The sequence below is a fragment of the Mesorhizobium huakuii genome (assembly GCF_014189455.1).
GTDB classification, from domain to species: domain Bacteria; phylum Pseudomonadota; class Alphaproteobacteria; order Rhizobiales; family Rhizobiaceae; genus Mesorhizobium; species Mesorhizobium huakuii_A.
In genome coordinates, this window is record NZ_CP050296.1 from 6,239,972 (window position 1) to 6,295,401 (window position 55,430).

The window sequence follows — 55,430 nt, forward strand, 5'->3', positions numbered from 1 at the left end:
CATTGTCGATCTCGCCGCAGCAACCGGCGTCTACGTGGTGGTCACGGGCAATGTTGGGATCACCGGCTTCGGCACCGAGCAGGCCGGCGCTCGCCGGAAGGTGAAATTCACGGGCACCCCGCTGCTCACGCACAATGCGACCAGCCTCATTCTGATCACCGGGGCGAATATTCAGGTCGAAGCGAACGATATGGCGGAGCTTGAATCGCTGGGTGCCGGCAATTGGCAGATGCTGAGCTACGACAGGGCGAGCGGGAAGCCGGTGTTCGGGGCGCTTGGCGTCACGGTCGACAACGAGATCGTGCGCGCTGATGGCGTTGCCGGCGCCGCCCAGGGCAGCGGCGTGACGATCGGCGACGACAAGGTGATCGCCGGCGCGACCGGGCTGAAACTCGAATCCACGGATGCGGGCGCCACGAGCGGGCCGAATGTCGAGCTCTACCGCAACTCCGCCACGCCGGCCGACGCGGACCTGCTCTCGGATCTCATGTGGTACGCCAACATCACGCCGACGGTGAAAACGCTCGTCGCCGGCATGCGGGCGATCCTGCTCTCCGCAACCACCGGCGCGACCCTGCTTGAGTGGCGCACGAACGTCGCCAGCGCGGTCGCTCGCCGGATGGCGCTTGGCGCTGGCCTTTTCATGAATGGCGCGCTTGGCGGCGACAAAGGCGTCGACACGATCAACGCCGGCGGCTTCTTCCTCAATGGCCTGCCAACGAGCGCCAAGATGCTGGCCGGCCTCAAGGTGGAAGTGCTGTCAGCCACACAGGTGCAGGTGACGGCGGCCGGCGGCTTGAGCGTCACCGCCGACATCACCGTTGCCGGGCTCAACGGGCTCGATACCGGCGCCGAGGCGGCCAACACATGGCCCAACGTCTGGCTGATCTGGAACGGCACCACGGCGGCTGCGCTGCTTTCCCTCAGTGCCACAGCGCCGACCATGCCGGCGACCTATACGCAGAAACTGCGCGTCGGCGCCGTCCGCAACGATGCTGCGGCCAACCTGTTGCGCACCATCCAGTATGGCGATCGGGTCCAAATCATCAATGGAACGAACCCAGCGTCGCCGATTGCGATGAAATCCGGCGGCAGTGTTGGCAGTGTATGGGAGGCGGTGGCGTGGGCCAATTTCGTGCCGCCGACGGCGGGTGTCATTCTCGGCTGGCTCCAAGGTGGTGTCGGCGACGGCGGCAAGGTGTTTGTCGCGCCAAACCCTAATTTCTCGACCAGCTTTGCCAACAACGCCCCAGTCGGCAACGGCAACAGCGGTATCACAGGCTCGAACATCTTCACCAACTCGCAATTCGAGTTCTGCCTGGAGACCGCGAACTTCTACTATCTCAGCAATGCCGGCGGAGGCAGCGTGTACCTTCACGGATGGAAGGACAATCTCTAGTGGCGGCAACGATCAAGCTTAGCGCCTTCACCGGCGAGCAGCCCCGCATAATCCCGCGACTGATGCCCGAGAGCGCTGCACAGTCGGCGGTGAACACGCGCCTCGATGACGGCGCTTTGACGCCCATGAGGAAATCCGCCTTCATCGCGACGGCCGGCGCAAAGACGTGGAAGACGATCTATCACTTTCTCGGCCAATGGATCGGCTGGACCACCGTTGTTAACGCCGCACCAGGCCCGGTTGCTGACGATCGGCTGTACTTCACGGGCAGCGGCAAGCCGAAGGTGCTGATTGCCGGCACCACATACGATCTTGCCGTCCCGCTGCCGGCGGCGGCCTTGACTGCCACGCTCTCGGGTACCGGCGCGGGCGATATCGTCTCGCGAAACTATGTCTACACGTGGGTGACGTCCTTCGGCGAGGAATCGGAGCCGAACCCGATCAGCAACACCGTCGACTGGAAGCCCGGCAACAGCGTGATCCTGTCCGGATTTGTGGCCGCGCCGGCCGGCCGCAGCATCACGCTACAGCGCATCTATCGATCGCAGACCGGCCAGTCGGGCACCTATCTCTACCTCATCGACGAGCGAGCGGCTTCGGCCAGCAACTACACCGACGTCATTGCGGTGAACGCCTTCCAGGAGCCGCTTCCGTCCGCCAACTACAACGCGCCGCCTGACGATCTCACAGGCCTCATCAGCTTGCCGAACGGCATGATGGCCGCGTTCTCGGGGCGCAAGCTGTATTTCAGCGAGCCTTACCGCCCGCATGCTTGGCCGGAAAAGTACATTCTGACCACGGATTCGGACATCGTCGGCCTTGGCGCCATGGACACCAGCATCGTGGTGATGACCGAGGGCTGGCCGCAAATGGTGCAAGGCTCGTCGCCTGACACGATGCAGATGGCGAAGCTCGAGCAAAACTTCCCGTGCATCAACGCGCGCGGCATCGTCGACCTTGGCTATGCCATCGCCTTTCCGTCGAACGAAGGCATGGCCGTCGTGCGCGCGGATGGCAGCATCAGCGTGCCCACAGCCAACATCTTCAACCGAGACGATTGGCTTGCGCTGTCGCCGGCGACGATGATCGGCAGCCAGATTTCAGGCAGGTGCGCGCTGTTCTACCAAACCACGGCCGTCAACGGCACCATCCTGACGGGAGCGCTGCTGCTGGATCTGTCCGGACAGTCGTTCCTCATCCGCACCGACACGAAGGCCACGGCCGCATATTTCGAGATCGCGACAGGCGGCCTGTTCTTCCTGGAAGCTGACACGACCAATATCCGCCGGCTCGACGCGCCCAACGCTGCCCGTCTGTCGCAATATTGGAAAAGCAAGCAGTTCGTGCTGCCCTACCCGGAGAACTTCAGCTGCATCATCGTCGACAGCAACGAAGTGACCAGTGATCAGGACCAGGGCAACCTTGATGCGGCGATCGCCGCCATCATCGCGGCCAACAAGATCCTCATCGCCGCGGGCTCGATCAAAGCTGAAATCAACGCCCGGCCGCTGAACACCCTCCCCATCAACGGGAGTATCCTCGCGCGGCTGCCGGCGCCTATCTCCGGTGTGGTGTCAGTCGGGGTCTACGCCGATGGCAAGCTGATCTTCTCGGTCACGCGGGTAAACCAGCCCGTGCGCCTGCCGGGCGGCTTCCGGGCGCGAACGTGGGAGATTGACGTCTTCGGCGACGTCCAGGTGCAGCAGATCGTCATGGCCAAGACGATGGACGATTTGAAGGTGACGGCATGATGGGAGGCGACAGCAGTCGGAGCGGCGGCGAGAGCCGTGGGGGGTGGCGGCAATGGCGGTGGTGACACACGCGACCGCGAGCGCCTGGAGACGCTTTACGGAGGTAGGGGCAAGGGCAACCGCAAGGCGGCGGTGCTGATCGAGGACATCGATGCGCTGCTCGACATGCGCAAGCAGCTGCGATGCACCAAGGCGGCCGGCGCTACGCCCACCAAGGCGGAGTTTGACGCCCTGCTGCTCGACGTGACCGATATCTTCAATCGCCTCACAGCCATGGCGCAGGATCTGCAAAAGCGCGTGCTGCCATGAAGCCTGAGTTCATCTACGGGCAGGACGAGCGTGTCATCGCCTGGGCGACCAGCAAGATAGCGAATTGTCGGTTTCGCGAAGACGCCAAGGCAATCGGCGCGGAGGTGGCCGGCGAGCTCGTCGGCGCATTCGTCTTCGATCTGTTCTCGGCCAACTCTTGCTTTGCCAGCATCGCATCAGACGGCACCAAGCGCTGGATGACACGCGAGTTCGTCGTTCGCGGCATGGCATATCCGTTCATCCAATGCGGCTTCAATCGGATCAGCACCATGATTTCGGAGCACAACCACGATTCCATCCGGTTTTGTGAGCACTTCGGCGGTGCGCTTGAGGGCCCGCTTGCGCGAGGCCGGGCCAGATCAAGAGGACATGCTCATTTTCGGCATCCTGCGCCGCGAATGCCCCTATCTCCCCGAGAACAACACCCGCTGGAAAAACAGACCCCGGCGCGCTATAACCGATTACTCCCGCGCATGACGTGCGGTCCCCTCTGGCAGGACCGTACCCATGGACAAAAGCAGCAGCGAAGCACCCTCGCCTGATCCGAAAATTGGCGAGGCCGCCCTTAAGCAGGCACAGACCGGTGAGGATTGGCTTGGGTTTGCCAAGGACTCGCTCGCCGTCTCGACCGCACGGCAGGCCGACCTCGACGCCCTGACAAAGCAAGTCACGCAGCAGCAAATGGGCATCGCCAACGACCAGGCGGCGTGGGCGAAATCCGATCGAGAGCGCTACGACACCGTTTTCAAGCCGGTCGAAGACAAGTTCGTCGCCGAGGCCAGCGCCTATGGCAGCGAGGCCCATCAGAACGAGGCGGCTGCCGAAGCGAAAGCCGATGTGCAGAACAACGCCGCCGGGCGCGCGCGGCTGCCGATCGCAATGCAGCTTCCATGGGCATCAACCCGACGTCGGGCAGGTATGCCGGCATCGATCGCGCGAGCGAAATGGGCACGGCGCTTGCGTCGGCCGGCGCTGAAAACGCCGCGCGCACCAACGATCGAGACAAGGGCCTCGCGCTGAAGGCCGATGTCGCCAATCTCGGCCGAGGCCTGCCCGCTCAGTCGGCTCAGGCGGCATCGCTGGGACTTGGTGCAGGCTCAAGCGCCGTCGGGCTCAATCAGGGCACCAACGCGCAGTTCCTTCAGTCCACCAACATCATGAACAACGGTTTCGGCGGTGCGCAGGCGGGCTACGCAGGCCAGGCGTCGGCGCTCAACAGCCAGTATGGCACTCAGGTGCAGGCTTGGAACGCCCAGCAGCAGGCCGACGCGGCGAACTCGTCCGGTATCGGCTCGTTCCTTGGCAGCGCGGTGGGCATCGGCCTGCGCCTGTCCGATCCGGACCTCAAGACCGAAAAGACCGAGATCCCCGAGGGCACCGCGCTTAAGCAGGTCATGGATATGCCCGTCGAGCAGTGGAAGTACAAACCGGGCGTCGAGGACGGCGGCACCCATGTGGGCCCCTACTCCGACGACTTCCAGAAGGCGACCGGCAAGGGCGATGGCCACTCGATCGACATGAACGACGTGTTGGGCGTCACCATGAAGGCCGTGCAGGATCTCGCAGGCAAGGTTGAGGAGCTATCCGAGGCAATCGGCCTTGGAGGCTCATCGAGCGTGACCCCAATCAAGAAAAAGGCCGCGCCGCCGAGCAATCCGGACGCGATCGGCCTGGGAGTAGCAGCATGAGCTTCGGAATCGGCCTTGGCGCGTTCATGGATGCCGCCGTGAAGGGTTACGATATCGGCGGCAAGATCATGGATGTCCGCAAGCAGGACAAGATCGACGCTGACCTGAAGCAGGCGTCGGCCGACACTAAGGCGAAATTCGCCGACCCGCTGTCGGACGATGCCTACGCCTACATGATGAAGCGGCAGGAGATGGTCTACCAGGCGGCCGGCGACACCGAGAAGGCGCTGGCTTACCGCAAGTTCGCCCAAGAGGATTCGACGCGGCAAGGTGCGAACCTGTTCTCAAGCTCGCTCATCAAGGCGCAGACCGGCGACCCCGGCGGCGCGCTGACCGATGCCATCAAGGCCGCTCAGGTCAAAGGCTACATGGACCACGGCTACGAGGTTAAGGGGCAAGACGAGATCAAGGGCGACCACGGCACCGTCGTCGGGTACCGGCTGAGTATGATCGACCCCAAGGGCAAGGCCATTCAGCAGGACGTCGCTGTAGGCGATATCCCGCGCCTGATCTCGACCTTCGCCAACCCTGATGCTGCGTTCAACGCGCGGCAGGCCAAGGCCGCCTCTGACGCTGAAGACGCGAAGAAGCGCAGCGACGGGCTGGAGGACTACGCCACGAAGAAGGAAATCGACCAGAAGTACGCCACACCGAAGAAGGACGTCGACGAGGCCGCATATCAGGCCGCCGCGGCGGATTTCGCCAAGAACGATTTGGATTGGGGCGAACGCTCGGCCGAGGATCAGGACAAGCTCATCCGCACGCGCCTGAATGCGGCCAAGTCTTATGCCGGCACGGGCACGGGCGCTGCCGTGGGCGATCATGGCGCGCCGCCGCCGCAGCAGAGCGTGATTGTCGATCAAGGCTCGGGCAACCAGGTCGACCCGGCCGCCGCACAGGCGCCGCAGGCTGCAATTGGGCTGGGGACCGGTCAAGCGGCCACGCCGGCGGGCATCGGTTTGGGCACTGGCGGCGGGGCGAACGGCGTTCCGACGCCAACCGCGCGACCAGATCCTCGCGCGGCGGCGATCGCAGCGCCTGCAGCTGCTGCACCGACACCGACCAATGCGCCGCCGACAAAGCAGGAGCTAATTCAGGATGCGGCCGACTACATGACGCAGGGCGGAAATCCTCAGCAGATCGCGCAGAAGCTGCAGGCGTTCGGTGTCGATCAGCAGGAATGGCCGGATACGGTGAAATCCGCCTTGGCGAAACAGCAGGCGGCGCCCGTCGCTATAGGGCTGGGGAACTAAGCTCTGGCGGCTTTTCGCGCTTGATACAGGAACCAGGCGCACACGCCGGCCGCGATTGCGGCGATCGGCCAGCTGTGCGAGAGAGCCGCGCCGATCGCCGCCAGGCCAGCAACAGCCGAGATGCTTCCGTTATAGCCGCTCGGGTCTTCCTTGCTCTGATCGTAGATCTCTTTCGACATCGTCGGGGCTCCTGATTGAGGTGGGGACCGTATTCCCCCTCTCGCGCAAAAACAACGAACCATCTATAAGCCTGCTTAACGCTGCGCATGACGTGCTGCCCTCACGATCGGGAACCACGTCATGCCTCCAGAAATCGGCCTTGGCTCCGACTATGAGCTTCAAGACCCGCTCGGCCTCTACAGTGGTTCCACCGGCCTTGGTGGAAAGCCCGCCGCGCCGCCGGCCGAGCCCAACGCACCCCCGCCACCGCCTGCCCAAGTCGATCAGTCCGCACCAGCGCAGCCGTTCGCATCGGCTGGCTCAGAGGGCGAGATCCGGCGCGGTCCGGACGGCAAGAACTACCAGTATGTTGAAACCACCGGCATGGCCGGTGCGACGGGTGCGAACGGCTGGATACCCACCAGTCAGTCGGCGCCGGCAGATGCCAAGCAGACCGCCGCACCCGCTGGAACCCCTGCGCACATCCCGGGCAATCCGGCTGCGAGCGGCATGGCACGGCTTGCGCCGCCAGATCCCGTCGCGCCCGCTGGGAAAGGCGGCCAGCTGGCTTTCGCGCATCCCGGGCAGGACCAGCTGAACCCGGCATTCCGCACGCTTCTCTCGACGACGTCGACCGATATCGGCCGCAACCTCATGCTGACGTCGGCCTATCGCTCGCCGCAGCACTCTGTCGAGGCTGCGAAAAAGGAGCCGGGCGAGCACGCGCACCGCGATGCGGCCGATATCTCCATGGCAGGCATGGACGATGCCGCGCGCGCGCAACTCGTCAGCACCCTGCAGGCGAACGGCGCGAAGCGCTTCATCACGTATTCGCACGAACCGGACATGCTGCACGTCGACATGAACTCCAAGCGTGTCTCTGCGGACAACTGGTTCATGTACGATCGGTCGCACAACAATCTCGGCCGGGCCCCGAAGTGGTTCCAGGACGTGGCCGCTGGCAGCAAGCCGCTTGCCGCCACCGGGAGCGATGACAGCGCCGGCGCATCGAGCGCCGTGGCCGCTGACGAAAACTTCAAGCCGTCCGACCCGATGGGGATCTACAGCGGCACCACGAACCCGCTGGCGCCAAAGCCGATCGAGCTCCGCCCCTTCACGGCCGGCGAGAAGCGCCCGAACGCCGATGGCAGCTATTCGACGGAGGTTTCGACCACTTTCCAGCTGCCCGACGGCCAGTGGGTCAACGTCCCGTCGCTCTGGATGGGCTCGAACGGCAAGCCTAAGCAGTTTTCGCCGACCGATGAGAAGGACATCATCGGCGCGATGACAGCCTTTGAGGCGAAGAACGGGCCGACCTTTGCCCGTTTTCCGACCGTTGGCGCAGCTGAAGAAGCCGCACAGGCTCGCTCGGCCGCCGGCGGCGCTGCAGCTGGCAATCCGCTTGGCCAGAAAGCTGCTGCTGATCCACTCCAGTCCATCTGGCAGGGCATGGATAAGAAGGAGCCCGGCCGCTACCAGGTGATCCCGGCCGCCGACTACGAAAAATGGCACAAGGATTGGGAAGCGGGCCAGTCGAGCCAGATCGTGAAGGGTTTCAAGGGCGCGCTGCTCGACCAAAACCCCGAGCTGCTCGGCAATGCCATGGAAGCCGTGGGTGTGCTGTCCGACGTCCAGAAGATGAAGGACGTCGCCGGCGTCGTGAAGGATTGGGGCAAGCAGGGCAGCTACAAGCGCCAGGCGGCCGTTGGCAGCGTGTCCGACATCCGGACGGACACATGGTCGAACATGATCAGCGATGCGGGCTCGTATGCCGCCTATTCGCTGGGCTCGGGCGTTGGCTCGATGGTTCCGAACGTTGCAGTGGGCCTTGGCGTCGGCACGGCGACCGCGAACCCGGTTGTTGGCTTCGTCGCAGGCGCCGCTGGCCCGTCGTATATCCAGAACTTGGGCGACGTCTACGGCAGCCTGCGCGACGATCCGAACATTCAAAAGCGCGTTGCTTCCGGCGACGTGACGCAGAAACAGGTTGCCGGCTGGGCAGCTGCGGCGGCCGTGCCGATGGCCGCGCTCGATTCCGTGTCGCTGGGCAAGGTTCTGAACATCGCCGGCGGCAAGGCCATCAAGGACCGCCTGGTCAAGCGCATCGCCAAGGGCATTATTGAAGGCTCGCTGACCGAAGGCACCACCGAAGCCTTGCAGCAGGTGATTTCGGAGACCGTTCAGGAGGAGCTTGGCGCCAACAAGCCGCTCGCTGACAAGATTATCTCTGTCGTCGACAACTTCATCGGCGGCGCCCTCACTGGCGGCGTCGCCGGCGGCGCGGGCCACGCCAGCCCGCACGGCGGCATCGACATGGCTCCGGGCGGTCCAGCCGACGCAGCAGCGCCGGTAGCGCCCACAGCCGGCCCCACGGCACCCGCAGCGCCTGCACCAGGCGCGAGCCCCGGTCCGACGGCTCCGGCCGCGCCTGCGACACGCAAAGGGCCTCTGGCGGCCGCCCTTGAGCATGGAGAGCGCAAGGCGATCGAGCGATCGAACCTGCCGCCTCCCCTCCCCGAGGGAGCGCCGGCGATCGGCGTCACGGTTCGCGTCGACGCGCCCGGGCTACAGCCGTTCATGGGCAAGATCGACAGCTATCAAGATGGCGAGGCCATGCTGCACGATTCCGCCAGCGGCGAAATCTACCAGATCCCGATCAGCCACCTGACGGCCATCGCGCCGTCCTACGAGGAGTTCAACAAGGCGGCCGATGCGAAAGCACCGCCGTCCGCGCCCGTGACAGCTACGCCGGCGCCGCCGATCGCCACGCCGACGGCCGAGCCGGCGGCCGAGAAGCCCGCGGGCATCCCCCTGGTGATCACGGGCGGCATGCGCGCCGAGCTCGGCAATATGGGCTACGACAACACCAGCATTCGCGAAATGACGCCTGAGATGGCGCACAGCATCCTGATGGGTCGCACCGAGCACGATGTGACCGATCCTGCATTGCGGCCGGCGTTCAAAGAGACGGCGCCCGTCACGACCGCCGAACTGCCGCCCCGAGAGGAACAGAAGCCGGCCGTACAGGCGTTCCCCGGGCCGCCTGCGCCGGGCCAGCGCGTGATCGTCGACCATCCCGGCATTCCGCGCTTCAGCGGCAAGATCGAGACCTATGAGGGCGATGACGTCGTTGTGGTCGACGACAATGGCACGTCACAGCAGGTGCCGCTGGCATCGCTCTATGTCAGCAAGCTTCAGCCCAAGCAGATTGAGGCGCAGGATCTGGCGCGCGATCCGCCGGCGGCGCGCGAAAAGCCGGTGCTCGACAAGTCGACCGATCGTGTCGTGAGCAACAAGACGATCATCTTTCCCGACACGAAGCATGCCGGTCTCTACGATCTCGGCAAGATCCGGATGGAATCGCAACGCACCATGGGTGTGTCGGTTCTCGATCGAGGCTCCGTTGCGCCGGCGGAACAGGCCAAAATTGCCGCCGAGTTCGGTGTCACGCCGGAGGCGGCCGGCCAGATGGCCGACGATTACCGCTATCGCGCCGAGCGATATGGCAAGGAGGGGCGATCGGCTCTGCCGATCAAGATGCACGCGGTCAACGATCGCCGGCTGAAGCAGTGGCAGGCGTCGGCCGCCAAGGCTGCCGGCCTCGATGTCACCGCCGGCGGCACGGATCTCTCCGCCTGGTGGGATGGCGAGCTCACGGCGGCCGGCCGGAAGGGCATCCTCGACGCGACCGGCATCAAGCGCAACGAAAGACCACTTGGCGCAACTTGGGTGCCAATTTGCGCACCAAGATCACTGAACACCGCAATGCAACCGCTGTCGCGGCGCCCACGGGTGAATTCGATCACGATTGGGTGGATGACGCCGACCGCGAACAGGCCAAGAACGATCGCATCGCGAGGGAGGCGATCGACCAGGCCGCGCACGCTGCGGCCACATCGCCACAGAACGAGCTCCCCGAGCCGACGCCGGCGCAGAAGGAGGCCGGCAACTATACCAAGGGCCACGTGCGCCTGGGCGGCATGGATATCTCGATCGAGAACCCGGAAGGCTCCGAGCGCAAGGGTGTCGACAAGAAGGGCACCGCCTGGTCGATCAAGATGAAAAGCCACTACGGCTACATCAAGGGCACGATCGGCAAGGACAAAGACCACATCGACACGTTCATCAAGCCCGGCACGGCCGAGCTCGCGGACGATGCGCCGGTGTTCGTGGTCGACCAGGTGAACCCCGATCGCCGCCTCGACGAGCACAAGGTCATGATGGGCTACGGCTCGATCGACGAGGCGAAGGCCGCGTATCAGGAGAATTATGCCAAAGGCTGGAAAGGCCTTGGCGCGATCACGCCCACCACGACGGCAGGTTTCAAGGACTGGCTGGAAAAGGGCGACACCAAGTTCCCGTTCTCGACCGACGTCGACGGCAAGCACCCGGGCATCGTCGAGGAAGTGGACGAAACGCCGGAAGTGTTCGCCGGCGGCAAGACGCCGACCACCTATGACGCGAAAAACGACAAGGTGAACTACGGCGCCGCCGGCGAGCCGTTCCCGGCCCCAGCAGCAACGCTCGACCCCGGCAAGGGGCTGGCGCTCATTTCTCAGGCTGACGCCAAGGCCCGGGTCTCTCATTGGAAGGCGATCGCCAAGAAGATCGGCAAGGACCGCGACAATTCGAAGAAGGTGATCGTCTCGCTGTTTGACGAGACTGGCTCGTGGTCGCAGCCGTGGCGCGATGCCGGCTATCAGGTGATCCAGCTGGACGCCGCGCTTGGCGACGACATCTTCTACGATTCCCCCGGCGCGATGATGGACGATATCGCCCAGCACGGCGGGACGGTCGTTGGTGTGCTCGCGGCGACCCCGTGCACCACATTCGCAGGATCTGGCGCGCGTTGGTGGGAGGAGCGGCACAACGCCGCCAGCAACGCCATGGTCGAGAAGCTGTTCGGCCCGAAAGCCGCGCAGCAGTTCGACACGCCCGTCGAGGCCAATGCCTGGATGGTGCATATGTCGGCGCTCTACGTCGACCTGATGAAGCCCAAGTTCCATGTGCTTGAGAACCCGATCGGCCGCATTGGCGAAATGACGGGCCTACCCAAGCCGCTGGTGCGCTTCGATCCGGCCGATTTCGGCGACCCCTACACCAAGCGCACCCAGCTTTGGGGCGACTTCGACGCCAATTTGCCGACCGCACCGGTTGCAGCCTCCGAAGGCTCCAAGATGCAGTCGAAGCTGCGTGGCGACAACGCGGCCGACAAGCGCGAGCGTTCCAAGACGCCGGAAGGTTTCGCCTACGCGTTCTTCATGGCGAACGATCCGGATGCGCGCGCAGCGCTGGCTGATGCTGAAAAGGCTGATCAGGCCGGAAAGCCCGAAAGCCAGATTTCGGGAAAGGCTGAAAGTGCAATTTCGGCCACGGCGCGCACTTTGCACGATCAGACGATCGTCGACGTTGCCAAGCGCGTTGTCGAGGCCAGCGGTAGCGATGTGGCCGCCCGCATGGCATCCGTCGTGCGCCATGGCGGCTCCAACGCCGAGCTGCTCGCTACTTTTGAAAAGGGTCCGGGAAAGCATGTAACCGGCGCCGGCGCCGGCAACGCGAACGGCACCGCCCGAAACGCCACGCTTCACATGCTCATGCCCGGGCCGAAGGGCGAGCGGATCAAGCCGATCGTGCGCGGCAAGCAGCTTGCCGACGCGCTGCGCGCTGCCTTCACGGATTATGAGCCGGCCGCTGGGACAATCATCGAGCAGACGCCGCTGGGCTCGATCGACAGCCGCTTTGGTTCGGAGCCAAGCTTCTACACGGCTCTGTCGACGGCCGATCGCGCAACCTTTGATGGCGCGGTGCAGGCGAACAAGGACGTGGCGCTGTTGCTTGGCGCAAAGATCGACCAGATGAAGGTTGCCGGCGACGGCGATCGCGCGCAGCGCTTGGAAGGCAAGCTGGCCGAGATCCTCGCCGCGATGGGCGTGGGCAAGAAGGCCGCAGGATCTGCGGCCACGGTCCAGCAGACCGGACGATCGCCGATCACCCCTGATATCGCCAAGGCCGCGATCGACCTCCTTAGCGAGGGCTACGATTGGGATAGTGCTGTCGAGGAAGCGAAGCGCCGCGCTCGCGGTGAAAAGCCACGTGCGGCACCCAAAACCCCGGCGCCGGCGGCGGCATCGAACGCCGAATATGTCGAGCAGCGCCAGGCGGATCTGCCCGAGGGCTATTCGTTCAAGCGCGCCGGCATCGAGACAACACTGCTTGGTCCGGACGGGAAGCGCATCGCGTTCACCGACGGCCAGAGCAAGACCATGATCGACGGGATGGTCGACACCGCGATCGAGAAGGCGAAAAGCTCGAAAGTGGCGGCCTCCGCTGATCTGCATCCGATCGCTGCTGAAAAGACCGCCCTTCGCACCTGGTTGGCAGACATGCCGCCGGCTGACTTCGCATTGCTCGCAAAGTCGTGGGGCGGTGAGGCGGAAATCAAGATGGAGGTTGGGGTCTCGTCGGACCCGAACAAGCTGAAAACCATGCTTGAGGCCGACCTCGCCACTGCGAAGGCGGCCGCCGCACAGTCACCTGCAGCCGATCGCTTCGCCGGCAACAAGCTGTTCACGGCCGATCGGGTGGAAGCTGCTCGTGCTCGCCTCAAGGCGAAGATGAACCAGGTCAACAGCGGCATCGACCCCGAGGTGCTGATCGACGGTCTGACGATCGCCGGCGCCTACATCGAGGCCGGTGTGCGCGATTTCAGCGAGTTCGCCAAGCAGATGGCATCGGACTTCGGCCCGGGCATCAAGCCGTTCCTGCTGTCGTTCTGGGAAGGCGCCCGCAACTATCCCGGTCTGGACAACGCCGGCATGACGCCGGTGGCGGCCGCGGCGAAGATCCACAGCGAGCTCAACACCACGCTTCCGGTTGAAGCGGCTGCCGCGCTGGGGTCTGAAATCAAAGCGCCGGCGCGCGCCAAGCGCTCCGGACGGCCGGAAGATCGCACGCTTAACCAAGATTGGGGCGTGGAGCACATCGACGGCTACGGCACCGATCCGAGCCGCGAAACCGGCAACGACGTGAAGGATGCCTTCCTCAAGGACGCCAGCCAGTATCTCAAGGCGGTTTCCACCGTGCTGCTCGACCAGGGCTTCACCGTGGGCACCGATGGCAAGGGCCGGCCGATGAAGGCGGTCAGCGTCAACGAAGCCGGCCCGGCTGGCTCGGGCGACGTCTCGCTGCGCCTCGATCATCCGGACACTGGCGCGCGGCTCTATGCGACCGTTGGGGCTTCCTCGCTACGGGGTACCGTGCCGACGACTGCCAGCGGAATCGCCATCATGTTCCGCGATGAGAAGCGCGGGCTTTCGGGCTCACAGAACCGCTGGGCGCCGGTGGGGCTATCGGCGGGCGAACTTGCTGCTATGATGGCCAAGGAAGCCGGGGGTGGCATCAGCGCCGCTGAAATCGCCCGTCCGTCAGTCGAGGCCCCAAATGCAGCTGCAAAACTGGAAGGCAATGGCGAAAGCGCACTGGAAGGAGCACCTTCCGGTACGGTTCAAGTCGCTCCAGGAGGCCGGGTCGCTCGACCGCGTGCTGGAGCAGGCGGCGAACCAGACCTATTTGGAAGTCAGCCAGCTGGAAGCGTCGGGCCTGTCGTCGGACGAAGCGTGGCAGATGGTGCGGGAGGAGTATCTTCTCCTGAAACCGGAGGGCGCCGAGGCACAGCCGAACCAGTCGTCGACGTCGCAGCAGATGATGCAGGCACTGGCGCAGGGCCAGCGCGAAATGCCGATCGGGTAAAACCTTCTGCCGGCACGCCGGCGGCTCTCCTTCCCACCGATTACGCTATCACGGACGCCGACGAGCTCGGCGCCGGCGGCCAGAAGGCCAAGTATCGTGGCAACGTCGCTGCGATCCGCTTGCTGCGCACCCTCGAAGCCGGCGGCCGGCTGGCCAACCGCGACGAACAGGCTGTTCTCGCCAAATGGGTCGGCTGGGGTGGCTTGCGTCCTGCGTTCGAGCGCGAGGGCGGCGAGGTCAACAAGGGCTGGGAGAAGGAAGCGGCCGAGCTCAAGGCGCTTCTGACGCCCGAGGAGTACCGCGCGGCGGAATCCTCGACCCGCAACGCTCACTACACGAGCGCCCAGGTCGTGTCGGCCATTTGGGACATCGTCAAGCAGCTGGGCTTCTCTGGCGGCCGAGTGCTCGAGCCGTCGATCGGCGCGGGCAACTTCATCGGCCTCATGCCCGGCCAGTGGCGCGATGCTGCCCGTGTCACCGGTGTCGAGCTCGACCACATCACCGGCGGTATCGCCAAAAACCTCTATCCCAAGGCCGATATTGCCACGCCTATCGGTTTTCAGGACTTTTCTACGCCCAACGGGCATTTCGATCTGGCGATCGGCAACCCGCCGTTCGGCTCCGAACGGCTGTATGACGCCGATCGGCGCGAGCTCAACAAGTTCTCGATCCACAACTTCTTCTTCGCCAAGTCGATCGACGCGCTACGGCCAGGCGGCATCCTCGCCATGGTCGTGACCAACTCCTTCCTCGACGCTGAGACGGCCACCGCACGGGCCTACATCGCCGCGCGCGCCGATCTGCTGGGCGCTATCCGCCTGCCGAACACCGCATTCCTCGATAATGCCGGCACTCAAGTCACCACCGACATCATCGTGCTGCAAAAGCGCGAGGAAGGCACCGCGGCGGCCGACCTTTCGTGGGTGCAGGCTGCATCCTACCAGGACAAGGAAGGCCGCACGGTCAAGCTCAACCAGTATTTCAAGAAGCGCCCCGAGATGATGCTCGGCGAGTTCGGCGCCTACGGGACGATGTATCGTGGCGATTCCGCTGCGCTCGTGTCGCGTCCTGATGACGATTTGCCCGAGCTGCTCCGCAACGCCATCAAGCGCTTGCCGGAACGTGTGATGCCGGCGCCTGGTTCGATCTCCGTCGAGAAGGTGGAAGTCCCGAACACTGTCGATACCGCTTCGATCGGCTCGGCATTCCTCTCGCCCGAGGGCGATGTGTTTGTGCGCAAGCCGGATTCGCTCGGCCACGCCACGGCTGAAAAGCAGACCTTCGCCAATGACGCCGCCAAAGAGCGGGTCAGCGGCATGATCCGCGTGCGTGACGCCTTCGCCAGGCTGCGCAAGGCGCAGATCGACGACAAGACCCAAGACAAGCAGCTGGACGAGCTCCGCGCCCGCCTGAACACGGTCTATGACGCATTCGCCCGCAAGCATGGCCCGATCAACGTCGACGCCAACAAGCGGCTGTTCCGTGACGATCCGACGTGGCCGCAGATCTCCGCGCTGGAAGAGAAGTTCGACAAGGGCGTTTCAGCGACTGTCGCCAAGACCACAGGCGAGGTAGCGCGCGGACCGTCGGCGCAAAAGGCACCGATCTTCACGAAGCGGACGCAGCAGCCGTACAAGCGGCCGACGTCGGCATCATCGGCCAAGGATGCGCTGGCAACGGTGCTCGCGGATCTCGGCCGCGTGGATCTCGACGCCATGCAGCGGCTGTACGGTAAGTCGGCCGACAAGATCGTCGCCGAGCTCGGCCCGCTGCTGTGGAAGACGCCTGCAGGCGCCTATGAGACGGCTGACGCGTATCTGTCGGGCAATGTGAAGGCCAAGCTGGCTGAGGCGCAGCGCGCGGCCGTCACTGACCCTGACTTCCGCCGCAATGTGGAAGCGCTCCAGAACGTCATCCCGCCTGACATCGAGGCGGTAGACATCAACGTCAAGCCGGGCTCGCCATGGGTACCGGCGACGCATGTGACCGACTTCATCAATCACATGACCGAAAAGACCGGCGGCAAGTCGTTCTATTCGAAGGCAAACGCGAAATGGGCGATCACCGTGCCGATGCCGTCGCCGGCGGCGACTGTGCAGTGGTCTACCGACCGCGCAGGCATGAGCGAGATCCTTGGCGCCGTGCTGAACGGCAGCACTGTCACGGTCTATGACCGCGATAGCGACGGCAAGACGCACCTCAACCAGCCCGCCACCGACGCGGCCAATGAGAAGGCCGAGAAGGTCAAGGCCGAGTGGAGGCGCTGGCTGTGGGAAGATGACGGCCGCCGCGACGAGCTCGCCCGGCTGTACAACGACATCTTCAACACCGACGTGCTGCGGAAGTACGACGGCGGGCACCTGAACCTGCCCGGCAAGGTGGGCGACGACATCATCGACCTTCGCCCGCACCAGAAATCATTCGTCTGGCGCAGCCTTCAGACCGGCACCGCGCTTGCCGATCACGTCGTGGGCGCCGGCAAGACGTTCGCGCTCATTGCCGCGATCATGGAGAAGCGCCGCACCGGCCAGGCGAAGAAGCCTATCCTTGTCGTTCCGAACCACCTGGTGGGCCAGTGGGCGTCGGATTTCGTGAAGCTCTACCCGGGCGCCAAGGTGCTCGCCACCACGAAGAAGGATTTCGACGCCGAGAACCGCAAGCGCCTGTTCGCCCGCATCATCACCGGCGATTGGGACGTCGTCATCGTCGCGCATTCGTCCTTTGGCCGCATCGGCGTGTCGCCAGAGTTCGAGAAGGCCTTCATCGCCAAGCAGATGACCGAGCTTGAGGCGTCCATGACCGAGCTCCGCAACGAGACGGGCGAGAAGTCCCGGAACGTCGCCCAGCTGGCGAAGTGGCGTGAAAACCTCAACAGCAAGCTTCAGCGCCTGCTCGACGCCGGCGCGAAGGACGATGGCCTGACGTTCGACGAGATGGGCATCGACGATATCTCCGTCGACGAGGCGCACGAGTTCAAGAACCTCGCCTTTGCCACCGCCATGACGCGCGTGGCCGGGCTCGGCAATCCGATGGGCAGCCAGAAGGCGGCCGATCTCTACATGAAGATCCAGAGCATCACGTCGCGCAATGGCGGCCGTGGCGTCACCTTCGCGACCGGTACGCCGCTGTCGAACACGATGGCGGAAATGTACACCGTGCAGCGCTACCTCGATCCCAAGGGCTTGGAGGCGCTCGGTGTCGCGCACTTCGACGCCTGGGCCCGGGTGTTCGGCGAAGTCGTGTCCGATTGGGAACTGTCCCCGAGCGGGCAATACAAGCTGAAAAGCCGGTTCTCGAAATTCGTCAACATGCCCGAGTTGATGAAGCGCTACCTCAGCTTTGCCGACGTCATCACCAACGATGACATCAAGGCGCAGCTGGCGGCGATCGGCAAGAAACTGCCGCTGCCGAAGGTCAAGGGCGGAAAGCCCACCAACGTCGTGGTGGAACGCAGCCGCGACCAGGCCAGCTATATCGGCGTGGGCACCAACAACCAGTATGGCAACCTTGAGTTCCCCAAGGGCTCGTTGGTGTATCGCGCCGAAAACCTGCCGAAGGGCAAGCCTGAGAAGGGCTCCGACAACATGCTGAAGGTGATGTCGGACGCGCGTAAGGCCGCGCTCGACATGCGCCTGATCGACCCGTCGTACCCTGACGTCGCTGGGAGCAAGGTGCACGTGGCGGCCGACAACATGCGGCGGCTCTATGACAAGTGGGACGCGAAGAAGGGCACGCAGCTGGTGTTCATCGACCTTTCCACCCCCAAGAAGGCCAAGGCCAAGGAAGAAGCCCGCATTCGCGAGTTGATGAAGAAGGCCGACGCCGGCGACGAGGCAGCGCAGGAGGCGATCGACAATATGTCGCCTGACGAGTTCGATGCGCTCAATGGCTCCTTCAGCGTCTACGATGACCTTCGGCAGAAGCTGCTCGATCGAGGCATCCCCGAGAGCGAAATCGCCTTCATCCACGATGCCAACACCGACGCGCAGAAGGAAGAACTGTTCGGCAAGGTCCGCTCCGGACGGGTGCGGCTGCTGTTCGGCTCGACGGCCAAGATGGGCGCCGGCACGAACGTGCAGAACCGCATGGTGGCGCTGCATCACCTCGACGCGCCTTGGCGGCCGTCCGACCTCGAACAGCGTGACGGGCGCGGCATCAGGCAGGGCAATGAGCTCTATGGCGAAGATCCCGAAGGCTTCGAGCTCGAAATCTTGCGCTATGCCACCAAGAACACGCTCGACGCGCGCCAGTGGCAGACGATCGAGGGCAAGGCCCGCTTCATCCAGCAGGTGCGCAAGGGCGGATCGAGCACGCGTGAAATCGAGGATATCGCCGGCGAAGCCTCCAACGCGGCCGAAATGAAGGCAGCTGCCAGCGGCAACCCGCTCATCCTGGAGGAGATGGATCTCCGCCAGAAGCTGCGCAAGCTGACCGACCAGGGCACCGAGCACGATCGCGAGCAGCACCGCATTCGCGGCAAGGTGAAGGACATGCGGAACGAGATCGACCGCAACGCCGTCCAGATGCCCATTGCGGAGGCCGACGCGGAAAGCGCGCGCGAGTTCTTCTCGGGCAATTTCAGCGCCACTATCGAGGGCAAAGAGTTCGAGAAGCCCGGCGCGATGGGCGCGGCGATCATTGCCGCCGGCCGCCGACTGCTCGAGGAAAAAGTCGCGACGACGGTCTTGGGCAAGATCGGCGCCTTCACGCTGGACCTTGAGCACCGCTACGGCACGTCTTTCGAGTTGACCATCGCCGGCCGCGGCGACCATGACGTGTTCATCGAAGACATCGAGCAGGCCGATCCTGTCGGCACCGGCTTAAAGGTGTCCAACACGCTCCGCCGCATGACGGCGGAACCGGAGCGGCTGGAGATCCGCACGGACGAACTCAACACGCAGATCCCGCCGCTCGAAAAGCAGCTGGGTCCGTGGGATGACGCCGAAAAGCTGACCGAGACGGCAAAGCGGCACCAGGACGTGCTGGCGCAGCTGCGCCCGAAGCCCCAGCCAGCAGCTGCACCGGTTGAGAAGGCCGCGCCTGATGATGCTGAAAAGACCCTGTCCGGTTGGGACAGCGTCGACGGAGGCACCGAGCAGCGCCGCCTGAGCACCGCAGAGCAGGACGAAATTCGCGACATCGTGCGGAAGACGTCCGGTTTGAAGGACATCACCTATCAGGAGCACATTCCGCTTCCGAACGGCGCTCCGGAGTGGGGCACGACTGGCCCGAGCTCCGCCGGCGGCTACTACACGCCGAGCCGCGATGCGATCGTGCTCGCGCTGGACAGTGCCAATCCGAAGGCGGCTTACCACGAGGCGTTCCACCGCCTGCAGGCGCTGTTCCTCACGGACGCTGAGAAAGCCGTGCTCAGGACCGAGCTTGGCCGGCTGCGCCGCATGGTGGCGAGCAACGAGGCTCGACGCGACCAGGCGGCCAGGATGAGCGCCAAGGAGATCGAGGCGGAGGCGTTCGGCCTGTGGGCGGCCGGGCTGACGAAGGTCAAGCCGCACACCGTCCTTAAGGCCGGGTGGGAGCGCATGGCGAAAATGGTTCGGCAGATCCATAATCTGCTGGCTGGTCGTGGCTTCCAGACATCGGAGGACGTTTTCGGCGCCGCGAAGGCGGGCGATATCGCCCAGCGGTTCCCCAAGGGTTTCACGGGAAGCACTGCGCCATCGTTCCAGCTTGCCTATCACGGCACCCCGCACGCCTTCGATCGGTTCTCGACGGCGAAAATCGGCACGGGCGAAGGATTTCAGTCGTTCGGCTGGGGTCTCTATTTTGCCAGCCTGAAGGACGTCGCCGAGACCTATCGCCAAATGCTTGCCCGGGACGGCGGTCAAGTTATCAAGGTCGACGTGCCCGAAAACAGCGAGCTCATGCTTTGGGATAAGCCGCTCGATGAGCAGCCTCCAGCGGTCAAGCGTGCGCTCCGCTCGATGGTTGATGTGGTGAAGAAACCGGGCATCTTCTCGCGTGAGCCGGAGAAGACGTTTCGCGCCATAACTCGGGAAGTGCTGGCGGGCAAAGACTGGCACTCGACCACCGGCGGCCAACTCTACGGGATGCTTGCGCGCCGGCTGGGCAAGGGAGACGCCAACCAGCAGGCCGCATCCAAGGCGCTGCTCCAGGCGGGCATCCCGGGCCATCGCTACCTCGATGCCGGATCTCGCGCCGACGGCGACGGCTCCTACAACTATGTGGTCTATGACGACGGCCGGGTTTCAATGCTCGACAGCGATATCGCCCTGCCTGAGAGGACGCATTTCCAAGAAAACGACGACGGCTTCGATGCAGACGCCGCCGACGCTTCCTACTCCCTGACGGAAAACCGCATCGTCAACGAGGTGAAAGGCCGGTTCACGGACTTTACCCCGTCTGCGCTGGCGGCGATTCCGCTCAACTACTTCACCGAGCTCGCTCGGCCGAGCATGACGGCCGTCGGCGAATACCTCCGCGTGAAGCGCTTCCTCGACGCCTATCGCGGCAAGAAGCATGCGGCGGCCGACGTGATCGCGCAGCAGTGGCTGAAATATGCCCGGCTGGGCCTTGGCAAGGCGGGCAAGGCAAAGGCGGCCATTCTGGCGCAGCTGATGCACGATGCCACCCTTGCGGGCGCCGATCCCTCGCAAACCGACGATGAGACTGTCAACAAGCCGGGCTACAGCGCGTTGCGGGCCACGTGGCTCTCTTTGTCGCCCGCTGGGAAAGAACTCTTCTCGACCGTGCGGGACGCCTACGTGGATCAGGCCAACGAGCTCGACAGCATCTTGCTCGACAATGTCCGCAAGGCACAGGAGATTTCGCGCCGGAAGGCTGAGGAAGCCTACAACGCCGAGATCGAGCGCATCAACGCTGCCAAGATGCAGCCTATGGCGAAGGCTGACGCGCTGCGCGAGGCGACGGAAACCTACAAGTCATCGTCCACCAGGTCGGTATGGTCCGCCAAAGCGCGGTTGACCAAGATGCGTCTGGCGTTCGAGGCAAGCCGCGTGCCCACGCCGTACTTCCCCCTCGCCCGCTTCGGCCGCTATTTCGTCACGGTCCGCGACGTCGACGGCACCGTGCTCTCCTTCTCGCGCCGGGAACGGTCGATGGACCGCGATATCCTCGCCGGCGACATGCGCGATGCCTTCCCCACGGCCAAGGTGGAAGTGGGCGTCGTGGAAAACGTCAATGAGATGCGCCAGGCCATGGATCCACGCATGGTGGCCGAGATCGAGGAGATTGTCGGCGGCGCAGGCTTCGACAGCGCCACGATGACGAACGTCATGGATCAGATCTGGCAGCGGTATTTGCAGACCATGCCGGATCTCTCCGCGCGCAAGCGGTTCATCCACCGCAAGGGCGTGCACGGCTTCGACAGTGACGCGCTGCGCTCCTTCTCGTCACATATGTTCCATGCCGGGCATCAGATGGGACGCCTGAAATATGGGCATGAGCTCCAGGAGCTCACGAACGAGGCCTCCGACCAGGCGCGCAAGTCCGATGACCCGACGAAGGGCATGACGCTCGCCAATGAGCTCCGCCTTCGCCACAAGTGGGTGATGAACCCGACGGGTAGCTCCGTCGCACAGGTGATGTCGTCGGCCGCTTTCGTCTGGTATCTCGGCGCCACGCCGGCGGCGGCGATCGTCAACATGACGCAAACGCCGATGATTGGCATTCCCGTGCTCGCTGGGAAGTACGGCGGCTTTGCCAAGGCATCCGCCGCGGTGCTGAAAGCAGCCTTCGATTCCGTCGTGGGCAAGGGCTCGGTGCAACGCGCGAACCTGACCAAGGAAGAACTGGCCGCGCTCGACAACTTCTACGAATCCGGCCTGATCGACAGGACGCAGTCGCACGATCTCGCCGGCGTAGGCGATACGGGCGTGCGCTACTCGCCGCTCAAGGCCAAGGTGATGGGCATCCTGTCATGGGCGTTCCACCGCACAGAAGTGTGGAACCGTGAGGTGACGGCGTTGGCGGCGTTCCGACTGGCCAAAGCTGCAGGCGAGGATTTCACGCAAGCGGTCGACAGCGCGCACGATCTGACCTGGAAGACGCACTTCGATTATTCCAACTCGTCACGGCCGCGCATGATGCAGAACGACTTCGCCAAGGTGGCGCTGGTGTTCCGCGCCTACAACATCAACATGCTTTATCGGGTGTTCCGCGACATCCACCAGGCGATCAAGGGCGAGACGGCGCAAGCGCGCAAGGAAGCGCGCTACCAGGCCGCCGGCGTCGTCGGCATGATGTCGCTGCTCGGCGGCGTCACGGGCGTCATCGGCTTCAACACCATGATGATGCTCGCCAGTGCCGTGCTTGGTGATGACGACGACCCGATGGACTTCGAACAGCAGTTCAAGAAGGACATGCTCGACATACTCGGCCCCCAGCTGGGCGGTGTGGTGCTCAATGGCGTGCCCGGCCACTATCTCGGCATCGACCTGACGAGCCGCATCGGCATGCCCGACCTGTGGTTCCGCTCGCCGACAAAGGATCTCCAAGGCAAGAACGAGTTCGATTATTGGGTGATGAACTCGCTGGGAGCGTCCGTGAGCATGATCGGGCAAGCGTTTCAGGGCATCAGCTTGATCGGCGAAGGCAAGGTTGAGCGCGGTGTCGAGACGATGGCGCCGAAGTGGATGCGCGACCTGATGAAGTCCTATCGCTACCTCAACGAGGGCGTCACCAACCTCAAGGGCGATGAGATCATGTCGGCCGACCAGATCAAGCCTTGGGACATCATCGCGCAGTCGATCGGCTTCACGCCGGCGAAGATCTCGGAAACCTACGATCGCAACTCGGCGCTTCAGAACGCAGAGAGCCGCGTCCAGCAGCAAAGGCAGCAGCTGGTCAACCGGTTCGCGCTGGCGAGCCGCATGGGCGACATGGACGGCCGTGCTGACGCGCTGGCGGCAATCAAGGTGTTCAACAAGGTGCCGCTGCATCGCTCGATGCCGATCACGATCGACACGCTGCACCAGTCGCTGAAAACCCGCGATAGGAACGACAAGAAGCGTGAGGACGGCGTTTTGATTGAGAACCGGCCGCTGGGAAAGAAGCTGCGGGCGATGCTGCCTGACCGGGTCTACTGAGGCGAAAAGTCCGACTTAACACCGGGTGTTAAACTGACCGAAATCCTTGACTGGCGACCATGCTAATTTTTGCTCCCTCAAATGAGGAGGCGAAAATTAGCATGGCTCCTTTCTGCTCGAACTTATCTATCGAGGGCGAACAAAAAGTTCGACTTCGCGCGGCGTTTGTGCTCGCGCCGGCGGGACGCTGACACGGGGTCTTTTTCGCCACAATGTTCTCTGCTAGGTAGAGCGATCCCCGCGCATGACGTGCAGGCCCATCTTGGAGCCTCGTCATGTCAGATCCCGCGTGGATTTCCACCGCCCGTAAGTATGTCGGCCTTCGCGAAATCAAAGGCCCGCACCACGATCCCCATATCCTCCAGTTCTGGAAGGATATCGGCACGTCGATCGCCGATGACGAAACCGCCTGGTGTGGTGCGTTCGTCGGTGGGGTGCTCGCCGAGACCGGCATAAAGCCCGTCGCCGGCGGCGCGTCCTCGCAGGCATGGCTGCATCTGCCCGTGGTTCTCGAAAAGCCCGCCTATGGCTGCATCGTGGTCTTCTGGCGCAATTCGCCGTCCAGCGGTCTCGGCCACGTCGGCTTTGTCGTCGGCAAGGATCAGCACGGCAACCTGATGGTGCTCGCCGGCAACCAGGGCGACATGGTGTCGATCAAGCCGTTTGCCGCGAGTGGTCCGAACTGCCGCATCAAGGGCTTCCGCTGGCCGGGCATCTACCCGCTGCCGGAACGATTTGAACTGCCCCTGCTTAACTCAGATGGGACACTTTCGTCCAAAGAGGCCTGAAATGTCCTGGTTCGGCGACTGGCTTCAGTCTGACAAGGCGAGCCTGCTCATAGCCGGGCTTGCCGGCTCGGCTGTGTCTGCGGCCATGGAGTGGACCGGGATCTTGCCGGCCATCCGCAAGATCGTCGTCGGCACGCTTTGCGCGATGTACCTGTCGCCGCTGGCCGTCCCGTTGCTCGCTTGGGTGTTGGGCGGCCTGCAGGTGCAGCCTGAGAACGCCGCCGGCGTCTCAGGCTTCCTGATGGGTGTCGTAGGCATCGTTGTGATCGAGATCATCCTGAAAGCCTTCAAGCTGAAGCGTGATTCCGTGAAGGCAGACGGATGAGGACGATGGTCGCAGTCACAAAGGCAACGAAGCGCCAGCTTCCCACGCTGCTGGTCGCTGCGATCCTGCTCATCGGCTACCTGGTCGTGTCGACGATCGCCGAGAAGCGCCTGACGCTTTGCCAAGACTACATCGAGATGAACCAGAACTGATTTTCGGCTGAGGGGCCACCATGAAAGCCTTCGCTTTGAATGTTGCCGCGTTCTTCGTGGCCATGATGCTGGCGGTGCCGATCGTCGGCGGCGCGATCTACCTGTGGTTCATGTACTCCTGATGCTGAACCCCTACGTCACCGGCGGCGTGGCGCTGCTCATCATGGCCTTGGTCGCTGGGCTGCTCTACGAGCGCGGCAACGCCATCGAGGCCATCGCTGCTCAAACGCACCTGCAGGGCGAGCTTAACACCGCCCTCGATGTCAATCGCCACAACGAAGAGACCATAGGGCGCCTGCGCGCGACCGACGCGATCGCCGACAAGACCACGGCCGAAAATTCCGCGGCGCTGGCCAAGATCCTGCAAGCCGTCATCGACACAAACACCGACGTATCGGAGCTCGCCGCGAAAAATGAAGACGTCCGCAAGTATCTCGATGGCCTGGTGCCTGGTGGCCTTCTGCGGGTGCTCAACCGCCCACGACGTCGTCGTCCAGCAAGAGTTCGTTCCCGTAACCATCCCGGAAGCGCTGCTGGCTCCCATTCCGCCGGTCTACAAGCCCGTCACCACTACCGGCGGCATCGTCGACCAGCTGACGGCTACGCGCGGCTCCAGGGCCGTGTGCGTGGCCCAGCTGGACGGCATTCGAAAGTATCAGGCTGACACCCAAAGCCTGTTCCCGCCCCCGGCGGTACCCGGGCCGAAGAAGGCAACGACCAAATGAGTTAGGCGCGCCCGCGATCACCTGAATATCTGAAAAATCATGCTCCAAATTGATGCCCGAACAACGGTTCTCGCGACGGTGTTGTGCATCTGATGGTTGAACGCGTTCTGTTCCTGTCGACGAGTAAAAAATGCTGCTTGCTCCTCGTAATAGATGTTGAGGAATTGTCGAAATTCTTCCTTGTTTTGAATCCCTATTGCAGTGGCGCGGCTTACTAGAATTGCGTTCATCTCGCTGTCCCAAGCATCGCCGGCTTCTTTGAGTGGCAGGTTGGGGTTGATATGGCTCCGCAACAGCTCGTAGTCGGGTGCGACCATTTCGGCTATCGCTGCTCGGGTGAAGACTGGGGTTTCTGCCACCGTTTTTCTACTCCCAGTTGGCGGTGAAGCAGGGCGCTAAAAGGCCTGCTTCGTTCCGTCGTCAAACAGGACCGCAATCACACAGACGAATGGTCGGACTTCGTCATGCTTGAGGACCAATAGGCGTTCAAACGTATACTTTCCCCAGGTTTTCGTCTCCACATAGGTTCCGCCAGGCTGGATCGACGCGTCCCTGTTGAGTTCGAAAGACCCCACCATCGCGCCTAACGCATCGAAGTAAGCCGCCCTGGCTTCAATCATGCGTATCGGCTTGTCAGCATTCGATTTGAAGGTCGTTGTGATCTGGAAGGCTTCAGCGTCCAGAGGCTTAATCGACCAATCCGTGAACGAGAGAAGCGTATCATTGCACCCCGCGTGAGCCGTTCCGGTCAGCAAAAGAAACGTCAATAGCGCGCGCAACGTGTCCTCCCCAGCCTTCAAGGCGGAGAGACGCTAACCCAACATTTCGACCGGAGCAACAATGGCACAGGAATCAGCCGCGCAGGCGCAACGAGTCCGTCGGCCACGCGCCGGCGGGCTTTTTTTACATGCCCATTGACCACTAGCGCGGGGTTATGGAACTAGTCCCCACGGTGTTTGCAGACAAGCTGCCCGCCTGGGGGGAAGAATAACGATGGACGTGGACGCAACGCTTGATTTTCTAGCTGCCTGCTTGTTGTTCATCAGCCTCGGCATTGACTTTATCTTTGGTGCGCTCGCGATGGCCGGCCTCGCTGCTGTCGCAGCGCTGGTAATGGGCACCATGGTTTTGGTCGCCCGCGCTCCTCGACACTAAGCTGTCAGTTTTTCAACTGTTGCGATAATCGCCTTGGCCAGTGCCTCAGCTTCGTGGATGAGCTCGGGGCCGTAGACACCCGTCACAGCTTCGTCGCCGGGCAGTACGCCGGCTGGACACGTCTCCTCGATCGCCATGCGCACCAGGCGCAGCATGGCCCGGCAGTCTTGGGCAGTCGCATGTTCCATCGTCATAACCAATCAAACATTCATTTTTCCTAAAATGCTCCGGAACTGAAACGGCCGTCGCGCCTTGAATCGCGTTCCGGGAGTACAAGTGCATGAGTAACGAGCCAGCGCGGCTGAAGTTCATCAAGCCTCAAGAGCCGCGTCTGGTGCTCGAGCCGCCCATCAGCGACGACTGGCTGCACGAGATCAAGTATGATGGCTTTCGCGTGCAACTGATCCTCGATTGGGCCGGCGCGCGCGCATTCACGAAGAACGGGCATGATTGGTCAAAGCGGTTCTGGCCCATCGTCGACGCCGCCGAAAAACTGCCGGCGAAGTCATTCATCATCGATGGCGAGATGATTGCTCCTGAGGCTGACGGCCGGCCGAATTTCCACCAGATGCACTCGCGGATGGCCTGGAACGCCGAACTGCTGGCTTTTGTGGCCTTCGACATCTTGCACAAGGACGACAAGGATCTCCGCCCGCTACCAGCGATCGAGCGCAAGGCGATGCTGTGGGAACTGGTGCAGCCGGCCACCGGCATTATCCAGTATAGCCAGCATGTCGAAGGCGGTGGCGCCGACTTCTTTGCGGCCGTCGACAAGTTGAACCTTGAGGGCATGGTGTCGAAGCGCCGCAACAGCCCCTATCGCAGCGGAGAATCCGACGCCTGGTTGAAGACGAAATGTTGGGACATTGACGATCTCGACCTGATCGGCGTCAAGCGCCAAACCGGCAAGCAGACCGAGGGGCTATTTGCTAAGGACGGGAAATACGTTGGGAAGGCAGTCATCGCAACTAGCCGCGCCATCAAGGAACGACTATGGCAGCGCATCGAGCGTGACCGGGCCGAGCAGCCGGCAGGCGTGCCGACGGCGGTGGCGGACCCGAGCGTGGAATGGGTCGGGCCTGGAATGACGGCCCGGGTGCGATATCTTCGCGGCGAATCCAAACTGCGCCACGCCTCGGTGCAGGATCTCCACGAGGAGGATGCAGATGGCCGTGGCTAAGAAAGACCAAGAACGCGTCACATACGCCTGGATGTACGGCGCCCAGGCGCGGAAGGATGGAAAGGAACGTGCCGTCCCGGAGTATTGGCAGGAGGATGCCGACGCATGGCTGCAGGGCTTCGATGGTGTCCCGCTGGACGGTGGCGTCAAGGTCAAGCCGGTCAGCGATCAGATGGAAGCCGAGGTCGACGAAGCTGCCGTCGATAAGCCACCGGCACCTAACGACCGATGATCCGAGCTATCAAGCTATCGTCGGGCTCCCCGTCGGCCATTTCCTGATAGAGCCGCCTAGCATGATCCGGCCAATATTCTTGTGCGACTTTCATTTCCGTCACTGACTTTCGGAAAGCCTCGCGCAGGATATCGAACTCAAAGGCCGAAAGGCCGGTACTTTCACCATCCTCGCCCATGCCAAATTCCTCGAACATAAACGCCGTAAAAAGCCGAAAGTGACGGAGTGATTGATACGCCGAGCGGCGATCGCCACAATCGAAAAGAATTGTACGTTTTTAACTAAGCATCGGTCCCTCGACGCAATTGCCCGCAAGGGGGAACCATTTCTCAAGTCAACACTTTTTTGGCCCGTCAGACCAAGGGAGGCTATCTTGAAACGTCGAAAGGTTGACCGCGAAAAGATCGAGAGGGCGGACCGCGAAAGCAGGCTGGTGTTGGACGCGGAACGACACGCCAGAGAGGCAAAGACGGCGCGATTAAGGGAGCAGCGGTTAAACGGCAACCATGCACGGGAACATAACCCGGCAGCTGAAATTAAGCCTCGATGAGCACGCGCGGCATCAACTTCCTCGACCGATGGATGGCAGAACAGTTGCCTGAGACCGCGACTGACGATCCGATCGTCATTAGCGACCTTGCGGACAAGGCAATGAGGGCGGCCGACAAGGCCGGCATTCCTACCGCCGAGATCACCGAGGAAGTGCCGAGCGTGTTCGAGGTCATCGCTGAAGCGATGGACCATCGCGAAGGGGGCACGCCTTAATGACCGAGCGGGCCGTCCGCTTTCTGCACCTATGGTTGGAACGAAACGATCTGCTAGACGGTCGCCCGGTCGACGATGCCGAAATCTCCAGGTTCGCCACTCAGCTATTCCTTGAAGCCGAAGCTGAAGGAATTGGGGAAACAGAAATTTCCGATAGTTTTGACGAGGTTCATAAGGGCCTCGTCGACATCATACGCCGCCGCCACAGACCGCCAGCGCTGAAACAACAGAAGGTCGACTGGTCGATCGACGCCGCTTGACTCGTTCCCGTCTCGTTCCCATTTTGGTCTTCCGCAAAGACAGGCTGTTGATCTCATGTGTGGACGCGTTTTCGTCAAGACGACAATCCCTGACATGGTGCGGCGCTTTGAGTTTGCCCATCCTGGCGACGTCGAGCGCATGGGGAATGGCTTCCCGATTTGGAACGGTGTGCCGAGCCTGAACTATCCGATCATCATCCGCGAAGAATTGGCTACCTCCATGGCCGGTTTCGTGTCAGCGAGGTGGGGCTTTGTTCCCGGCTGGGCTCGTGACGGGAGCGGCCGCCCTCCGCCCGTCAACGCACGCTGCGAGACCATCGCGACCAATGGGTTGTTTCGCAAAGCCTATGCCTCACGGCGCTGCCTGGTGCCAGTAGACGGGTATTTCGAATGGCAGAAGCTGGATGCCTCGGGCAAGAGGAAACAGCCTTATGCGATCGCGATGAAGGATGACGAGCCCTTCGCCATGGCCGGCATTTGGGAAGAGTATGCCGACAAGATCACGGGCGAACTGATCCGCACCTTTGCCATCGTCACCTGCGAACCTAACAGCCTGATGGCAACCATCCATGACCGAATGCCGGTGATACTGGCGCCGGAAGATTACATGCGCTGGCTCGGACCGGAACCTGATCCTCGCGACCTGATGAAGCCCTATCCCTCCGATCTGATGAAGATGTGGCCGATCGGCAGCAAGGTCGGCAGCCCCCGCAACAATACGCCTGACATCATCGACGAGATCGGCCGGCCCGATATCATCGACGTGAAAGGCCACGGCCCCGACGACCTATTCGACGTCTGATGTGAGAAGGAACGATGCCTGCTGATCGATTGAAGGTCCGCGATGCTGCGGAGGACGGTTATGAGGTCCTGGAGAACGGCGAGCCGATCTGGTCCTTCGAGACCATAGTCGAGGCGGTTCAGTTTGTCCGGGATCGTGACGCGCGGCTCTGGCTCGATTGGGGCCGAACTGTCATCGGTGGCCAGACTGTTGGTCCCCAGGATTTCGAGCCGTCGTTCTTGGGCTCGGGGGTCGGTCGCGTGCTTGGCGAGCAGCACGGGCCGAGCAAGGACAAATGGTTCTGGTCGATCAGCACGAACGACAAGCGCTGGCGTGTCCATGGCGGTCAACGCGGCAGGGAGGACACCAAGGACGCCGCGGTGGCAGCGCTTGAGCGCGAGTTCACCAAGTACTTGGCCGCCACGCCCCCGAAGCCGTCGCCTTATGCCCAGGCGAAGGGAACCTAGCGAGGCGCTGGGGCGTGCGATGCTCAACGCCGCCCGAGTCACCGCAGGAGACCCGCATTCGGTGTGGCCGCATCCAGAGAAGCGCCTCTGACAAGGCCAAGGGCGGCTAGCTGGACGGCTGGTCTTCAGCGTGTCGGCCGCCTTCAATGGCGCAGCAGCGGAACGCGATAGAGCTTGAGCGCGCTCACCCTTCAAACGGAGTTGGCAAACAACCAGTCCCAAACCTTGATGCAGGCCGCCGCTATGCTGCTCATGCCGAGCAGAAACTTAAACGTCTTTTGCTCGTTCATTCTGGCCAACAGAAATGATCCCACTTGCTTCATCCCATTGTGGAAAACCGCCATCAGCGAAATGAAAATCGCGGCGAACAAATGGATAATTCCGGGAATGACTGCGCACATCATCGATATCACAGAAATGATATACGTGGTGTATTTTGATGAAATGTATATCTCATCTGTGAACGCGTGAACAATGGCACTTGGATGCAAAATGACGTGCATGATTGCTAGTATCGGTTGATAATAGGGAAGCCAGCGGTTCACCTCCGCCTTACCCATAAAAACCGCCACTAGATAATCTCTCGTGAGTTCTAAATTAAGCGAGAGAGCCGCGACGAGCGTTGTCACGACCAGAAAATCAACTGCGGCAACTAATATGTAGAACAATCCATTTCTAAGGCGCGCCCCTACTGACAGGAGGGTTATTGTGCAAGCCATCGAGAGAACTGCAACAATCATGTTTGGGATGAAAAATCCCATCGCCAGAAACGCTGGATACCCGACCAACTGGACATTCAGCGGATCGCTGAATGGGACGATTAGGTACGCGCCGAGCGCCACCAGGGTCGCTAAAAGCGCGAAAATGGCCACATTGCGATAGAACCGCAGTCGATGCGGCTTTGCTCGGAAAATAGCCTCCAACCATGAGAACGCCACATCTCGCTCGATTGTCGCAAAATTCCAGAACGTGAGGCCGCGAACGCGCTGGGAGAGAGCATTCACTCTGTCATCCAACGCATCTTGGGAAGGCTTTGGAATGAGGTAGGTACAGAAACCCATCACGATCGCCAATATCGCTAGAATTCCGACGATCTTATCGTGGGTCATGGAGACGGGATCCAGAGAGCTGGTGCACTCACAAGTTCGAGGACTGAGGTGACGGCTCGACTGGCGTCCTGAACATAAGGAACGTGGCGAACGCCAGCGCAGATGTGTCTAGCGAATTTCGACCCCTTCGATTGGAATGTACCAGCCGCAGGTGTTCAACAGCGTTTTCTCTTGCGCGGCGGTAAATTTGTCGGCCCGCGGCGGCGTTCCCCAAACCTCACAATGATACGGATTTCCCTCAACGGGGTCATAACCAATCCGCAGAGACACAGCCCGCGCGTCTGGTGCTTGGAATTGTACCGCCCCGACGAAAACTGGCGTTCTCACAAAAGCTACTGGATCCTTTCCTTCCTCAAGGATAGATCGCTCGTGGTCGACTGACATTCCTCCACCTTGAGGCTTCATCAGCTTGGATGACAACCGCAGACAATTTCTGTTTTCGTCAGAGACCACGTGATGAACGGGGTTAACGCGGCGAATTAGAGTGTCGGCGTCCAGAATTTCCGGATGGTCATGAGGCTCCACGTTGCCATCGGCATCAAGCGGCGGCGTTGACAGCATTCGAACCCCGCCCTGCCATGTCCTCAACCCAGCCTCTCACGATCTTGAAATCCGTCGTCAGATTCGCTTCCTCATCCTCGCCGCTGGCGACCTCTACTTTGATACAGTTCACTTGGTTGACGCCAAGAATATCGAGTTCGATATCGAGGCCGTGGCTGTGCCATTCGATTTGGACAGATCCATCTGATCCCGGCACGAGGCTAGGGCACGGGGCTCCGGGCACATATATGTTCTGAAGCAGGTTAGCTGCAAAATAGGCTATCGAAAATTCGACCCCTCGGCCCCTATATCCGTCCCAGCCGATCGGCAGATTGACCAGTTCGCCAAGCTTGGACATCACCCTTTCCGACCATGCGTAGTCGGGGTTTCGGACTACGAGCCGATGCATCGGCCAATCGCCTTCCCTCGCCTTTCCAGAACCGAAAGTGGATGGAAGAGAGTAGACCGAAGCCGTCATTGTTTTCGAGACCATGACCGATGAGCCTTTTCCGTAGTAATGTCGCAGAATCTATTTACAATCCGTTCCCTACCAGCAGCGATGAAATCCACGATACTTTGGCTGCTATTTTCGACGGGCGCGCCTCGGTAGGTCAACATCAACCTTATCGCCCGACGGACTTCCCGAGAGGTAAAAAGGCCAACTTCATAATACATTCTCGCGACAGGGTTCTCGCCGTCCCGAGAAAATACCACTTCCGAAAAATTGGCATTGAGCTGCTCGATATTCAAGGCGGTCGGATTGACTATGCTCAACCAGTCGCTCAGCAGCGTCTTCTCGACCATCGGGATTACGTTGATATAGGCGATCTCCGCCTGTTTTACCACGAACGGTACCTTGTCGGATATGTAGAGGCTCCCAAGTCGCTCAAGGTAACGATAAAACATGGCCGCCACTGCCTCATGGCGAGGGTAGAGATTACCGGGGCGTCTTCTCCAATTCAGAAAGAATCGGTCATCTTGAAATTGAAGGAGGTGGCTGTCGTCATCAGCAATAAACCAATATCGCTTGCTCGGCTCACTTTGCGTGATGTTGAACTGGAAGCTCGCTAGAGTATCGGCCCCGCCGAATACCTCAAATCTAGGATCCAGCCTCGGCACTTCGCTGTAGTTCGGGAACTCAGCCTTGAATGCTTCTCTGACCCGCCATGCGAACAGGTCATTATATTCTGGATGTCGTACAAACTGGACACCGAGAACAACCTCATCCAATGGCGGGTTGGCAAAATCGGCAAGGCCCGCTGGCCTACTCATGGTTTCTGGCCACACAGAATCGCAAGCGAACACCTCCCCCTTATCAGGGCTGGACCCTGCCCTAGAGTAAGTTGAAATACAAGCACAAGGGTGAGCTCTCCCTGTGCAGTAATTGTCCGGCCGGTGAGTGATTCCCCGCCAGGCCGGAGATCAACCCTTGGCCTAAAGCCGCCTCAGTTTCGACCGAAAATTCGCGTGCAGCAGGTCATGCGGCCACTTCGAAATGGCCCAAATGCTCAACGCCATCAATCGTGCGGCCGGATTTGGCGGCACCAATGCGGCGAACGGTTCGGCCGTCAGGGAAGGTGAAATGCTCCCCCTCACCCGCTACCTCGCTGACCGACACCCACTCGCCGTTCTGTTTGTGGTGATAGACCGTCCCTGTCGCGGCGCAGTCGTCACGGAAGTAGCGATACCACTGCGGGTTGCTCGGCCGAGCACGGAACGTCCCCTGATCGGATTCGCCGCCGGTGATGATCTGGTCGATGCGCATCAGCGGATGCTGGGCAGGGGAAAGCGGGTCGAAATCCAAGGCGCCCTTCCGGAACCATGATTTCAGGCTGAAAGGAATCGGCGCCGCGCGCGCGCGGATCTCGCCCAGCAGTGGCTCGGCCGACACGAAGGCGAACAGGGGCTTGAGCTCCCACTTCGCTTCGATGAGCGCTGGGACGTTGATGTCCCACCGCTTCTGATCCTCGCACGTGGTGCCCAATGCGACGTTCTCAGGCAGTCCACCGGCGTCGGCCGACATGGCGATGATGTTCTGCGGCCGCTTGGTCAGCAGCATCCACACCAGGTGCGGTGTCGATCGGATCAGCAAGAAGAGATCCCGCCGCCAATTGACGGGCACCGCCTTGTCGAACACGTCCGAGAGGCTGGCGCAGAACACGAAAGGCCGTGTCTCGGCGATCGCCGCCTTCTTGTTCCACCGGATGGGGTTGTACCAGTTGCTGGCCGATGTCCGCGATCGCGTGCCAATGCCGACGCCTGGTGCGCCCCACTCAACGCGCTTGTAGCGGTAGGCCATCAGGTTTTCGGCGTAGCAGCCGTCGCACGCCGGTGAAACCTTCATGCAGCCGATCCACGGGTTGAAGGTATAGCCGGGGACGAGGCGGCCGTCGGCGGTGCGCGTGTGAGTCCATGAGATCTTGGTTTCAGCCAACTGAACGCCTCCCAATTGCCTCTGTGCCAGCCAGCAGCTGGAACAGAGCGTGTTGATCCGTCGTAGCTTCGGTCGAAAGCACATAGTCGGCGCAGGCACTGCCCTTCAGCCGGATGGCGATCGTGACTTCGGTTCCGCTGGGATAGAGGATCATCAGGCCCTTTAGGTGCGCCCACATGGCGTCACGAAGGGTGCCCGCCATCAGTTCGGCCCCGAACACGGCGCAAAGCGCCCTGCCCCCGCTGTGTCGACCTCGAACCGGAAGGGAACGGGGTCCGACCATGCATAGGTCGAAATCACGTACTCGCCCGGGTCTAGGATCTCGCCAGTGTCGGTATCGGAATCGACGAGCTCCTGCGGGCCGTCGGCAAGCCCGCCAGTGGAATACTCGAAGATGTGCGTGGCCTTCTCGGAGATTGGGCTGTCGAGCGACCAGCTGCGATCCGGTGCGATCGTCAACGTCCGATCGCCGTAGACTTCGGTCCACATGAACTCGACGATCTGCCCGTCCTCGACTGCCAGCTGATAGAAGCTGTTGTCTCGTTCCACGTCGCCGGCAGGGAGACGGAGCGCCCAGGCATTGCCTTGCACCCCGGCGAAGAGGCGCTCGATGAAGGCGTCGGGACAGTCGAGCATCGTCGGGTTCATTTCGTCCAGCCAGGCGGCAGGGAGCCACCGCCGGCCGTGCTCGACGCCCTCGTCGGCCGCGACACAGGCCGAGCACAAATCGAGCTCGACCCAATGGCACGCCACGCCGTCCGTGACGCAGGCGTTGTTTTGGGTGCAGCGGCACACCCGGCAGGCGCGAACGGCGGTGTTGATCTTCATTGCACTGTTTCCTTCAAAGCCCGGTCGCGGGCCACATTGAGTTCTTGCAGGGCGACCTCTGATCCACAGGTTTTGGCGAGTTGGCGGTAGCGAGTGTTGATGTTGAGAGCGACGACGTGATCGCCGGCCGTGAAACCGAAGATCTCGCGCCAGCTGCTCCCGGCAGGCGGAGCCAGGGCGAGCAGGCCACGAAACGACGCTCGGACAAGCGCCAGGGTGCCGTGGCGAATCTCGACGCGCCGCGCCTCGACGACGTGATGGATGGCTTGCAGGTTCCCCTCGATCGACGTGTAGCGATCGATCGGAATGCACACCTGCAGATCGTCCCACACGAACCAGACGGCAACGCCCGAATCCTTCGGCTTGCGCTCTGTCAGCGTGTAGTTCGAGGAAATGACGAGGTTCTTCACCGCCTTACCGCTGTCGGCGCCAAAGCGCTTGAGCGATGTCTCGACGTTGGTAATCGATGCCGGCAGCGTGGCCTTGAAGCGCCCGGCCTCGCGCACCGTCGTGCGCGGAATGAGATCAGGCCACGTCAAAGGAAATTGCGCTGTCATGGCTTCTTGCTCCGTTTGAAGGGTGTGGCGGCGCTGTCACCGGTTTTCGCCAGCCCGGCAAGGCTGGTGACAGGAATGGGGTGCTCGCCGAGCTCGGCCTGTCTCGTGAAGTTGACGACGTGTCCGACCGCTCGGCCGCCGCTGGTGAAAACCATCGCCGTGTGTCGGCTGCGGGCGGCGCTGATGGCGTCGGCATAGCGCACGAAGTCACCGACAAGGATCGAGTGCCCCCAGCCGCCGGCGGCCGGTAGAAGTTCGAGCACGCGGTAATTGTTCGGGTGCCGTGGAAAGATCGACACCCGGTCGGTAAGCCCGGTGGTGCCGGCATTGGTGACAAACCACTCGACGTCGCGGTCGCTGGTGTCGCCGGCGGTCTCGTAAATGACGCCGATCGCGGCCAGCCCCGGCCGAGAGCCGAGGCCGAACACCGAAAGCACGATTTCGTTGGTGAAGCTGGTTCCGCGCGTCGGCGGCCGATCTGCGAGCACATAGCCGGCCGCGAGCAGGACTTTGCGGGCATCGGCGACGTTCAACGGCGCGATCCCTTAGTGCGCCACTCGGTGACTTTGCCGGTGGCGATGTCGACCACTTCCATTGGCACGGGACGGGTTGCCACTAGCGTGCCGCAAAGGCTGTACAGATACCGTACAGAAACCACCCGGTGTTTTCGGCTTGTTCACGGTAGATTGGGGGGCTTAGAGCCCGAGAAACGCCGGGAGCACTTCTTTCACACGGGTGGGGTCGCAGGTTCAATCCCTGCATCGCCCACCATTTCCCTTCCTGAAATTGCACAGCAGCTAGCAGCTGCAGCTCGCCCCTTCCCCGCCAAAATTCTTCTGGGCGAAATTCAAGGCGCTGCTGTAGCTCGTGTAGCTCTGGAACTGGCAGACGTTGGAGCCGCGCCGTACCTTCATCTGCTCGAGATCCCAGAACGACACCTCGATGCGGTCGTCGGCGCAATAGACCGTGTAGCGTTCGGGTTCCAGCGCCCTGGCTTTCTGCACGGGCATGGAAACGGCCGGGATGGAAAGCACTGACAATGCAAGCATGACGACGTGACGCGTGCGCATATGGACCCCCAAATGAACCGCCAGCAGTATGGCCACGATATTGGAGCGGCGCATCGTGGTTTTTTGGCGGATGTTTTTCCTTCTGGGCGACTGCAAATCGATGGACTGAATGGTCCCGCATTCCAGCTACGGAACAAACCGGAGCGCCAGCGAGTTTCTGTCGACCGAAACTTGAGGGAAAGCCATGTCCAGATTTCTGCTGGCGACCAGCGTCGCCGTTCTTCTCGCCTCCGGGCCGGCCTTCGCCGCGGATGAAGCTCCGCTGCCGCCGCCCAACGCCAAGAAGCTGTCGGAGATCCTTGCCAAGGTCGAGCAGCGCGACGGCTTTCGCTACGTGAAGGAGGTCGACTGGGACAAAGACGCCTACACCGTCACCTACTACACCTCGGACAAGGCAAAGGTCGAAATCACCTACGATCCGGTGACAGCCGAACCAAAGTAAGGTTCGCCAAAACAAGTTTCGCGGGAGGCCTCCTGATCGATCGTGAGTGCGCTCGCTCTGCGCATTTCAGCGACAAATAGGCGTGCCCAAAATTGTCCATCCTTGGCGCGTGATATGCGCGCCGGGCGCAGGCCGCGCCTTGGGCAATCCTGTTGGCTTGGGGGCCATGATGCGATCTTCCGTTCGAACCTATTCTTTGCCTGCGCTCGCCTTCGTCCTGGCCGCTGGCATCCTTGGACCCGCTCCGGCGCGCGCGGACGGACCATCCTTCGACTGCGCCAAGGCAAGCCTGCCGGCGGAGAAGGCGATCTGCGCCGACCCGCAGCTGTCGGCCATCGATCTGCTGGTGGCCAAGGCTTACAAGGGTTTCGAGCCGGCATTCGGCGGCGACAAGCGCAAGATCGCCCGCGGGCTGATCGCCGACCGCAATGCCTGCAAGAGCGATACCGCCTGCATCGTCAGCGCGCTGAACAACGCTTTGCAGACCTATGGCAACGCGCCGTCCTGGGTGCAGGACTACAACATCGCGCTGATCGGTAAGAAGGCGCTGGACGTCGCCGCGCGCAACCCCGGCAACAAGGATCAGCCCCTGCCCTCGGCCGTCGGGCAATGCGCCACCACTCACATCAAGACGCTGACCACGCGGCTTGGCGACGATCCGTTGGAAACCGCCTCTCCCGACGCGGGCAGCGCCGCCACCTTCACCAATGGCGGCGGGGCCGTCTCCTATGATCGCGAGCCGGGCCTCGCCGCCTCGAAGGTCGGCGAACCCGTCGTGATGTGCCTGATCGCGATTCCCAGGGACTGCCCTAGGGATGACGACCGCGGTCGGGTCTATTATTCGCTGGACCTCGTCGCCAAGGGCAGCTGGGCCCTGCCGGACTCCGAGCATCTGTGCGGCGGCGCCTGATCAGCACCGCGTCGCGATCCACACGAAAGCCTGCCAAAGCGGCCCGCTCTGTGCCCACTCTTGCGCCGGATCGTCTTTGATGGCTGATTGGAACGGTTGACTGCGCCGCATGGGGGGATGGGCATGGCGACGGCGAAGTATGTGATGAAGCGCATCCTGATGATGCTGGCCGGTTATCTCGTCGCCGTATTGGTCGGCCTGGTCGCTGTCGTTGCGATCTATGCCGCGCTCAGTTCCCTGCCAAACGCGCCGGCCTATTTCGACATCATGGGCGTCAGCCCGATCGCGGCCCTGCTGGTGCCGCCGCTCGGCATGTTCGTCTATTTCCTGACGATTATCGTGACCGGACTGCAGACGCTGATCTTCGCGCTGATCGCCGAGTTCTTCTCGTTGCGCAATTTTCTGCTGCACATGTTTTTCGGTGCCGCTGCCGCCGCCGGCGGCTTCTTCCTGATCTGGCCGGTTCCGGCGGAGGACATGGACCCCGAGCGCTGGGCCGACATCGGCATCATCGCCGCCGCCGGCCTTGTCGCCGGATTGATCTATTGGCTGATCGCCGGGCGGGAGGCGGGTTTCCGCCGCCCGTTGTCGCAGCAATTCTGACGATCAGCTCGACGGCGAGCGTACCGCCTCGGTCGCATCCAGTGCCTGCTTCAGCCGGGAGTCGCGGTCGTAGACGTCGCTGAAATACTCGACCTTGCCGGACATGTCAGGCCATGCAGTGAAATAGGCGACATAGACCGGGATCTTGCGCGTCACATCCTCGGTCGAATGGCCGTGCTTCAGCTTCTCGGCGATGTAGTCGACCGAAGTGCCAAGCACCGCCGCCGCCATGCCGCGCGGATCCTGCAGGCGCACGCAGCCATGGCTGAGCGCACGCATATCCTGCTTGAAGAACGATTTCTGCGGCGTGTCGTGCATGTAGATCGCGTGCTTGTTGGGGAACAGGATCTTCAGTTCGCCCAGCGCATTGGCCTCACTCGGCTGCTGGCGCACGCTGTAGGGAATGTTGGCGCCATAGGCGCCCCAATTGACCGCCGATGAGGGAATGCGCTTGCCGCGCGAATCGGTCACCTCGTAGCCGGCACGATCGAGATAGCCGGGATCGCTGCGCAATCTGGGCAGCATCTCGTTGACGATGATCGACTGCGGCACGCCCCAATAGGGATGGAAGTCGACCTGCTTGATCTGGTCGTAGAAGAAGGCCGTCTGGTTGGTGACCCGGCCGACGACGACGCGCGTCTTCAGCTTCTCCTCGCCATTGTCGATGTAGCTGGCGGTGAACGCCGGCTGGTTGATGAAGACACGCGGGCTGCCGAGATCGGAGGGCAGCCAGCGCAGTTCCTCCAGCGCCACCTGCACCTTGAGCAGCTTGTCGGCCTTCGACGTGCCGGCCAGCAAGGCGACGGTGCGCGGACCGATGACGCCGTCGCCCTTCATGCCTTCCTTCACCTGCACCGCCTTGATCAGCGGCACCAGTTCGGGAACGTAGACCTCACTGGTCGCCAGCCGCGACAGCAGCTCGCCATAGGTGCCGCCCATATCGTCATCGAGACTGCGCGCGATCAGCGACAGCAGTTTTGGCAATTCGGGGCTGGTCTCGCCCGGCTTCAGCAGCAGCTTGGGATCGACGACGATCTCGTTCTCGGCACTGGCCTGCAGCGCTTCCAGCTCGACGCGCAGCGCCTGATACTCCGCATTCTGCGGATGCCGCGATTCGAGGTAGGTGCGCACTTCCTGCGTATGCGCCAGCGTCTTCAGCACGCCGACCATGTCGAGCGGCTTAGCCGGGAAATCATAGTAGCCGGTCATCCGGTTGGGCTCGACACGGCCGTTCTGCGCATCATGGGCGTAGCGCAGGACGCGCGCCGACAGCGCCATCTCGAAGCGCACGAGTTCCCTGAGCTTGGCCGCGTCGTCCGTTGAGGCTGAATTGGCGGCGGGCACATCGACCGTGTAGTCGGCGGGCGTGAGCCCATAGCTTGCGGCCTCGCCCAGCACCCGCACCGCATCCTGGGCGCGGCTGTTGAGGCTGGTTCCGTTCACCCAGATGAAGTCCGGATTGGCTGAATAATAGGCGATCAATGCCTTGGCGATATCGGGTTCGGCATAGAGCTCGTAGTCGCTCAAGCTGGCAATAGCGTCGTGGAAAGCGGCTCCGGTGGCCGATGGAACGAACGCGGCATCCTGCGCCGCCGCGGGCTGCGGTGCCGCGGTCAACGCCGAGAAGTCGACGCGCACAAGTTTGTCGGCCTTGTAGGTGTAGTAGGATGGGCCGCTGATCTTCACGCCACCACCGCCGCCGCCGGCCGGTGCTTTGGGTCTGTGCTTTGGTGGCGGAGGCGGAAACTCGCCCTGCGGCTCATGCCTGATGCCGCCGCCGAACAGCATGTCGAACAGCCCTTGCGCACCAGCCTGAGGCGCGCCGAGGGCGAGCGTTGCCGCGATCGCCACAAGCGGCATCGCGGTTGCTTTTTTACCGAGAAATTTCATGGATCACCCGCTCCGGCCGCAACCGGTTCCCGTTCCGCACGCAAGACCGTCTCGCCCACCGCATGGCGGATGTAAGGCGCGACTATACCGATTCATACCGATTTCGTTAAGCTTTCATAAATTTCGGAAAGCCTGTTGCAGAACGGTTTCACAACATCGTGACGGCGGGAGCGCGGGTGTTTTCGCTCCCGCCCAAGCACTCCTTGAAAATCAGGCGTTGGCGCCGCCATCGATGGTCAATGCGGCGCCGGTTACGAAACGTCCTTCCGGGCCGGCGAGCCAGGCAACCATGCCGGCAATGTCGTCGGCCTTGCCGAATCGCGGCGTCGCCATCTTCTGGCGCTGGTGTTCGGCATGCGGTCCGTCCGCCGGGTTCATGTCGGTGTCGGTCGAGCCGGGATGGACGATATTGGCGGTGATGCCGCGCGGACCGAGGTCGCGCGCGAGAGCCTTGGTCAGGCCGACCAGCGCCGCCTTGCTGGTGGAATAGGCGCCGAGGCTGGTGTCGGTGACGCGTTCGGCGAGATTGCTGCCGATCGAGATGATCCTGCCGCCCTCGCCCAAGTGCCTTGCCGCCGCCTTCGAGGCGATGAACAGATGGGGTGATTGGGGTCTCGGCCGAGCCAGATGATGGCGGCTGCTCCTGTCGAAATGTGAAAACGTGGTCGATGTGAGTCGCCACAAACATTTGGAAGGAGCAGCCATGAAGTACTTTGCCGGACTGGACGTGTCTTTGGAAGAGACCTCTATTTGCATTGTCGACGAGACTGGCCGGATCGTGAAGGAGGCGAGAGCGTTGAGCGATCCGCAGGCGTTGTGTGACGCGCTGAAGGGGACCGGCTTGCCGCTTGAGCGGATCGGCCTGGAAGCGTGCTCGCTGACGGCCTGGCTTCACGATGGATTGCACGCCGAAGGCTTGCCGGCGATCTGCATCGAGACGCGGCAGGCCAATGCGGCGATGAAGACCATGCCCAACAAGACCGATCGCAATGACGCCCGCGCGCTGGCGCAGATCATGCGCACCGGCTGGTATCAGCAGGTGCACGTCAAGAGCCGGCAGTGCCGGCTTTGGCGCTCGCTGCTGGTTGCCCGCCGCACGGTGCTGAACGAGATGCGTTCGATCGAGAACGTGGTGCGGGCGATGCTGCGCGAGGCCGGCGTCAAACTGGGCTTGCCGTCGCGCAGCGCTTTTGCCGGCCGCGTGCGGGAACTGGCCGGCGCCGACGCCCAGATGATGGCGATGGTCGAGCCGCTGCTTGCGATCCTCGCCGTCATGCTGGGAGAGTTCGCCCGCCTGACCAAGCAGGTTCTCGATATCGTGCGCAAGGAGGAAGTCTGCCGGCGGCTGATGAGCGCGCCGGGCGTCGGGCCGATCACCGCGCTTGCCTTCCGCGCCACGATCGACCGGCCGGAGCGGTTCGGCTCGTCGCGGGCGGTAGGAGCGCATCTGGGGCTGACGCCGGCGCGCTACCAGTCCGGCGAGACCGACATCCAGGGAAGGGTCAGCCGCTGCGGCGATGAACTCGCCCGCACCGCCCTCTACGAGGCAGCGCATTCGCTGCTCGTGCGATCGAAGAAGTGGTCGAGCCTCAGGGCCTGGGGCATGACCATCGCCAGGCGCCGGGGCATGGCGCGGGCGCGGGTGGCGGTGGCCCGCAAGCTGGCGGTCATCCTGCATCGCATGTGGGCCGAGGCAACCGAATTCCGCTTTGGAAAGGAGCCTGCCGCGGCGGCGGCGTGAACCGAGGCCAATCAAAGGAACACGCAACACGAACAAAGCCTTCGCCCGAAACGGCGATGCCCGGATCGTTCCGTGGGGACGATGGGCGAGGCGATCTCGTTGAGAGTCCCGAACCTGCCGGCCAAAACTCGGCAAAGTCGTGAAACAGATTGAGACGCCTCGCTCTCCTGACCCCATCATGCGGCGGCCAGAGCGCCGACCGCGAAGAGAAGCGAGTGACCCACGGAACGGTCCAGAAAAAAGTGCAGGAGCATCTTGACCTCAACGACCCCAATCAGAGAGGGGCTCTCAGATTGACCGACATGGTCTCATCGAAGTCGGCTAACGACAATGTATCGATGGGTGCGGCGCGCCAGATGCCGGCGCTGTTGACCAGGATATCGAGCCGTCCGAATGCAGCGACGGCCTCATCGACGGCCCTGTCTATGGCCTCGGCGTCCCGATTATCGGCCTTGATTGCGACGGCGCGGCCGCCCTTGGCCTCAATCTCGGCGACGACCGAGTGGGCCTGTTCCTCGCCATGCACATAGGTCAGGGGCAACATCGGCGCCGTCGGCCGCGAGCCTTCGCGCGATCGCCGCTCCGATGCCGCGGCTGCCACCGGTGACGAGTGCCACTTTGCCGTTCAAATTTCTGGAAGACATTGGTTTCTCCATTTATGTAGTGATTGATACATAAATACCTGTCAGGCTTGTCCAGTCGCGTCAACTCATTTATGTATCGATCAACACAGAAAAGAAGAACATGTCGGAAAGAGGCCGTCCCCGCACCTTCGATCGAACCGCGGCTTTGCGGCGCGCGATGGAGCTGTTCTGGGCCAAGGGCTATGAGGGCACGTCGGTCGCCGAGCTGACCGCGGCGATGGCTATCAATTCGCCCAGCCTCTACGCCGCCTTCGGCAGCAAGGAGGCGCTGTTCCTGGAAGCGACCGAATACTATACGCAAGCCGAAGGGACCGAGATCTGGGCCGCCTTGGACAAGGCATCGACAGCATGCCTGGCGATGGAGAACTTCCTGCGGCAGACAGCCAAGGCCTATTCGCAAACCGATCGCCCGCAGGGATGCCTGATTGCGCTGGGCGCACTGCATGAGGACTCAAGCAGCGGTGCCATCTGCACGGATTTGCGCCGCCGCCGCGCCGAAAACCTCACGGCCTTGCGCAAGCGCCTGGAGCGCGGCGTGGCCGAGGGTGAATTGCCTGCCGACTTCGACTGCGGTGCCGTGGCGACCTTCTACGCCACGGTGCAGCACGGCATGTCCATCCAGGCGCGCGACGGCGCTTCGTGCACCGCGCTGATGGCGACCGTCACCGGCGCGATGGCTGCCTGGCAAACGCTGGCAGGCCCGGACAGAGCGTGACAAACGCTGGCCGTTGTGGTGGAAATTCAGATATGCGCGGTTGGGAGGAAACAGGCCTGTGAAGAAGGGGTATCGCGAACTGCTGGATGAGGCCAACGCCGAGATCGAAGTGGTTTCGCCTGAAGAAGCGGCAGGACTGCTCGAGGACGAGGACACCATCTTCGTCGACCTGCGTGATCCGCGCGAAGTAGAGCGCGATGGGAAAATACCCGGCGCAAAGCATGTCACTCGCGGCATGCTGGAGTTCTGGATCGATCCCGAAAGCCCCTATCACAAGCCGTTCTTCGCCTCGGGCAAGAGCTTCGTTTTCTTCTGCGCCGGCGGCTGGCGCTCGGCGCTCGCCACCAAGACGGCGCAGGACATGGGACTTGCCCCGGTCAAGCACATCCTTGGCGGCTACACCGCCTGGAAGGCGGCCGGACTGCCCGTCGAGCCCGGCGAGAAGAAGAAAGCCTGACTGCGGCTCAATGCAGCAAGGATGGCTCGCGGTGCTCCGCGACGAAGGCTACGGCGCGTTCGACAACGCCCTTGTCTGCCAGAATGCGGCGATGGCCGAGCCCGTCGGCCCAGTGCAGCCGCACATGGCCGCCGGCGCCGGCATAGCGCTTTGCATGTTCGGCCGGCACCTCACGATCATTCGGCGCGTGGATGACCAGCGTCGGCACCGGCGCCTGGGCAAGCTGGCGGTCCCCGGTGAATTCATGCAGCGGCCGGCCGGACAAATGTTGAACACGGTCCGCCATCGCGACCTGCGAACGCGGCCCGACATTAAGCATGCGGCTGAAATCGGCGAAGATCGCCGGTAAGGAACTCGGTGCTGCGATCAGCACAAGCCGTCCGGCTGCCAGCGGCGGGATGTTCTTGACGGAACCGGCAATGGCATTGGCGGCAACGGCGCCGCCAAAGGAATGCCCCACCGCCGCGACAAACGGGCCGAACCATTCGCCAGTGACCCGTACGGCCTCGACAGCATTGACCATGTTCAAGTGCCGGCCCTGCGAATGGCCATGGCCCGGCAGGTCCAGCGAAACGACCCTGTAGCCGGCAGCGCGATAGCCTTCGATCAAAGCGCGCATATATTCGGTACGCGAACGCCAGCCATGAACGACAAGCACGGTGCCAAGAGCGGCCCTGCCCGGCTCCGGCCGGAATTCGTGCACCATGACGCAGCCGGTAGCCGTCTTCAGCCGATGATGGCGTGCCTCGGTCATGAACTCCGCAGCGCGGCCGATGGCGCGGCGTTCGCCGTCGGTCAGCGTCTTGGCGCTCGGCGTGCGGCAGAACAGTTCGAACGCCGCGCGCCCGGTGATGCGCGGCGCAATATGTTCGGCCGCACCAAATACGCTGCGGATGACCTTCAGCCCGATTGATGCCATAGTGAGAATCCATCCATACGTTCAAGCATGAACATAATAGTTCAAAGATGAACAATAAACAAGAGCTACCCTGGGACAACCCGCGTTTTCGCAACTGGGTCGCGGTGGCGCGCGCCTGCCATGTGCTGGAGCGCACGCTGGCGGTGAAGCTCGCGCCGCTGGATCTCAAGCCGGCGCAGCTCGACGTGCTGATGAACCTCTACCGCCATCCCGGCATGTCGCAGCACGACCTTGCCCGCAAGCTGCTCGTCGGCCGCTCCAACATCACCATGCTGCTGCCGCAGCTGGAGACGCGCGGCCTGCTGCGCCGCGAAGGCGACGAGAAGGACAAGCGCATCCTGCGGCTCGCCTTGACCGAAGCCGGCGAGGCGCTGCTGATGCAGGCGCTGAAAGTACACATGGCGCTGATCGAAAAGGCGATGAGCCAGTCGACGCCGGAGCAGTGCGACATGATCGGCGAACAGATGCGCAAAATCTATGAGGTGCTGAAGGAAGCCTAGCACCCAAGGCGTGCCGGGAGGTCAGGAGGCCGCCATTTGCAGGACAGCCTCACTGAATATCGGTGCATCGGTTACCACATCGTCTTCTTCGCCCGCTCCGGCCATTCCTTGTCGTAGGCCTCGCCGTCGATGTTCTTGCGGCTGGTGATTTCCAGGATTTTTCCGGGCGTCGGCAGTGATTTCGGATCGACATGCTTGGCCGGATTCCAAAGCTCCGATCGCACGATGGCGCGGGCGCACTGGAAGTAGACCGAATCGACATCGATGACGGTTACCGAGCGCGCCGCCTTGCCGTCGACCATGAAGGACGTGCAAAGTTCGGCGTCCGTGGTGATATGCGCTCGTCCGTTGATGCGCAGCGTGGTGCCGGAGCCCGGCACCAGGAACAGCAGCCCGACACGCGAATCCCTGATGATGTTTCTCAGCGAATCGGCGCGATTGTTGCCACGCCGGTCCGGCATCATCAGTGTCCTCGAATCGACGATGCGCACGAAGCCCGCAAGATCGCCGCGCGGCGAACAATCCAGCCCCTCCGGGCCGCTGGTGGCAAGCGCGACAAAGGGCGAGGCTTCGATGAAGGCGGCATATTCGGGAATGACGTGGTCGAGTTCCTTGACCAGCGAAGCTTCGCCAGGGACACCATAGAGCGCTTCGAGCTGTTCGACCGTGGTGATGAGCGACATCTTTTCGTCTCCGAACCTTTGCCGGCGCTACTCCACATCGATGACGTTTTGACGACAGCGATTGGATCAGCGGTCCCGGCTCAATCCCTTTTCCGCAAGCTCCGCCAGATAGGCATTCCAGCGCTCATCCTTCTCATGGCCGAGCGTGTGCAGGTAGTTCCAGGTGAAGATGCCGGTGTCGTGGAAATCGTCGAAGGTAATGCGCACTGCGTAATTGCCGACCGGCTCGATCTTGAGGATAGCCACGTTGCGCTTGCCGGGAACCGTCACCCGCTGCTCCGGCGAATGGCCCTGCACCTCGGCCGATGGTGAGGCGACGCGCAACAGTTCGGCCGGCAATTCGAATGGCTGGTGATTGGGAAAAGTGACCGACAGCAGCTTGCGGTCCTTGGAGACCCTGAGTTCTTTTGGCGCGGTCATGCTGTTTGATCCCGTATCGATTGCCCTTCCCTACGCCGCTTCGCGCAAGGGGAAAAGTCCTCATAGGCCGACCGACACATCGTGTCGGCTCCGGGATGTTACCAAAGATTGAGAAGCGGTATCTTGAATGGTGGGCTGGATCGTATCACATAGCTGTATATAACGATGCCGGTAACGGCCACGGAAACGCTCGAACATGAACATGATCGACCCCTTCGGTCGCACGATCAGCTATCTCAGAGTGTCGGTCACCGACCGCTGCGATTTCCGTTGCACCTATTGCATGGCCGAGGACATGACCTTCCTGCCGAAGAAGGACCTGTTGTCGCTGGAAGAGCTGGACCGGCTCTGCACCGTCTTCATCGAAAAAGGTGTCAAAAGGCTGCGCCTCACCGGCGGTGAGCCGCTGGTGCGCAAGAACATCATGCATCTGGTGCGCCAGCTGTCGCGCCATCTCGACAGCGGCGCGCTGGAAGAACTGACGCTGACGACCAACGGCTCGCAGCTGTCGCGCTTTGCCGCCGAGCTCGCCGATTGCGGCGTCAAGCGCATCAACGTCTCGCTCGACACGCTCGACGCCGACAAGTTCCACCAGATCACCCGCTGGGGCCATCTCGGCAAGGTCATGGATGGCATCGATGCCGCCCAGGCAGCCGGGCTGAAGGTCAAGCTCAACGCGGTGGCGCTGAAGGATTTCAATGACGCCGAACTGCCCGACATGCTGCGCTGGGCGCATGGCCGCGGCATGGACCTGACCGTCATCGAGACCATGCCGATGGGCGAGATCGACGCCGACCGCACCGACCAGTATCTGCCGCTGTCGCTGCTGCGCGCCTCGCTCGAACGCCAGTTCACGCTGACCGACATTCCCTTCAAGACCGGCGGCCCCGCCCGCTATGTCCATGTCGCCGAGACCGGCGGCAAGCTCGGCTTCATCACACCGATGACGCATAATTTCTGCGAAAGCTGCAACCGTGTCCGGCTGACCTGCACGGGCACGCTCTATATGTGCCTTGGCCAGGAAGATGCCGCCGACCTGCGTTCGCCGTTGCGCGCATCCGAGGGCAACGAACTTGTCGCCGACGCGATCGACGAGGCCATCGGCCGCAAGCCGAAAGGCCATGACTTCATCATCGACCGCCGCACCAGCCGCCCATCGGTGTCCCGGCATATGAGTGTCACCGGCGGCTGATTTTTTTCGAAAACTCTTCTGGCTCTATTGGCTTCGAGGCGAGCATGCGGCGACGTTCTTCGTTCCTGGCGACTGTCATTATCATCGCGGCGACCAGCGCGATCGCCGCGCCTTCCACCTATGTGAACGAGCGCTTCGGCACCGTCTGCACCTTTCCCGATGAGATATTTGCCGATCGTCAGCCCGAGCCGGAAAATGGCGACGGACAGGTGTGGCTGAGCGCGGATGGCGCCAGCCTGACCTGCTCCGGCATCCTCAACGTCGATGATGACACGCCGAAAGGCTTTGTCGCCGATGAAAAGGCAAGCAAGGAACCTGGCTACACCGTCACCTACAGCAAGGTCGGCAAGAACTGGGCGGTGCTGTCGGGGATGAAGGATGGAAAGATCTTCTACGAGCGGCGTCTGTTCGGCAGGGATGGCGTCATCCGCACGGTCTGGATCGATTACCCGCCGGCCCTGAAATCGAAATACGACCCTCTGGTCGGGCCGATCGCCGGCAGCCTCAAGGGGCCGTGAGCATTTTCGGTCACATCCCAGAAATAGTCTGATCCGCAAACGGTTGCCCGATTTACCGCCAGCATGTTCCGGCCTAGCTTTCCCCGCAGCGGAATCGTCGCTCACAGGGGGAATAAATCATGCGCAAACTCATTCTTTCTCTTGCATTGCTTGGCCTCACGGCCCTGCCCGCGGCAGCTCAGTCGATCGGCGGCACCTATACCGTCGCCGGCACCAATTTCGACGGATCGAAATATGATGGCGAAGCCACCATCACGCTGACCAGCGGGACGACCTGCGCGATCCACTGGGAGACGGGCGGCTCTTCCTCGGATGGCATCTGCATGCGCAATGACGACGCGTTCTCCGCCGGCTATGTCATGGGTAAGGATATCGGCCTCGTCGTCTACAAGGTCGAGGATGACGGCTCGCTGCATGGCCTGTGGACCATCGCCGGCAAGGAAGGCAACGGCACCGAAATACTGACGCCGAAGAAATAGGCATCGCGGAGACCAGACAGTTTTCGGGAGGCGGAGCCGTCTCCCGACCAGATTTGTGCCGAATCCAGGGCGTGATTTCGCGCCGGCTATGACGAATGCCCCGGTCCTGGCCCAGCCCTTTGCCATTGCGGTTTCGTGGCGGGCTGTTACAGGCTTGCTTGCCCAAGCAACCGGTAGATGTCTTGCCCCTTTCTCCAAATCTTCGCGGCGCGTTGTTCATGATGGTGGCGATGGTTGGCTTCACGCTCAACGACGCCATCACCAAATACTCTTCGCTATCGATGAACATGGCGCAGGTCATGCTGATCAGAGGGGCCTTTGCCTCGCTCTTCGTCGGCCTGCTGGCCTGGCAACGTGGCGCGCTTTCGCGGCCGCGCCTGATGCTGCAGCCTATGGTGGCAATCCGTGTCCTGGGAGAAGCAGGCGCCACCGTGTCATTCCTCGTGGCGCTTGCCCATTTGCCGATCGGCAGTGTTTCGGCCGTTCTTCAGGCGCTGCCGCTGGCGGTGACCATGGGTGCCGCGCTGTTTTTCGGCGAAGCGGTCGGCTGGCGACGCTGGCTGGCGATCGCCGTCGGCTTTGCCGGTGTGATGGTCATCGTCCGGCCGGGCTTCGACGGCTTCACCATCTATTCCCTTTGGGCGTTGGCCAGCGTCGCCTGCTGCACCGTGCGCGATCTCTCCACCAAGCGCATCCCCCAAACCATACCGACGATGCTGGTCTCGACCGCGACCGCACTGGCAATGACCGTCGTCGGCGCGGTGCTGTTGTCGCCGATGGGGGGCTGGACGCCGATGAGCGGCAAGAGCACGGCGCTCTTGGCGCTGGCGGCGGTGCTCGTGGTCATCGGCTACCAATCCGTCATCATGGCGATGCGCTCGGGCGAGATCTCCTTCATCGCGCCCTTCCGCTACACGGCGCTCCTCTGGTCCATCTTGCTTGGCCTGATCGTCTTCGGCGACATACCGGACATGCCGATGATCGTCGGTGCGACAATCGTCGTCGGCTCGGGTCTCTATGCGCTTTATCGCGAACGCGTTGTCGGCCGGCGGAAAATCGTCGCCGAAACCACCGGGCCGGCCATGGCGCCGGATGGAATCTAGCCGGGTCTTGTGATTTCCGGCGGCTGGCGTACAGGCTCGATGCATGGAGCGAGATATTGCAGGGATCGTCCTGGCCGGAGGCCAATCAAGGCGCATGGGAGGCGGCGACAAGAGCCTGTTGCCGCTTGGCAGCGGCAGCGTGCTTGACCAGCTCCTGTCGCGCTTTGGTCCGCAGGTTGAAATCCTGGCGCTGAGCGCCAATGGCGATCCCGACCGCTTTTCCCGTTTCGGACTGCCTGTGCTCGCCGACACGATCGAAGGCTTTGCCGGGCCGCTGGCCGGAATCCTCACCGGCCTCGAATGGGCCGCTGCCGGCACGCCTTGCAAGGCGGTCGTCACCGCCGCCGGCGACACGCCTTTTCTGCCGCTTGATCTCGTCGAGCGCCTGGCGGCAGCAGCCGGCGAGCATCCCGGTTCGATCGCCGTCGCCTTATCGGCCGGCAGGCGGCACCCGACCTTCGCGCTCTGGCCAATCGATTGCCGCGATGCCTTGCGGCATTTCCTGGTCGATGAGGACAACAGGCGGGTTTCGGCCTTCATCGAGCGCCATGGTCACGTCGAGGTGGAATTCCCGGTCCTGCAATCCACAGGGCTCGACCCTTTCTTCAACATCAATGTGCCGGACGATCTTGCCGAGGCCGCGCGGCTGTTGCAGAGCATGACATCATGAACATCTTCGGCATCACCGGCTGGAAAAACTCCGGCAAGACGACTCTGACCGAGAAGCTGGTCGCCGAGCTTGTGCGGCGCGGCTGGAAGGTCTCGACGGTCAAACATGCTCATCATGATTTCGACATCGACAAGCCCGGCGCCGACAGCTTCCGCCATCGCCAGGCCGGCGCCACCGAGGTCGCGATCGTGTCCGGCAATCGCTGGGCGCTGATGCACGAATTGCGCGGTGAGAATGAGCCGCCGCTGGACAGCATCCTCTCGCGGCTCGCCCCATGCGACATCGTGCTGGTCGAAGGCTACAAGCGCGAGACCCACCGCAAGATCGAAACGCGGCGCCTGGAAGCGAAGGACCGGACGCCGCTCGCGGCGGGTGATCCCAATATTGTCGCCGTCGCCGCGGATTTCGCCGTCACCGACGAAAGCCTGCCGGTATTCGACCTCGACGACGTAAAATCCATAGTCGACTTCATCGAGCGCACCACCGGTCTCGTTGCTTGAGAACTAACCTAACGGCAGAACCCCATTACCGATTTCGGTGGTTTTGCAGTTGCTTTTTTCTTGGAAAGAGTGGGAGTATCGCGCCAGCGGGCGGTCAAAAGCACCGCCCCACAGAGCCGTTTCGGAACGACGGCCGGGACCATAAAGAGAGGACTATCATGCGTATTGCACTGCGTATCGCGCTCGCCGCATCGGCTGCGCTGCTGACGCTCGGCGTCGCCCAGGCCCAGGAGAAGACCCTGCGGATCGGCACCGAAGGCGCCTACCCCCCCTTCAACAACCTGACCTCTGACGGCAAGCTCGTCGGCTTCGACATCGACATCGCCCAGGCGCTTTGCGACCAGATGAAGGTCAAGTGCACCTTCGTCGCCCAGGATTGGGACGGCATCATCCCCGCACTTCAGGCCGGCAAGTTCGACGCCATCGTCGCTTCGATGTCGATCACGCCGGAGCGCAAGGAGAAGGTCGACTTCTCGCACAAATACTACAACACGCCTTCGGCGCTCGCCGTGCCGAAAGACTCGACCCTGAAGGGCGTGACCAAGGCGGATCTCGCCGGCAAGACCATCGGTGTCGCCACGACGACCACCCATTTCAACTATGCCTCGAAGACCTACACCGACAGCACCGTGAAGGGCTATCCGAGCAGCCCCGAGGAGCAGGCAGATCTTGCCAACGGTCGTCTCGACGCCATCGAGGACGATATCGTGGTGCTGCAGCAGTGGCTGGATTCGCCTGATGGCGCCTGCTGCAAGATTCTCGGCCAGCCGTCGCCGCAACCGGTCGAGATCTTCGGGCCGGGCGCCGGCATTGCCGTCCGCAAGGGCGAGACCGACCTGGTCAACAAGCTCAACGAGGCCATCGACGCCATCCGCGCCAATGGAAAATACAAGGAAATCAACGACAAGTACTTCAAGTTCGACGTCTTCGGCGCCGAGTCCTGATAGACAGGATCAAGACGGCGGGAAAATTCCCGCCGTCTTTCTATTCATCTTAGGCCGTGGGGATAAGACCTGTCGATGCCAGCCCAGAGCATATGGACACTTCTCAGTTGGGGACCCGATGGCTGGAGTGACGATATTGTTTATGGCGCACTGATCACCGTTGCGCTTGCGCTCGCCACCCTGCCGATCGGATTGACGATCGGCTTTTTCATTGCACTCGCCAAGCAGTCCGAAGAACCTTCGCTACGCCTGGCCGCCAACATCTACACCACGGTCTTTCGCGGCCTGCCGGAACTGGTGACGCTCTTCCTGTTCTTCTTCGGCGTGCCGATCCTGCTGCAGCATCTCATCCGGTATTTTCGACCCGAAGCGACCATCGACGTCAACAGCTTCGTCGCCGGCATGATCGTGCTTGCCCTGATCTTCTCGTCCTATGCCAGCGAGGTTTTCCTGTCGGCCTTCCGTGCCATACCCAAAGGCCAGTATGAGGGGGGTTATGCCATTGGTCTTTCCTACGGGCAGACAATGCGCCTGGTGATCGTGCCACAGCTGCTGCGCATTGCGTTTCCCGGCCTCGAGAATTGCTGGCTTAGCCTTTTGAAGGACACCTCACTGGTGTCTGTCGTCGGTCTTGCGGAGACGTTGCGCAACGCCGGCGTGGCCGCTCGTGTCACCAAGCATTCCTTCCTGTTTTACGGCGTAGCGGCTCTGGTCTTTCTTGCTCTGGCCGTCGTGTCGTCCTTCGCCACCAGCGCCATCTTGCGCTCGCTCGGCAAAAGGGAGGCACAACGATGAGCGCGACAGCCACCATGATCGAACGGCCACCACCGCGGGCCCGCGGTTGGCCGCGAAGGCGCGTCGTCGGCTACGGGCTGGTCTGCCTGTGGATTGCCTTTGGCCTCGGCATCGTCAGCTATCTCTTTTTTGCCTGGAACGCGGCCTTCTTCGCCAAATATGCGCCGGCCTATCTGCAAGGGCTTGGGGTAACGCTCGCGCTGGTTTCCATATCGATGGTGCTTGGTGCGATCCTGTCGGTGCCTGTCGCCTATGGGCGCATGTCCAGGAATCGCATCCTGTCCGGCCTTGCCTATTGCTACGTTTATTTCTTCCGGGGCACGCCGCTGCTGGTTCAGACGTTTCTGGTCTATTACGGGTTGGGGTCGTTCAGGCCTCAACTCCAGATGATCGGGCTCTGGGATTTCTTCAAGGACGCCTTCAACTGCGGCGTCTTCGCCTTTGCGCTCAACACCGCCGCCTACCAGGCCGAGATCCTGCGCGGCGCTATCGAGAGTGTGCCGAAGGGCCAATGGGAAGGCGCTGCCTCGCTCGGCCTGCACAAACTGCAGACGCTGCGCAAGATCGTCCTGCCGCAAGCGCTGGTCGTCGCCTTGCGGCCTTACGGCAATGAGCTGATCCTGATGGTCAAGGCTTCGGCGATCGTCGCCATCATCACCGTCTACGACCTGATGGGCAATGCAAAACTCGCCTTCGCCAACTCCTTCGACATCCAGTCCTATATCTGGGTCGCCCTGGTGTACCTCGTGATGGTCGAGCTGTTGCGCCATGCCATCGAATGGATCGAGCGCCGGATCACCATCCATCTGAAACGCTGACGGGTTCCCATACTGTACCAGTCGATCGTGCCACAGGCGTCTTGACGAATTGAGCGCAGAGCCTAGAACGGTTCACCGTTTCGCAGAAACGCCGAACCGCTCTATCTCTTTGTTTTGACGCAATTCCTGTGGGAAAACCGCTTCACACTTTTCCTGGAATTGCTCTAGAGCTTTCGCAGCAATTTCGTTTTCGTCTGAAGGGCAAGTTCATGGCATCTGTGGCATTTCTCGGTCTTGGCGTTATGGGCTACCCCATGGCGGCACACCTCAGGAACAAGGGCGGCCACGACGTCACCGTCTACAACCGCACCAGGGCCAAGGCCGAGCAGTGGGTCGGCCAACATGGCGGCAGCCTGGCAGTGACGCCGGTAGAGGCAGCCAAGGACAAGGACTTCGTCTTTTCCTGCGTCGGCAATGACGATGATCTGCGCTCGGTGACGACAGGCCCGGACGGCGCCTTCAAATCAATGAAGAAAGGTTCGGTCTTCATCGACAACACCACGGCATCGGCGGAAGTCGCGCGCGAATTGGCGGCAGCCGCGCAAGCCGGCGGGTTCTCGTTTCTCGATGCGCCGGTTTCCGGTGGCCAGGCCGGCGCCGAGAACGGCGTGCTGACCGTCATGGTCGGCGGCGACCAGGCTGCCTTCGACAGGGCCAGGCCGGTCATCGACGCCTATGCCCGCATGGTCGGGCTGATGGGTTCGGCGGGCGCCGGCCAGCTGACCAAGATGATCAACCAGATCTGCATCGCCGGACTGGTTCAGGGACTGTCGGAAGGCATCCATTTCGGCAAGAAGGCCGGGCTCGACATCGAAAAGGTGATCGAGGTGATTTCCAAGGGTGCGGCCGGCTCCTGGCAGATGGAAAACCGGCACAAGACCATGAATGCCAGCAAATACGATTTCGGCTTCGCCGTCGACTGGATGCGCAAGGACCTCGGCATCTGCCTGGCTGAAGCCGACCGTAACGGCGCCAGGCTGCCGGTGACCGCGCTTGTCGATCAGTTCTACAAGGATGTGCAGGCCATGGGCGGCAAGCGCTGGGACACGTCTTCGCTGCTGGCGCGCCTGGAGAAGTAGGCGACCATGTCCCTGCCCGCTCCAGACTGGACCGCGCAGGATATCGTCGCGCACCTGCGCTCAATCGGCACCGAGGAAAACCGCGCCGGCATGGCACGGTTCGGCATCAACACGGCGACCGCGCTTGGCGTCGGCAATACGGATTTGCGGCCATTGGCGCGCAAGCTCAAGCGCAACCACGGACGGTCCCTGGCGCTGTGGGCCAGCGGCATTCGCGAAGCGCGGCTGCTGGCGGCTTTCACCGGCGAGCCGAAGAAGATCGCCATCGAAGAATGTCGCCGCTGGGCCGGCGATTTCGATTCCTGGGAAATCGTCGATACCGTCTCTGACCTGTTCGTCGACACGCCGTTCTGGCGCGAACTGGTCGAAGAGTTCGCCGCCGACGAGCGCGAATTCGTCCGCCGCACGGCCTTTGCCATGCTGGCCTGGGCGGCCGTGCATCTGAAAAAGGAACCGGACGCGACGTTCCTGTCCTATTTGCCTCTGATCGAAGCGCATGCCAGCGATGAGCGCAACTTCGTCAGGAAAGCCGTCAACTGGGCGCTGCGGCAGATCGGCAAACGCTCGATGAGCCTGCACGCCCCTGCCCTTGCGCTGGCCCAGAAGCTTGCCGACTCCCCCGGACAAGACCGCGCGCTGGATCGGC

General features: G+C 62.3%; 57 protein-coding genes and 3 pseudogenes (2 of these 60 running past the window's edge). 38 read left to right on the forward strand and 22 right to left on the reverse strand.

Annotated elements, in window-relative coordinates; all coding sequences use genetic code 11:
- The 7 genes in view from HB778_RS30390 to HB778_RS30420 are tightly spaced (at most 36 nt apart) and all read left to right on the forward strand, a layout consistent with a single transcriptional unit that may run on beyond the window.
- On the forward strand, positions 1 to 1,399 hold the 3' portion of the coding sequence (locus HB778_RS30390; protein WP_183459264.1) for a hypothetical protein. It extends 416 nt beyond the left edge of the window; 1,399 of the gene's 1,815 nt are visible here — the last part of the coding sequence; the start codon falls outside the window, past its left edge; the stop codon is at positions 1,397 to 1,399.
- Positions 1,399 to 3,150 (forward strand): hypothetical protein, encoded by a 1,752-nt coding sequence (locus HB778_RS30395; RefSeq protein ID WP_244661670.1) that lies wholly within the window; start codon positions 1,399 to 1,401, stop codon positions 3,148 to 3,150. Before HB778_RS30390 ends, HB778_RS30395 begins: the two co-directional genes overlap by 1 nt.
- Before the next feature lie 36 nt (positions 3,151 to 3,186).
- Positions 3,187 to 3,459, forward strand: a complete 273-nt coding sequence (locus HB778_RS30400; protein WP_183459268.1) for a hypothetical protein — start codon at positions 3,187 to 3,189, stop codon at positions 3,457 to 3,459.
- Positions 3,456 to 4,001, forward strand: a complete 546-nt coding sequence (locus tag HB778_RS30405; protein WP_183459270.1) for a hypothetical protein — start codon at positions 3,456 to 3,458, stop codon at positions 3,999 to 4,001. Before HB778_RS30400 ends, HB778_RS30405 begins: the two co-directional genes overlap by 4 nt.
- Complete coding sequence (locus HB778_RS30410) at positions 3,967 to 4,479, forward strand: hypothetical protein (RefSeq protein ID WP_183459272.1); 513 nt, start codon at positions 3,967 to 3,969, stop codon at positions 4,477 to 4,479. The genes HB778_RS30405 and HB778_RS30410 overlap by 35 nt, the downstream gene beginning before the upstream one ends.
- On the forward strand, positions 4,404 to 5,147 hold the full coding sequence (locus HB778_RS30415; protein WP_183459274.1) for a tail fiber domain-containing protein: 744 nt from the start codon (positions 4,404 to 4,406) through the stop codon (positions 5,145 to 5,147). The genes HB778_RS30410 and HB778_RS30415 overlap by 76 nt, the downstream gene beginning before the upstream one ends.
- Positions 5,144 to 6,400 carry a hypothetical protein gene (locus HB778_RS30420; RefSeq protein WP_183459276.1) on the forward strand — a complete coding sequence of 419 codons (1,257 nt, stop codon included), beginning with the start codon at positions 5,144 to 5,146 and terminating at the stop codon, positions 6,398 to 6,400. The genes HB778_RS30415 and HB778_RS30420 overlap by 4 nt, the downstream gene beginning before the upstream one ends.
- Here the strand turns inward: HB778_RS30420 and HB778_RS30425 are convergent.
- Positions 6,397 to 6,579 (reverse strand): hypothetical protein, encoded by a 183-nt coding sequence (locus tag HB778_RS30425; RefSeq protein WP_183459278.1) that lies wholly within the window; start codon positions 6,577 to 6,579, stop codon positions 6,397 to 6,399. The genes HB778_RS30420 and HB778_RS30425 overlap by 4 nt on opposite strands.
- A 121-nt stretch (positions 6,580 to 6,700) precedes the next feature.
- Here HB778_RS30425 and HB778_RS41790 point away from each other — a divergent pair, with 121 nt between their 5' ends.
- From HB778_RS41790 to HB778_RS30455, 5 genes are all read left to right on the forward strand, one after another.
- Complete coding sequence (locus HB778_RS41790) at positions 6,701 to 10,621, forward strand: hypothetical protein (protein ID WP_244661671.1); 3,921 nt, start codon at positions 6,701 to 6,703, stop codon at positions 10,619 to 10,621.
- Positions 10,540 to 23,394: a PLxRFG domain-containing protein gene (locus HB778_RS41080; RefSeq protein WP_244662014.1), complete on the forward strand. Its 12,855-nt coding sequence runs from the start codon at positions 10,540 to 10,542 to the stop codon at positions 23,392 to 23,394. Before HB778_RS41790 ends, HB778_RS41080 begins: the two co-directional genes overlap by 82 nt.
- 275 nt (positions 23,395 to 23,669) lie before the next feature.
- On the forward strand, positions 23,670 to 24,182 hold the full coding sequence (locus tag HB778_RS30445) for a TIGR02594 family protein (protein ID WP_183459280.1): 513 nt from the start codon (positions 23,670 to 23,672) through the stop codon (positions 24,180 to 24,182).
- Between the two features lies 1 nt (position 24,183).
- On the forward strand, positions 24,184 to 24,507 hold the full coding sequence (locus HB778_RS30450; RefSeq protein WP_183459282.1) for a hypothetical protein: 324 nt from the start codon (positions 24,184 to 24,186) through the stop codon (positions 24,505 to 24,507).
- A gap of 5 nt (positions 24,508 to 24,512) precedes the next feature.
- Complete coding sequence (locus tag HB778_RS30455) at positions 24,513 to 24,659, forward strand: hypothetical protein (protein ID WP_183459284.1); 147 nt, start codon at positions 24,513 to 24,515, stop codon at positions 24,657 to 24,659.
- A 97-nt stretch (positions 24,660 to 24,756) separates the two neighbouring features.
- On the opposite strand, the gene HB778_RS43520 is transcribed toward HB778_RS30455, so the two are convergent.
- Positions 24,757 to 25,026, reverse strand: coding sequence for a hypothetical protein (locus HB778_RS43520; protein WP_432421212.1), 270 nt, complete (start codon positions 25,024 to 25,026; stop codon positions 24,757 to 24,759).
- A gap of 70 nt (positions 25,027 to 25,096) precedes the next feature.
- On the opposite strand from HB778_RS43520, the gene lysC reads away from it, so the two are divergent.
- Complete coding sequence (lysC, locus tag HB778_RS43525; protein WP_432421275.1) at positions 25,097 to 25,384, forward strand: Rz1-like lysis system protein LysC; 288 nt, start codon at positions 25,097 to 25,099, stop codon at positions 25,382 to 25,384.
- A 17-nt stretch (positions 25,385 to 25,401) separates the two neighbouring features.
- Here lysC and HB778_RS30465 read toward each other — a convergent pair whose 3' ends face one another.
- On the reverse strand, positions 25,402 to 25,743 hold the full coding sequence (locus HB778_RS30465; RefSeq protein WP_183459288.1) for a hypothetical protein: 342 nt from the start codon (positions 25,741 to 25,743) through the stop codon (positions 25,402 to 25,404).
- 36 nt (positions 25,744 to 25,779) lie between these two features.
- Positions 25,780 to 26,163 (reverse strand): hypothetical protein, encoded by a 384-nt coding sequence (locus HB778_RS30470; protein WP_183459290.1) that lies wholly within the window; start codon positions 26,161 to 26,163, stop codon positions 25,780 to 25,782.
- A gap of 214 nt (positions 26,164 to 26,377) precedes the next feature.
- Here HB778_RS30470 and HB778_RS30475 point away from each other — a divergent pair, with 214 nt between their 5' ends.
- Entirely contained in the window at positions 26,378 to 26,539 is a 162-nt protein-coding gene (locus HB778_RS30475; RefSeq protein WP_183459292.1) for a hypothetical protein, read from the forward strand.
- Here HB778_RS30475 and HB778_RS30480 read toward each other — a convergent pair.
- Positions 26,536 to 26,694, reverse strand: a complete 159-nt coding sequence (locus HB778_RS30480) for a hypothetical protein (RefSeq protein WP_244661672.1) — start codon at positions 26,692 to 26,694, stop codon at positions 26,536 to 26,538. The genes HB778_RS30475 and HB778_RS30480 overlap by 4 nt on opposite strands.
- A 239-nt stretch (positions 26,695 to 26,933) precedes the next feature.
- On the opposite strand from HB778_RS30480, the gene HB778_RS30485 reads away from it, so the two are divergent.
- Both HB778_RS30485 and HB778_RS30490 read left to right on the forward strand, forming a co-directional pair.
- On the forward strand, positions 26,934 to 27,719 hold the full coding sequence (locus tag HB778_RS30485) for an RNA ligase family protein (RefSeq protein ID WP_244661673.1): 786 nt from the start codon (positions 26,934 to 26,936) through the stop codon (positions 27,717 to 27,719).
- Positions 27,706 to 27,951 (forward strand): hypothetical protein, encoded by a 246-nt coding sequence (locus HB778_RS30490; RefSeq protein WP_183459298.1) that lies wholly within the window; start codon positions 27,706 to 27,708, stop codon positions 27,949 to 27,951. Before HB778_RS30485 ends, HB778_RS30490 begins: the two co-directional genes overlap by 14 nt.
- Here the strand turns inward: HB778_RS30490 and HB778_RS30495 are convergent.
- Positions 27,938 to 28,129, reverse strand: a complete 192-nt coding sequence (locus tag HB778_RS30495) for a hypothetical protein (RefSeq protein WP_183459300.1) — start codon at positions 28,127 to 28,129, stop codon at positions 27,938 to 27,940. The genes HB778_RS30490 and HB778_RS30495 overlap by 14 nt on opposite strands.
- Positions 28,130 to 28,497: 368 nt before the next feature.
- Between HB778_RS30495 and HB778_RS30500 the strand changes: the two genes are divergently transcribed.
- Genes HB778_RS30500 through HB778_RS30515 form a run of 4 tightly spaced genes read left to right on the forward strand, consistent with a single transcriptional unit; the run spans position 28,498 to position 30,224 of the window.
- Positions 28,498 to 28,716: a DUF768 domain-containing protein gene (locus HB778_RS30500; protein WP_183459302.1), complete on the forward strand. Its 219-nt coding sequence runs from the start codon at positions 28,498 to 28,500 to the stop codon at positions 28,714 to 28,716.
- The gene (locus tag HB778_RS30505; RefSeq protein WP_183459304.1) at positions 28,716 to 28,976 is read left to right on the forward strand and encodes a DUF768 domain-containing protein; all 261 of its coding nucleotides are present in this window, start codon (positions 28,716 to 28,718) and stop codon (positions 28,974 to 28,976) included. The genes HB778_RS30500 and HB778_RS30505 overlap by 1 nt, the downstream gene beginning before the upstream one ends.
- Before the next feature lie 55 nt (positions 28,977 to 29,031).
- The gene (locus HB778_RS30510) at positions 29,032 to 29,778 is read left to right on the forward strand and encodes an SOS response-associated peptidase (protein ID WP_183459306.1); all 747 of its coding nucleotides are present in this window, start codon (positions 29,032 to 29,034) and stop codon (positions 29,776 to 29,778) included.
- A gap of 14 nt (positions 29,779 to 29,792) precedes the next feature.
- Positions 29,793 to 30,224: a hypothetical protein gene (locus tag HB778_RS30515; RefSeq protein WP_183459308.1), complete on the forward strand. Its 432-nt coding sequence runs from the start codon at positions 29,793 to 29,795 to the stop codon at positions 30,222 to 30,224.
- Between the two features lie 191 nt (positions 30,225 to 30,415).
- On the opposite strand, the gene HB778_RS30520 is transcribed toward HB778_RS30515, so the two are convergent.
- The 10 genes from HB778_RS30520 to HB778_RS30565 all read right to left on the reverse strand — a co-directional run bounded on the left by HB778_RS30520 (position 30,416) and on the right by HB778_RS30565 (position 36,762).
- The gene (locus tag HB778_RS30520) at positions 30,416 to 31,333 is read right to left on the reverse strand and encodes a hypothetical protein (protein WP_183459310.1); all 918 of its coding nucleotides are present in this window, start codon (positions 31,331 to 31,333) and stop codon (positions 30,416 to 30,418) included.
- Positions 31,334 to 31,441: 108 nt separating this feature from the next.
- Complete coding sequence (locus HB778_RS30525; RefSeq protein ID WP_183459312.1) at positions 31,442 to 31,894, reverse strand: hypothetical protein; 453 nt, start codon at positions 31,892 to 31,894, stop codon at positions 31,442 to 31,444.
- On the reverse strand, positions 31,872 to 32,231 hold the full coding sequence (locus tag HB778_RS30530; RefSeq protein ID WP_183459314.1) for a hypothetical protein: 360 nt from the start codon (positions 32,229 to 32,231) through the stop codon (positions 31,872 to 31,874). The genes HB778_RS30525 and HB778_RS30530 overlap by 23 nt, the downstream gene beginning before the upstream one ends.
- 116 nt (positions 32,232 to 32,347) lie before the next feature.
- On the reverse strand, positions 32,348 to 33,145 hold the full coding sequence (locus HB778_RS30535) for a TIGR04255 family protein (RefSeq protein WP_183459315.1): 798 nt from the start codon (positions 33,143 to 33,145) through the stop codon (positions 32,348 to 32,350).
- Positions 33,146 to 33,350: 205 nt separating this feature from the next.
- Positions 33,351 to 34,307 (reverse strand): DUF5131 family protein, encoded by a 957-nt coding sequence (locus HB778_RS30540; RefSeq protein WP_244661674.1) that lies wholly within the window; start codon positions 34,305 to 34,307, stop codon positions 33,351 to 33,353.
- A complete protein-coding gene (locus tag HB778_RS30545; RefSeq protein ID WP_183465327.1) occupies positions 34,300 to 34,509 on the reverse strand; it encodes a hypothetical protein in 210 nt (69 codons plus the stop codon). The genes HB778_RS30540 and HB778_RS30545 overlap by 8 nt, the downstream gene beginning before the upstream one ends.
- Positions 34,509 to 35,135, reverse strand: coding sequence for a hypothetical protein (locus HB778_RS30550; RefSeq protein ID WP_183459319.1), 627 nt, complete (start codon positions 35,133 to 35,135; stop codon positions 34,509 to 34,511). The genes HB778_RS30545 and HB778_RS30550 overlap by 1 nt, the downstream gene beginning before the upstream one ends.
- Positions 35,132 to 35,641, reverse strand: a complete 510-nt coding sequence (locus HB778_RS30555; protein ID WP_244661675.1) for a J domain-containing protein — start codon at positions 35,639 to 35,641, stop codon at positions 35,132 to 35,134. The genes HB778_RS30550 and HB778_RS30555 overlap by 4 nt, the downstream gene beginning before the upstream one ends.
- A gap of 47 nt (positions 35,642 to 35,688) precedes the next feature.
- On the reverse strand, positions 35,689 to 36,225 hold the full coding sequence (locus tag HB778_RS30560; RefSeq protein ID WP_183459323.1) for a hypothetical protein: 537 nt from the start codon (positions 36,223 to 36,225) through the stop codon (positions 35,689 to 35,691).
- A 264-nt stretch (positions 36,226 to 36,489) separates the two neighbouring features.
- The gene (locus HB778_RS30565; RefSeq protein ID WP_183459325.1) at positions 36,490 to 36,762 is read right to left on the reverse strand and encodes a hypothetical protein; all 273 of its coding nucleotides are present in this window, start codon (positions 36,760 to 36,762) and stop codon (positions 36,490 to 36,492) included.
- A gap of 184 nt (positions 36,763 to 36,946) precedes the next feature.
- Between HB778_RS30565 and HB778_RS30570 the strand changes: the two genes are divergently transcribed.
- The 3 genes from HB778_RS30570 (at position 36,947) to HB778_RS30580 (ending at position 38,717) form a co-directional block, all read left to right on the forward strand.
- Entirely contained in the window at positions 36,947 to 37,204 is a 258-nt protein-coding gene (locus tag HB778_RS30570; protein ID WP_183459327.1) for a PepSY domain-containing protein, read from the forward strand.
- Between the two features lie 166 nt (positions 37,205 to 37,370).
- Positions 37,371 to 38,114, forward strand: coding sequence for a lysozyme inhibitor LprI family protein (locus HB778_RS30575; protein WP_244661676.1), 744 nt, complete (start codon positions 37,371 to 37,373; stop codon positions 38,112 to 38,114).
- 117 nt (positions 38,115 to 38,231) lie between these two features.
- The gene (locus HB778_RS30580; RefSeq protein WP_183465273.1) at positions 38,232 to 38,717 is read left to right on the forward strand and encodes a hypothetical protein; all 486 of its coding nucleotides are present in this window, start codon (positions 38,232 to 38,234) and stop codon (positions 38,715 to 38,717) included.
- 3 nt (positions 38,718 to 38,720) lie between these two features.
- On the opposite strand, the gene HB778_RS30585 is transcribed toward HB778_RS30580, so the two are convergent.
- Positions 38,721 to 40,607, reverse strand: a complete 1,887-nt coding sequence (locus tag HB778_RS30585; RefSeq protein ID WP_183459328.1) for a L,D-transpeptidase family protein — start codon at positions 40,605 to 40,607, stop codon at positions 38,721 to 38,723.
- Positions 40,608 to 40,817: 210 nt separating this feature from the next.
- Positions 40,818 to 41,201, reverse strand: a pseudogene (locus HB778_RS30590) (SDR family oxidoreductase); the annotation flags it as partial.
- Positions 41,202 to 41,310: 109 nt separating this feature from the next.
- Here HB778_RS30590 and HB778_RS30595 point away from each other — a divergent pair.
- Entirely contained in the window at positions 41,311 to 42,348 is a 1,038-nt protein-coding gene (locus tag HB778_RS30595; protein ID WP_183459330.1) for an IS110 family transposase, read from the forward strand.
- Positions 42,349 to 42,628: 280 nt separating this feature from the next.
- Here HB778_RS30595 and HB778_RS42885 read toward each other — a convergent pair.
- Positions 42,629 to 42,992: pseudogene (locus HB778_RS42885) on the reverse strand (SDR family NAD(P)-dependent oxidoreductase); the annotation flags it as partial.
- A 100-nt stretch (positions 42,993 to 43,092) separates the two neighbouring features.
- Between HB778_RS42885 and HB778_RS30610 the strand changes: the two are divergent.
- Both HB778_RS30610 and HB778_RS30615 read left to right on the forward strand, forming a co-directional pair.
- The gene (locus HB778_RS30610; RefSeq protein ID WP_183459335.1) at positions 43,093 to 43,707 is read left to right on the forward strand and encodes a TetR/AcrR family transcriptional regulator; all 615 of its coding nucleotides are present in this window, start codon (positions 43,093 to 43,095) and stop codon (positions 43,705 to 43,707) included.
- Positions 43,708 to 43,765: 58 nt separating this feature from the next.
- A complete protein-coding gene (locus HB778_RS30615; protein WP_095200211.1) occupies positions 43,766 to 44,164 on the forward strand; it encodes a rhodanese-like domain-containing protein in 399 nt (132 codons plus the stop codon).
- A gap of 7 nt (positions 44,165 to 44,171) precedes the next feature.
- Here HB778_RS30615 and HB778_RS30620 read toward each other — a convergent pair whose 3' ends face one another.
- Positions 44,172 to 45,083 (reverse strand): alpha/beta hydrolase, encoded by a 912-nt coding sequence (locus HB778_RS30620; RefSeq protein ID WP_183459337.1) that lies wholly within the window; start codon positions 45,081 to 45,083, stop codon positions 44,172 to 44,174.
- Between the two features lie 47 nt (positions 45,084 to 45,130).
- Between HB778_RS30620 and HB778_RS30625 the strand changes: the two genes are divergently transcribed.
- Positions 45,131 to 45,583, forward strand: coding sequence for a MarR family winged helix-turn-helix transcriptional regulator (locus HB778_RS30625; protein ID WP_019858112.1), 453 nt, complete (start codon positions 45,131 to 45,133; stop codon positions 45,581 to 45,583).
- A gap of 71 nt (positions 45,584 to 45,654) precedes the next feature.
- Here the strand turns inward: HB778_RS30625 and HB778_RS30630 are convergent, their stop codons facing one another.
- Both HB778_RS30630 and HB778_RS30635 read right to left on the reverse strand, forming a co-directional pair.
- The gene (locus HB778_RS30630) at positions 45,655 to 46,266 is read right to left on the reverse strand and encodes a pyridoxamine 5'-phosphate oxidase family protein (RefSeq protein WP_183459339.1); all 612 of its coding nucleotides are present in this window, start codon (positions 46,264 to 46,266) and stop codon (positions 45,655 to 45,657) included.
- A gap of 66 nt (positions 46,267 to 46,332) precedes the next feature.
- Complete coding sequence (locus HB778_RS30635) at positions 46,333 to 46,686, reverse strand: gamma-butyrobetaine hydroxylase-like domain-containing protein (protein ID WP_095200208.1); 354 nt, start codon at positions 46,684 to 46,686, stop codon at positions 46,333 to 46,335.
- Between the two features lie 196 nt (positions 46,687 to 46,882).
- Here HB778_RS30635 and moaA point away from each other — a divergent pair, with 196 nt between their 5' ends.
- From moaA to HB778_RS30690, 11 genes and pseudogenes are all read left to right on the forward strand, one after another.
- Positions 46,883 to 47,878 carry a GTP 3',8-cyclase MoaA gene (gene moaA / locus HB778_RS30640; protein ID WP_183459341.1) on the forward strand — a complete coding sequence of 332 codons (996 nt, stop codon included), beginning with the start codon at positions 46,883 to 46,885 and terminating at the stop codon, positions 47,876 to 47,878.
- 44 nt (positions 47,879 to 47,922) lie between these two features.
- Positions 47,923 to 48,396 carry a hypothetical protein gene (locus HB778_RS30645; RefSeq protein WP_095200206.1) on the forward strand — a complete coding sequence of 158 codons (474 nt, stop codon included), beginning with the start codon at positions 47,923 to 47,925 and terminating at the stop codon, positions 48,394 to 48,396.
- A gap of 119 nt (positions 48,397 to 48,515) precedes the next feature.
- On the forward strand, positions 48,516 to 48,875 hold the full coding sequence (locus HB778_RS30650; protein WP_095200205.1) for a hypothetical protein: 360 nt from the start codon (positions 48,516 to 48,518) through the stop codon (positions 48,873 to 48,875).
- 182 nt (positions 48,876 to 49,057) lie between these two features.
- Positions 49,058 to 49,978: a DMT family transporter gene (locus HB778_RS30655; RefSeq protein WP_183459343.1), complete on the forward strand. Its 921-nt coding sequence runs from the start codon at positions 49,058 to 49,060 to the stop codon at positions 49,976 to 49,978.
- Positions 49,979 to 50,021: 43 nt separating this feature from the next.
- The gene (mobA, locus tag HB778_RS30660; protein WP_183459345.1) at positions 50,022 to 50,648 is read left to right on the forward strand and encodes a molybdenum cofactor guanylyltransferase MobA; all 627 of its coding nucleotides are present in this window, start codon (positions 50,022 to 50,024) and stop codon (positions 50,646 to 50,648) included.
- A complete protein-coding gene (gene mobB / locus HB778_RS30665) occupies positions 50,645 to 51,148 on the forward strand; it encodes a molybdopterin-guanine dinucleotide biosynthesis protein B (RefSeq protein ID WP_183459347.1) in 504 nt (167 codons plus the stop codon). Before mobA ends, mobB begins: the two co-directional genes overlap by 4 nt.
- 158 nt (positions 51,149 to 51,306) lie before the next feature.
- Positions 51,307 to 52,092, forward strand: a complete 786-nt coding sequence (locus HB778_RS30670) for an ABC transporter substrate-binding protein (protein ID WP_095200202.1) — start codon at positions 51,307 to 51,309, stop codon at positions 52,090 to 52,092.
- A gap of 75 nt (positions 52,093 to 52,167) precedes the next feature.
- A complete protein-coding gene (locus HB778_RS30675; protein WP_095200201.1) occupies positions 52,168 to 52,887 on the forward strand; it encodes an ABC transporter permease in 720 nt (239 codons plus the stop codon).
- A complete protein-coding gene (locus tag HB778_RS30680; RefSeq protein WP_183459349.1) occupies positions 52,884 to 53,705 on the forward strand; it encodes an ABC transporter permease in 822 nt (273 codons plus the stop codon). Before HB778_RS30675 ends, HB778_RS30680 begins: the two co-directional genes overlap by 4 nt.
- 209 nt (positions 53,706 to 53,914) lie before the next feature.
- The gene (locus HB778_RS30685) at positions 53,915 to 54,784 is read left to right on the forward strand and encodes an NAD(P)-dependent oxidoreductase (RefSeq protein ID WP_183459351.1); all 870 of its coding nucleotides are present in this window, start codon (positions 53,915 to 53,917) and stop codon (positions 54,782 to 54,784) included.
- A gap of 6 nt (positions 54,785 to 54,790) precedes the next feature.
- A pseudogene (locus tag HB778_RS30690) lies at positions 54,791 to 55,430 on the forward strand (DNA alkylation repair protein) (it continues 66 nt past the right edge of the window).

What these genes read in the sequence shown, in the direction of transcription:
- HB778_RS30405 (WP_183459270.1), top strand. Translation starts at nt 3,456, where the DNA reads ATGAAGCCTGAGTTCATCTACGGGCAGGACGAGCGTGTCATCGCCTGG.
- HB778_RS30410 (WP_183459272.1), top strand. Translation starts at nt 3,967, where the DNA reads ATGGACAAAAGCAGCAGCGAAGCACCCTCGCCTGATCCGAAAATTGGC.
- HB778_RS30415 (WP_183459274.1), top strand. Translation starts at nt 4,404, where the DNA reads ATGGGCACGGCGCTTGCGTCGGCCGGCGCTGAAAACGCCGCGCGCACC.
- HB778_RS30420 (WP_183459276.1), top strand. Translation starts at nt 5,144, where the DNA reads ATGAGCTTCGGAATCGGCCTTGGCGCGTTCATGGATGCCGCCGTGAAG.
- HB778_RS30425 (WP_183459278.1), bottom strand. Translation starts at nt 6,579, where the DNA reads ATGTCGAAAGAGATCTACGATCAGAGCAAGGAAGACCCGAGCGGCTAT.
- HB778_RS41790 (WP_244661671.1), top strand. Translation starts at nt 6,701, where the DNA reads ATGCCTCCAGAAATCGGCCTTGGCTCCGACTATGAGCTTCAAGACCCG.
- HB778_RS41080 (WP_244662014.1), top strand. Translation starts at nt 10,540, where the DNA reads ATGGATATCTCGATCGAGAACCCGGAAGGCTCCGAGCGCAAGGGTGTC.
- HB778_RS30445 (WP_183459280.1), top strand. Translation starts at nt 23,670, where the DNA reads ATGTCAGATCCCGCGTGGATTTCCACCGCCCGTAAGTATGTCGGCCTT.
- HB778_RS30450 (WP_183459282.1), top strand. Translation starts at nt 24,184, where the DNA reads ATGTCCTGGTTCGGCGACTGGCTTCAGTCTGACAAGGCGAGCCTGCTC.
- HB778_RS30455 (WP_183459284.1), top strand. Translation starts at nt 24,513, where the DNA reads ATGGTCGCAGTCACAAAGGCAACGAAGCGCCAGCTTCCCACGCTGCTG.
- lysC (WP_432421275.1), top strand. Translation starts at nt 25,097, where the DNA reads ATGGCCTGGTGCCTGGTGGCCTTCTGCGGGTGCTCAACCGCCCACGAC.
- HB778_RS30475 (WP_183459292.1), top strand. Translation starts at nt 26,378, where the DNA reads ATGGACGTGGACGCAACGCTTGATTTTCTAGCTGCCTGCTTGTTGTTC.
- HB778_RS30480 (WP_244661672.1), bottom strand. Translation starts at nt 26,694, where the DNA reads ATGCTGCGCCTGGTGCGCATGGCGATCGAGGAGACGTGTCCAGCCGGC.
- HB778_RS30490 (WP_183459298.1), top strand. Translation starts at nt 27,706, where the DNA reads ATGGCCGTGGCTAAGAAAGACCAAGAACGCGTCACATACGCCTGGATG.
- HB778_RS30495 (WP_183459300.1), bottom strand. Translation starts at nt 28,129, where the DNA reads ATGGGCGAGGATGGTGAAAGTACCGGCCTTTCGGCCTTTGAGTTCGAT.
- HB778_RS30500 (WP_183459302.1), top strand. Translation starts at nt 28,498, where the DNA reads ATGAGCACGCGCGGCATCAACTTCCTCGACCGATGGATGGCAGAACAG.
- HB778_RS30505 (WP_183459304.1), top strand. Translation starts at nt 28,716, where the DNA reads ATGACCGAGCGGGCCGTCCGCTTTCTGCACCTATGGTTGGAACGAAAC.
- HB778_RS30510 (WP_183459306.1), top strand. Translation starts at nt 29,032, where the DNA reads ATGTGTGGACGCGTTTTCGTCAAGACGACAATCCCTGACATGGTGCGG.
- HB778_RS30515 (WP_183459308.1), top strand. Translation starts at nt 29,793, where the DNA reads ATGCCTGCTGATCGATTGAAGGTCCGCGATGCTGCGGAGGACGGTTAT.
- HB778_RS30520 (WP_183459310.1), bottom strand. Translation starts at nt 31,333, where the DNA reads ATGACCCACGATAAGATCGTCGGAATTCTAGCGATATTGGCGATCGTG.
- HB778_RS30525 (WP_183459312.1), bottom strand. Translation starts at nt 31,894, where the DNA reads ATGCTGTCAACGCCGCCGCTTGATGCCGATGGCAACGTGGAGCCTCAT.
- HB778_RS30530 (WP_183459314.1), bottom strand. Translation starts at nt 32,231, where the DNA reads ATGTCCAAGCTTGGCGAACTGGTCAATCTGCCGATCGGCTGGGACGGA.
- HB778_RS30535 (WP_183459315.1), bottom strand. Translation starts at nt 33,145, where the DNA reads ATGAGTAGGCCAGCGGGCCTTGCCGATTTTGCCAACCCGCCATTGGAT.
- HB778_RS30545 (WP_183465327.1), bottom strand. Translation starts at nt 34,509, where the DNA reads ATGGCGGGCACCCTTCGTGACGCCATGTGGGCGCACCTAAAGGGCCTG.
- HB778_RS30550 (WP_183459319.1), bottom strand. Translation starts at nt 35,135, where the DNA reads ATGAAGATCAACACCGCCGTTCGCGCCTGCCGGGTGTGCCGCTGCACC.
- HB778_RS30565 (WP_183459325.1), bottom strand. Translation starts at nt 36,762, where the DNA reads ATGCGCACGCGTCACGTCGTCATGCTTGCATTGTCAGTGCTTTCCATC.
- HB778_RS30570 (WP_183459327.1), top strand. Translation starts at nt 36,947, where the DNA reads ATGTCCAGATTTCTGCTGGCGACCAGCGTCGCCGTTCTTCTCGCCTCC.
- HB778_RS30575 (WP_244661676.1), top strand. Translation starts at nt 37,371, where the DNA reads ATGATGCGATCTTCCGTTCGAACCTATTCTTTGCCTGCGCTCGCCTTC.
- HB778_RS30580 (WP_183465273.1), top strand. Translation starts at nt 38,232, where the DNA reads ATGGGCATGGCGACGGCGAAGTATGTGATGAAGCGCATCCTGATGATG.
- HB778_RS30585 (WP_183459328.1), bottom strand. Translation starts at nt 40,607, where the DNA reads ATGAAATTTCTCGGTAAAAAAGCAACCGCGATGCCGCTTGTGGCGATC.
- HB778_RS30595 (WP_183459330.1), top strand. Translation starts at nt 41,311, where the DNA reads ATGAAGTACTTTGCCGGACTGGACGTGTCTTTGGAAGAGACCTCTATT.
- HB778_RS30610 (WP_183459335.1), top strand. Translation starts at nt 43,093, where the DNA reads ATGTCGGAAAGAGGCCGTCCCCGCACCTTCGATCGAACCGCGGCTTTG.
- HB778_RS30620 (WP_183459337.1), bottom strand. Translation starts at nt 45,083, where the DNA reads ATGGCATCAATCGGGCTGAAGGTCATCCGCAGCGTATTTGGTGCGGCC.
- HB778_RS30625 (WP_019858112.1), top strand. Translation starts at nt 45,131, where the DNA reads ATGAACAATAAACAAGAGCTACCCTGGGACAACCCGCGTTTTCGCAAC.
- HB778_RS30630 (WP_183459339.1), bottom strand. Translation starts at nt 46,266, where the DNA reads ATGTCGCTCATCACCACGGTCGAACAGCTCGAAGCGCTCTATGGTGTC.
- HB778_RS30635 (WP_095200208.1), bottom strand. Translation starts at nt 46,686, where the DNA reads ATGACCGCGCCAAAAGAACTCAGGGTCTCCAAGGACCGCAAGCTGCTG.
- moaA (WP_183459341.1), top strand. Translation starts at nt 46,883, where the DNA reads ATGAACATGATCGACCCCTTCGGTCGCACGATCAGCTATCTCAGAGTG.
- HB778_RS30645 (WP_095200206.1), top strand. Translation starts at nt 47,923, where the DNA reads ATGCGGCGACGTTCTTCGTTCCTGGCGACTGTCATTATCATCGCGGCG.
- HB778_RS30650 (WP_095200205.1), top strand. Translation starts at nt 48,516, where the DNA reads ATGCGCAAACTCATTCTTTCTCTTGCATTGCTTGGCCTCACGGCCCTG.
- mobA (WP_183459345.1), top strand. Translation starts at nt 50,022, where the DNA reads ATGGAGCGAGATATTGCAGGGATCGTCCTGGCCGGAGGCCAATCAAGG.
- mobB (WP_183459347.1), top strand. Translation starts at nt 50,645, where the DNA reads ATGAACATCTTCGGCATCACCGGCTGGAAAAACTCCGGCAAGACGACT.
- HB778_RS30670 (WP_095200202.1), top strand. Translation starts at nt 51,307, where the DNA reads ATGCGTATTGCACTGCGTATCGCGCTCGCCGCATCGGCTGCGCTGCTG.
- HB778_RS30675 (WP_095200201.1), top strand. Translation starts at nt 52,168, where the DNA reads ATGCCAGCCCAGAGCATATGGACACTTCTCAGTTGGGGACCCGATGGC.
- HB778_RS30680 (WP_183459349.1), top strand. Translation starts at nt 52,884, where the DNA reads ATGAGCGCGACAGCCACCATGATCGAACGGCCACCACCGCGGGCCCGC.
- HB778_RS30685 (WP_183459351.1), top strand. Translation starts at nt 53,915, where the DNA reads ATGGCATCTGTGGCATTTCTCGGTCTTGGCGTTATGGGCTACCCCATG.